Origin of the sequence: Halomonas sp. BL6 (assembly GCF_006228115.1) — a bacterium.
Classification (GTDB): Bacteria; Pseudomonadota; Gammaproteobacteria; order Pseudomonadales; family Halomonadaceae; genus Vreelandella; species Vreelandella piezotolerans.
Genome location: NZ_VDGL01000001.1, coordinates 415,607 through 468,124 on the forward strand (window position 1 = coordinate 415,607; position 52,518 = coordinate 468,124).

General features: G+C 57.7%; 68 protein-coding genes (2 of these 68 only partly in view). 19 read left to right on the top strand and 49 right to left on the bottom strand.

Going from position 1 to position 52,518, the window contains the following annotated elements:
• Positions 1-8, bottom strand: partial view of a cyanase gene (gene cynS, locus FHJ80_RS01915; protein WP_139525366.1) — the 5' portion only. Its footprint begins 433 nt before the window's first position; 8 of the gene's 441 nt are visible here — the first part of the coding sequence; its start codon is at positions 6-8; the stop codon falls past the left edge of the window.
• Positions 1-957 (bottom strand): ABC transporter ATP-binding protein, encoded by a 957-nt coding sequence (locus FHJ80_RS01920; RefSeq protein WP_139525367.1) that lies wholly within the window; start codon positions 955-957, stop codon positions 1-3. The genes cynS and FHJ80_RS01920 overlap by 8 nt, the downstream gene beginning before the upstream one ends.
• A gap of 10 nt (positions 958-967) precedes the next feature.
• Entirely contained in the window at positions 968-1,825 is an 858-nt protein-coding gene (gene ntrB, locus FHJ80_RS01925) for a nitrate ABC transporter permease (RefSeq protein WP_139525368.1), read from the bottom strand.
• 2 nt (positions 1,826-1,827) lie between these two features.
• The gene (locus tag FHJ80_RS01930; protein ID WP_139525369.1) at positions 1,828-3,252 is read right to left on the bottom strand and encodes a CmpA/NrtA family ABC transporter substrate-binding protein; all 1,425 of its coding nucleotides are present in this window, start codon (positions 3,250-3,252) and stop codon (positions 1,828-1,830) included.
• Positions 3,253-3,545: 293 nt separating this feature from the next.
• Here FHJ80_RS01930 and FHJ80_RS01935 point away from each other — a divergent pair, with 293 nt between their 5' ends.
• From FHJ80_RS01935 to FHJ80_RS01955, 5 genes are all read left to right on the top strand, one after another.
• Positions 3,546-5,504 (top strand): sigma 54-interacting transcriptional regulator, encoded by a 1,959-nt coding sequence (locus FHJ80_RS01935; protein ID WP_176558194.1) that lies wholly within the window; start codon positions 3,546-3,548, stop codon positions 5,502-5,504.
• 148 nt (positions 5,505-5,652) lie between these two features.
• Positions 5,653-7,122, top strand: a complete 1,470-nt coding sequence (locus FHJ80_RS01940) for a TolC family outer membrane protein (RefSeq protein WP_139525370.1) — start codon at positions 5,653-5,655, stop codon at positions 7,120-7,122.
• 65 nt (positions 7,123-7,187) lie between these two features.
• Positions 7,188-8,456, top strand: a complete 1,269-nt coding sequence (locus FHJ80_RS01945) for an efflux RND transporter periplasmic adaptor subunit (RefSeq protein WP_139525371.1) — start codon at positions 7,188-7,190, stop codon at positions 8,454-8,456.
• Positions 8,456-11,644 (top strand): efflux RND transporter permease subunit, encoded by a 3,189-nt coding sequence (locus tag FHJ80_RS01950; RefSeq protein ID WP_139525372.1) that lies wholly within the window; start codon positions 8,456-8,458, stop codon positions 11,642-11,644. The genes FHJ80_RS01945 and FHJ80_RS01950 overlap by 1 nt, the downstream gene beginning before the upstream one ends.
• A gap of 211 nt (positions 11,645-11,855) precedes the next feature.
• Positions 11,856-12,530, top strand: a complete 675-nt coding sequence (locus FHJ80_RS01955; RefSeq protein ID WP_139525373.1) for a hypothetical protein — start codon at positions 11,856-11,858, stop codon at positions 12,528-12,530.
• Between the two features lie 9 nt (positions 12,531-12,539).
• On the opposite strand, the gene FHJ80_RS01960 is transcribed toward FHJ80_RS01955, so the two are convergent.
• Together FHJ80_RS01960 and FHJ80_RS01965 are read right to left on the bottom strand one after the other, a co-directional pair.
• On the bottom strand, positions 12,540-13,463 hold the full coding sequence (locus FHJ80_RS01960; RefSeq protein WP_139525374.1) for an alpha/beta fold hydrolase: 924 nt from the start codon (positions 13,461-13,463) through the stop codon (positions 12,540-12,542).
• A gap of 70 nt (positions 13,464-13,533) precedes the next feature.
• Positions 13,534-14,145 carry a TetR family transcriptional regulator gene (locus FHJ80_RS01965; protein ID WP_139525375.1) on the bottom strand — a complete coding sequence of 204 codons (612 nt, stop codon included), beginning with the start codon at positions 14,143-14,145 and terminating at the stop codon, positions 13,534-13,536.
• Positions 14,146-14,388: 243 nt separating this feature from the next.
• Between FHJ80_RS01965 and FHJ80_RS01970 the strand changes: the two genes are divergently transcribed.
• Both FHJ80_RS01970 and FHJ80_RS01975 read left to right on the top strand, forming a co-directional pair.
• Positions 14,389-15,420, top strand: a complete 1,032-nt coding sequence (locus tag FHJ80_RS01970) for a succinylglutamate desuccinylase/aspartoacylase family protein (protein WP_139525376.1) — start codon at positions 14,389-14,391, stop codon at positions 15,418-15,420.
• A 182-nt stretch (positions 15,421-15,602) separates the two neighbouring features.
• Positions 15,603-17,057 (top strand): catalase, encoded by a 1,455-nt coding sequence (locus tag FHJ80_RS01975; RefSeq protein ID WP_139525377.1) that lies wholly within the window; start codon positions 15,603-15,605, stop codon positions 17,055-17,057.
• Positions 17,058-17,170: 113 nt separating this feature from the next.
• Here the strand turns inward: FHJ80_RS01975 and FHJ80_RS01980 are convergent, their stop codons facing one another.
• Positions 17,171-18,055, bottom strand: a complete 885-nt coding sequence (locus FHJ80_RS01980; RefSeq protein ID WP_153842313.1) for an AraC family transcriptional regulator — start codon at positions 18,053-18,055, stop codon at positions 17,171-17,173.
• A 159-nt stretch (positions 18,056-18,214) separates the two neighbouring features.
• Between FHJ80_RS01980 and FHJ80_RS01985 the strand changes: the two genes are divergently transcribed.
• Positions 18,215-18,946 (top strand): SDR family oxidoreductase, encoded by a 732-nt coding sequence (locus FHJ80_RS01985; RefSeq protein WP_139525379.1) that lies wholly within the window; start codon positions 18,215-18,217, stop codon positions 18,944-18,946.
• 342 nt (positions 18,947-19,288) lie between these two features.
• On the opposite strand, the gene dusA is transcribed toward FHJ80_RS01985, so the two are convergent.
• On the bottom strand, positions 19,289-20,335 hold the full coding sequence (gene dusA, locus FHJ80_RS01990; RefSeq protein ID WP_139525380.1) for a tRNA dihydrouridine(20/20a) synthase DusA: 1,047 nt from the start codon (positions 20,333-20,335) through the stop codon (positions 19,289-19,291).
• Between the two features lie 250 nt (positions 20,336-20,585).
• On the opposite strand from dusA, the gene FHJ80_RS01995 reads away from it, so the two are divergent.
• Entirely contained in the window at positions 20,586-21,521 is a 936-nt protein-coding gene (locus FHJ80_RS01995; protein WP_176558196.1) for a site-specific integrase, read from the top strand.
• Here the strand turns inward: FHJ80_RS01995 and FHJ80_RS02000 are convergent.
• The 14 genes from FHJ80_RS02000 to FHJ80_RS02065 form a co-directional block, all read right to left on the bottom strand.
• Positions 21,504-22,019 carry a PTS system mannose/fructose/sorbose family transporter subunit IID gene (locus FHJ80_RS02000; protein ID WP_139525382.1) on the bottom strand — a complete coding sequence of 172 codons (516 nt, stop codon included), beginning with the start codon at positions 22,017-22,019 and terminating at the stop codon, positions 21,504-21,506. The two genes, FHJ80_RS01995 and FHJ80_RS02000, sit on opposite strands and share 18 nt — an antisense overlap.
• Before the next feature lie 5 nt (positions 22,020-22,024).
• Positions 22,025-22,756: an HNH endonuclease signature motif containing protein gene (locus FHJ80_RS02005; RefSeq protein WP_218013957.1), complete on the bottom strand. Its 732-nt coding sequence runs from the start codon at positions 22,754-22,756 to the stop codon at positions 22,025-22,027.
• Between the two features lie 73 nt (positions 22,757-22,829).
• Positions 22,830-23,219 (bottom strand): (deoxy)nucleoside triphosphate pyrophosphohydrolase, encoded by a 390-nt coding sequence (locus tag FHJ80_RS02010; RefSeq protein WP_139525384.1) that lies wholly within the window; start codon positions 23,217-23,219, stop codon positions 22,830-22,832.
• Positions 23,220-23,281: 62 nt separating this feature from the next.
• A complete protein-coding gene (locus FHJ80_RS02015; RefSeq protein WP_139525385.1) occupies positions 23,282-23,539 on the bottom strand; it encodes a pyocin activator PrtN family protein in 258 nt (85 codons plus the stop codon).
• On the bottom strand, positions 23,536-23,805 hold the full coding sequence (locus tag FHJ80_RS02020; protein WP_139525386.1) for a hypothetical protein: 270 nt from the start codon (positions 23,803-23,805) through the stop codon (positions 23,536-23,538). Before FHJ80_RS02020 ends, FHJ80_RS02015 begins: the two co-directional genes overlap by 4 nt.
• A 189-nt stretch (positions 23,806-23,994) precedes the next feature.
• Entirely contained in the window at positions 23,995-24,216 is a 222-nt protein-coding gene (locus FHJ80_RS02025) for a TraR/DksA family transcriptional regulator (RefSeq protein ID WP_139525387.1), read from the bottom strand.
• A 14-nt stretch (positions 24,217-24,230) separates the two neighbouring features.
• Positions 24,231-26,534, bottom strand: a complete 2,304-nt coding sequence (locus tag FHJ80_RS02030) for a replication endonuclease (RefSeq protein ID WP_139525388.1) — start codon at positions 26,532-26,534, stop codon at positions 24,231-24,233.
• Positions 26,531-26,812: a hypothetical protein gene (locus tag FHJ80_RS02035; RefSeq protein ID WP_139525389.1), complete on the bottom strand. Its 282-nt coding sequence runs from the start codon at positions 26,810-26,812 to the stop codon at positions 26,531-26,533. Before FHJ80_RS02035 ends, FHJ80_RS02030 begins: the two co-directional genes overlap by 4 nt.
• On the bottom strand, positions 26,809-27,210 hold the full coding sequence (locus FHJ80_RS02040; RefSeq protein WP_139525390.1) for a hypothetical protein: 402 nt from the start codon (positions 27,208-27,210) through the stop codon (positions 26,809-26,811). The genes FHJ80_RS02035 and FHJ80_RS02040 overlap by 4 nt, the downstream gene beginning before the upstream one ends.
• Positions 27,203-27,499, bottom strand: coding sequence for an ogr/Delta-like zinc finger family protein (locus FHJ80_RS02045; protein ID WP_176558197.1), 297 nt, complete (start codon positions 27,497-27,499; stop codon positions 27,203-27,205). The genes FHJ80_RS02040 and FHJ80_RS02045 overlap by 8 nt, the downstream gene beginning before the upstream one ends.
• On the bottom strand, positions 27,499-27,702 hold the full coding sequence (locus FHJ80_RS02050; RefSeq protein ID WP_137094437.1) for a hypothetical protein: 204 nt from the start codon (positions 27,700-27,702) through the stop codon (positions 27,499-27,501). Before FHJ80_RS02050 ends, FHJ80_RS02045 begins: the two co-directional genes overlap by 1 nt.
• Before the next feature lie 38 nt (positions 27,703-27,740).
• Complete coding sequence (locus FHJ80_RS02055; RefSeq protein WP_139525392.1) at positions 27,741-27,944, bottom strand: hypothetical protein; 204 nt, start codon at positions 27,942-27,944, stop codon at positions 27,741-27,743.
• 25 nt (positions 27,945-27,969) lie between these two features.
• Positions 27,970-28,176, bottom strand: coding sequence for a hypothetical protein (locus FHJ80_RS02060; protein ID WP_139525393.1), 207 nt, complete (start codon positions 28,174-28,176; stop codon positions 27,970-27,972).
• Between the two features lie 45 nt (positions 28,177-28,221).
• On the bottom strand, positions 28,222-28,548 hold the full coding sequence (locus FHJ80_RS02065; RefSeq protein WP_044627873.1) for a hypothetical protein: 327 nt from the start codon (positions 28,546-28,548) through the stop codon (positions 28,222-28,224).
• 48 nt (positions 28,549-28,596) lie between these two features.
• Here FHJ80_RS02065 and FHJ80_RS02070 point away from each other — a divergent pair, with 48 nt between their 5' ends.
• The 6 genes from FHJ80_RS02070 (at position 28,597) to FHJ80_RS17290 (ending at position 32,217) form a co-directional block, all read left to right on the top strand.
• Positions 28,597-28,797, top strand: coding sequence for a hypothetical protein (locus tag FHJ80_RS02070; RefSeq protein ID WP_139525394.1), 201 nt, complete (start codon positions 28,597-28,599; stop codon positions 28,795-28,797).
• 271 nt (positions 28,798-29,068) lie between these two features.
• Positions 29,069-29,734 carry a LexA family transcriptional regulator gene (locus tag FHJ80_RS02075; protein ID WP_139525395.1) on the top strand — a complete coding sequence of 222 codons (666 nt, stop codon included), beginning with the start codon at positions 29,069-29,071 and terminating at the stop codon, positions 29,732-29,734.
• On the top strand, positions 29,734-30,372 hold the full coding sequence (locus FHJ80_RS17420; RefSeq protein WP_139525396.1) for a DUF4145 domain-containing protein: 639 nt from the start codon (positions 29,734-29,736) through the stop codon (positions 30,370-30,372). The genes FHJ80_RS02075 and FHJ80_RS17420 overlap by 1 nt, the downstream gene beginning before the upstream one ends.
• A 23-nt stretch (positions 30,373-30,395) precedes the next feature.
• Positions 30,396-31,679 (top strand): hypothetical protein, encoded by a 1,284-nt coding sequence (locus FHJ80_RS02085; protein ID WP_139525397.1) that lies wholly within the window; start codon positions 30,396-30,398, stop codon positions 31,677-31,679.
• 15 nt (positions 31,680-31,694) lie between these two features.
• On the top strand, positions 31,695-31,994 hold the full coding sequence (locus FHJ80_RS02090; RefSeq protein ID WP_139525398.1) for a hypothetical protein: 300 nt from the start codon (positions 31,695-31,697) through the stop codon (positions 31,992-31,994).
• Between the two features lie 52 nt (positions 31,995-32,046).
• Positions 32,047-32,217 (top strand): hypothetical protein, encoded by a 171-nt coding sequence (locus FHJ80_RS17290; RefSeq protein WP_176558198.1) that lies wholly within the window; start codon positions 32,047-32,049, stop codon positions 32,215-32,217.
• Here the strand turns inward: FHJ80_RS17290 and FHJ80_RS02095 are convergent.
• On the bottom strand, positions 32,195-33,535 hold the full coding sequence (locus FHJ80_RS02095; RefSeq protein ID WP_139525399.1) for a Y-family DNA polymerase: 1,341 nt from the start codon (positions 33,533-33,535) through the stop codon (positions 32,195-32,197). The genes FHJ80_RS17290 and FHJ80_RS02095 overlap by 23 nt on opposite strands.
• A 116-nt stretch (positions 33,536-33,651) precedes the next feature.
• Here FHJ80_RS02095 and FHJ80_RS02100 point away from each other — a divergent pair, with 116 nt between their 5' ends.
• The gene (locus FHJ80_RS02100) at positions 33,652-34,002 is read left to right on the top strand and encodes a hypothetical protein (protein WP_139525400.1); all 351 of its coding nucleotides are present in this window, start codon (positions 33,652-33,654) and stop codon (positions 34,000-34,002) included.
• 207 nt (positions 34,003-34,209) lie between these two features.
• Positions 34,210-35,607 (top strand): P-loop NTPase fold protein, encoded by a 1,398-nt coding sequence (locus FHJ80_RS02105; protein ID WP_176558199.1) that lies wholly within the window; start codon positions 34,210-34,212, stop codon positions 35,605-35,607.
• Here FHJ80_RS02105 and FHJ80_RS02110 read toward each other — a convergent pair.
• Genes FHJ80_RS02110 through FHJ80_RS02140 form a run of 7 tightly spaced genes read right to left on the bottom strand, consistent with a single transcriptional unit; the run spans position 35,591 to position 42,004 of the window.
• A complete protein-coding gene (locus tag FHJ80_RS02110; protein ID WP_139525402.1) occupies positions 35,591-36,595 on the bottom strand; it encodes a phage late control D family protein in 1,005 nt (334 codons plus the stop codon). The two genes, FHJ80_RS02105 and FHJ80_RS02110, sit on opposite strands and share 17 nt — an antisense overlap.
• Positions 36,592-37,017, bottom strand: a complete 426-nt coding sequence (locus FHJ80_RS02115) for a phage tail protein (RefSeq protein ID WP_255303835.1) — start codon at positions 37,015-37,017, stop codon at positions 36,592-36,594. The genes FHJ80_RS02110 and FHJ80_RS02115 overlap by 4 nt, the downstream gene beginning before the upstream one ends.
• A 32-nt stretch (positions 37,018-37,049) precedes the next feature.
• A complete protein-coding gene (locus tag FHJ80_RS02120; RefSeq protein ID WP_139525404.1) occupies positions 37,050-39,782 on the bottom strand; it encodes a phage tail tape measure protein in 2,733 nt (910 codons plus the stop codon).
• Positions 39,772-39,909 carry a GpE family phage tail protein gene (locus FHJ80_RS02125; RefSeq protein WP_082051383.1) on the bottom strand — a complete coding sequence of 46 codons (138 nt, stop codon included), beginning with the start codon at positions 39,907-39,909 and terminating at the stop codon, positions 39,772-39,774. Before FHJ80_RS02125 ends, FHJ80_RS02120 begins: the two co-directional genes overlap by 11 nt.
• A gap of 26 nt (positions 39,910-39,935) precedes the next feature.
• Positions 39,936-40,244, bottom strand: a complete 309-nt coding sequence (locus FHJ80_RS02130) for a phage tail assembly protein (RefSeq protein WP_139525405.1) — start codon at positions 40,242-40,244, stop codon at positions 39,936-39,938.
• Positions 40,245-40,285: 41 nt separating this feature from the next.
• Positions 40,286-40,798 carry a phage major tail tube protein gene (locus FHJ80_RS02135; RefSeq protein WP_044627860.1) on the bottom strand — a complete coding sequence of 171 codons (513 nt, stop codon included), beginning with the start codon at positions 40,796-40,798 and terminating at the stop codon, positions 40,286-40,288.
• Between the two features lie 21 nt (positions 40,799-40,819).
• Complete coding sequence (locus FHJ80_RS02140; protein WP_139525406.1) at positions 40,820-42,004, bottom strand: phage tail sheath protein; 1,185 nt, start codon at positions 42,002-42,004, stop codon at positions 40,820-40,822.
• Positions 42,005-42,170: 166 nt separating this feature from the next.
• On the opposite strand from FHJ80_RS02140, the gene FHJ80_RS02145 reads away from it, so the two are divergent.
• On the top strand, positions 42,171-42,989 hold the full coding sequence (locus tag FHJ80_RS02145) for a hypothetical protein (RefSeq protein ID WP_139525407.1): 819 nt from the start codon (positions 42,171-42,173) through the stop codon (positions 42,987-42,989).
• Positions 42,990-43,247: 258 nt separating this feature from the next.
• A complete protein-coding gene (locus tag FHJ80_RS02150; RefSeq protein WP_139525408.1) occupies positions 43,248-43,667 on the top strand; it encodes a hypothetical protein in 420 nt (139 codons plus the stop codon).
• A gap of 53 nt (positions 43,668-43,720) precedes the next feature.
• On the opposite strand, the gene FHJ80_RS02155 is transcribed toward FHJ80_RS02150, so the two are convergent.
• The 19 genes from FHJ80_RS02155 to gpM form a co-directional block, all read right to left on the bottom strand.
• A complete protein-coding gene (locus FHJ80_RS02155) occupies positions 43,721-44,194 on the bottom strand; it encodes a hypothetical protein (RefSeq protein ID WP_139525409.1) in 474 nt (157 codons plus the stop codon).
• 13 nt (positions 44,195-44,207) lie between these two features.
• Positions 44,208-45,149, bottom strand: a complete 942-nt coding sequence (locus FHJ80_RS02160) for a hypothetical protein (protein ID WP_139525410.1) — start codon at positions 45,147-45,149, stop codon at positions 44,208-44,210.
• Complete coding sequence (locus FHJ80_RS02165) at positions 45,146-45,511, bottom strand: hypothetical protein (protein ID WP_139525411.1); 366 nt, start codon at positions 45,509-45,511, stop codon at positions 45,146-45,148. Before FHJ80_RS02165 ends, FHJ80_RS02160 begins: the two co-directional genes overlap by 4 nt.
• Positions 45,508-45,762: a hypothetical protein gene (locus FHJ80_RS02170; RefSeq protein ID WP_139525412.1), complete on the bottom strand. Its 255-nt coding sequence runs from the start codon at positions 45,760-45,762 to the stop codon at positions 45,508-45,510. The genes FHJ80_RS02165 and FHJ80_RS02170 overlap by 4 nt, the downstream gene beginning before the upstream one ends.
• On the bottom strand, positions 45,755-46,114 hold the full coding sequence (locus tag FHJ80_RS02175) for a hypothetical protein (protein WP_139525413.1): 360 nt from the start codon (positions 46,112-46,114) through the stop codon (positions 45,755-45,757). Before FHJ80_RS02175 ends, FHJ80_RS02170 begins: the two co-directional genes overlap by 8 nt.
• The gene (locus FHJ80_RS02180; protein WP_139525414.1) at positions 46,111-46,638 is read right to left on the bottom strand and encodes a phage tail protein; all 528 of its coding nucleotides are present in this window, start codon (positions 46,636-46,638) and stop codon (positions 46,111-46,113) included. The genes FHJ80_RS02175 and FHJ80_RS02180 overlap by 4 nt, the downstream gene beginning before the upstream one ends.
• Complete coding sequence (locus FHJ80_RS02185) at positions 46,635-47,357, bottom strand: phage tail protein I (RefSeq protein ID WP_139525415.1); 723 nt, start codon at positions 47,355-47,357, stop codon at positions 46,635-46,637. The genes FHJ80_RS02180 and FHJ80_RS02185 overlap by 4 nt, the downstream gene beginning before the upstream one ends.
• Entirely contained in the window at positions 47,354-48,250 is an 897-nt protein-coding gene (locus FHJ80_RS02190; protein ID WP_139525416.1) for a baseplate J/gp47 family protein, read from the bottom strand. Before FHJ80_RS02190 ends, FHJ80_RS02185 begins: the two co-directional genes overlap by 4 nt.
• A complete protein-coding gene (locus FHJ80_RS02195) occupies positions 48,247-48,597 on the bottom strand; it encodes a GPW/gp25 family protein (protein ID WP_139525417.1) in 351 nt (116 codons plus the stop codon). Before FHJ80_RS02195 ends, FHJ80_RS02190 begins: the two co-directional genes overlap by 4 nt.
• Positions 48,597-49,148: a phage baseplate assembly protein V gene (locus FHJ80_RS02200; RefSeq protein WP_176558200.1), complete on the bottom strand. Its 552-nt coding sequence runs from the start codon at positions 49,146-49,148 to the stop codon at positions 48,597-48,599. Before FHJ80_RS02200 ends, FHJ80_RS02195 begins: the two co-directional genes overlap by 1 nt.
• A gap of 76 nt (positions 49,149-49,224) precedes the next feature.
• Positions 49,225-49,683, bottom strand: a complete 459-nt coding sequence (locus FHJ80_RS02205; protein ID WP_139525419.1) for a phage virion morphogenesis protein — start codon at positions 49,681-49,683, stop codon at positions 49,225-49,227.
• Positions 49,676-50,167, bottom strand: a complete 492-nt coding sequence (locus FHJ80_RS02210) for a phage tail protein (protein ID WP_176558201.1) — start codon at positions 50,165-50,167, stop codon at positions 49,676-49,678. Before FHJ80_RS02210 ends, FHJ80_RS02205 begins: the two co-directional genes overlap by 8 nt.
• The gene (gene lysC, locus FHJ80_RS17530) at positions 50,130-50,375 is read right to left on the bottom strand and encodes an Rz1-like lysis system protein LysC (protein ID WP_369692942.1); all 246 of its coding nucleotides are present in this window, start codon (positions 50,373-50,375) and stop codon (positions 50,130-50,132) included. Before lysC ends, FHJ80_RS02210 begins: the two co-directional genes overlap by 38 nt.
• On the bottom strand, positions 50,275-50,697 hold the full coding sequence (gene lysB / locus FHJ80_RS02215; RefSeq protein ID WP_139525421.1) for an Rz-like lysis system protein LysB: 423 nt from the start codon (positions 50,695-50,697) through the stop codon (positions 50,275-50,277). Before lysB ends, lysC begins: the two co-directional genes overlap by 101 nt.
• Positions 50,694-51,179 carry a lysozyme gene (locus tag FHJ80_RS02220; RefSeq protein WP_139525422.1) on the bottom strand — a complete coding sequence of 162 codons (486 nt, stop codon included), beginning with the start codon at positions 51,177-51,179 and terminating at the stop codon, positions 50,694-50,696. The genes lysB and FHJ80_RS02220 overlap by 4 nt, the downstream gene beginning before the upstream one ends.
• Complete coding sequence (locus tag FHJ80_RS02225) at positions 51,169-51,372, bottom strand: hypothetical protein (RefSeq protein ID WP_044627847.1); 204 nt, start codon at positions 51,370-51,372, stop codon at positions 51,169-51,171. Before FHJ80_RS02225 ends, FHJ80_RS02220 begins: the two co-directional genes overlap by 11 nt.
• A gap of 23 nt (positions 51,373-51,395) precedes the next feature.
• Positions 51,396-51,620 (bottom strand): tail protein X, encoded by a 225-nt coding sequence (locus FHJ80_RS02230; protein ID WP_139525423.1) that lies wholly within the window; start codon positions 51,618-51,620, stop codon positions 51,396-51,398.
• Positions 51,617-52,102: a head completion/stabilization protein gene (locus tag FHJ80_RS02235; RefSeq protein ID WP_139525424.1), complete on the bottom strand. Its 486-nt coding sequence runs from the start codon at positions 52,100-52,102 to the stop codon at positions 51,617-51,619. The genes FHJ80_RS02230 and FHJ80_RS02235 overlap by 4 nt, the downstream gene beginning before the upstream one ends.
• Positions 52,103-52,212: 110 nt before the next feature.
• Positions 52,213-52,518 carry the final stretch of a phage terminase small subunit gene (gene gpM / locus FHJ80_RS02240; RefSeq protein ID WP_139525425.1) on the bottom strand. The gene runs 375 nt beyond the window's last position, so the window shows 306 of its 681 coding nt (coding positions 376-681); the start codon falls outside the window, past its right edge; the stop codon is at positions 52,213-52,215.

Here is a 52,518-nt window from a genome sequence, read left to right on the forward strand (position 1 = left end):
TTATCCATGACGGACCTCCTTGGGAGTGAACTTCACTAGGTTTTCTTGGGATTCGGTGGCAGGGGTTGCCGGGGTTGAACCCGTGGTGGCCTCGGCAGCTGCTAGTTGCACCGGGTTGACCGGTGTGGGGTAGCGCAGGCCTTGGCCGTCGAACTCCTGGGTGCGCAGCTCGCCGGAGCGGTTCACCAGGAAGTCGACCAGGTAGTTACGAATCGTGTAGAAGTGCGGGTGTTTCACGATACTTGCCCGCTGGCGCGGCCGTGGCAGATCGATCTCCACCGCCTCGGCGATACGCGCTTGGGGGCCGTTGGTCATCAAAAAGATGCGGTCGGCCAGCAAGATCGCTTCGTCCACATCGTGGGTAATCATGAACACGGTTTGCTGATCCTGGCTCCAGATGTTGATCAGCTCGTCTTGAATGACGCCCCGGGTCAGCGCATCCAGCGCGCCAAACGGCTCATCCAACAGCAGCAGTTTTGGCTTGGTGGCAAACGCCCGGGCGATGCTCACCCGTTGACGCATACCGCCAGAGAGCTGGGAGGGCTTGCGGTCCACCACTTCTTTCAAGCCGACCATGTCCAGGTACTTCATGCTGTGGTCGGTGACCTCTCGATCGCTCCACGTTTTCCACCGGGCGCGTACGCCAAAGCGAACGTTTTCAAGCGCGGTGAGCCAGGGCAGCAGGCTGTAGTTTTGGAACACCACGCCGCGCTCGAGGCCTGGGCCGCTGATCTCTTTGTTCTCCATCACCAAGGACCCTTCGGAGAACTGATCCAGCCCGGCGAGCGCGTTCATGATGGTGGATTTACCGCAGCCAGAGTGGCCGATGATGCACACGAATTCGCCTTTCTCGAGCTGAAAACTGATGTTCTCGAACACCGTCAGCGGTTCGGCTTCTTTACTGGCACTTGGGAAGCGCTTGGCAGCTTTCTGTACCTCTACGAACGCATGACTCATGGTCGGCTCCTTATTCGGCGTAAGTGACGAAGCGGGCAATATAGGCAAGCGACATATCCAGCAGCATGCCCACCACGCCGATCATTAGGATGGAAAAGATCACGCTGGTCAGGTCGAGGTTGTTCCACTCGTTCCAGACGTAGTAGCCAATGCCCGTACCGCCCACCAGCATCTCGGCGGCCACGATGACCAGCCAGGCGATGCCGATGGAGATCCGCATACCGGTCAGAATGGTGGGCGCTGCCGCAGGTAGAATGACCTTGAAGGCCGTTTGCAGCGACGACAGCTCGTGGGTGCGGGCCACGTTCACCCAGTCGTTGCGTACGCCCGCCACGCCAAAGGCCGTGTTGAGCAGCATGGGCCAAATGGAGCAGATAAAGATCACGAAGATGGCGGAGGCTTCGGAATCGCGAATGATGAACAGTGCCAGCGGCATCCAGGCCAGCGGGGAGATGGGCCGCAACACCTGAATGAACGGGTTGAGCGCTCTGTACGCCAGCGGCGACATGCCAATCAAAAAGCCAATGGGAATCGCCACCAGCGCGGCCAGCAAATAGCCGCTGAGCACGCGATACAGCGAATAGCCCAGCTGAATGCCAATGCCTTTATCGTTGGGGCCTGCATCATAAAAAGGGTTCGAAAGCTCTTGCCACGCTTTGACGGCGATTTCTGAAGGTGGCGGTACTTTAGCGCTCTCATCGGCCCCGGCCAGCAGCTGCTCGTATTCGCTCAGCTCGGCACCTCCCCCCATGAGCGGGGATTGATTCAACCCTTCCCAGATGCCCAGACCCACGACCAGCAACATGATGGCAAGAATCGTGGCGCGAACGTTTAGGCTCAATTTCCACTCGGTAGTGGTGCGGTCCATGGTTAACCCCTCCGAATGGCGAAGCTGTCGACGTACGCTTCGGGCTGGGTGTAATCAAAGGTCTTGCCCATGATTTGGTAGTTGCGGGCGGTCTCTTCGGGCGCTTCATAGCCCAGCTCGCGCATCACGGTCTGCGCATCGGTAGCCAGATACACGTCCCGAGCGATCTGCTGATAATCCACGTCGCCTTCGATATAGCCCCAGCGCTTCATCTGCGTCAGGATCCAGACCGCCATGGAGTGCCAGGGGAAGGGGTCGAAATCGATGCGGTCGGGCACGTTCTGTACGCCGCCCAAACCGTCGGCAAAGCGCCCGGTGAGTACTTGCTCTATGACCGTGACCGGCTGGTTCAGGTAATTCGTCGGAGCAATGGCTTCGGCAATCTCTGAGCGGTTGGCAGGGTCGGAGGAGTACTGTGTCGCGTCGATAATCGCGCGAAGCAAAGCGCCGTAGGTGTTCGGGTTCTCGCGGGCAAAGCGGGCGCTGGTGGCAAAGGCGCAGCAGGGGTGTCCGTCCCAAATCTCTTTGGTCAGCAGATGAATGAAGCCGATGCGTTCGAATACCGCGCGCTGGTTGAAGGGGTCGGGTGATAAGAAGCCGTCGATGTTGCCTGCCCGCAGGTTGGCGACCATCTCGGGCGGCGGAATCACGCGAATTTGAATATCTTGATCCGGATCCAAGCCGTGCTCGGCGACATAGTAGCGCAGTAGGAAGTTGTGCATGGAGTACTCGAACGGTACGCCAAAGGTAAAGCCTTTCCACTGCTGCGGATCGCGCTTATCCAGGTGGTCGTTATGTAGCACGATGGCCTGACCGTTGATGTTTTCTACCGCTGGCATGATGAATGGCTCGGGCGTGGAACCCGCACCGAGGGTCATGGCCAATGGCATGGGCGTTAGCATGTGCGCCGCGTCGTATTCGCGGTTAAGGGATTTATCCCGCGCCACTGCCCACCCCGCGGTTTTGATGACCGAGACATCCAGGCCGTAGCGCTCATAAAAACCCATGGGGTGGGCCATGATGATGGGGGTAGCGCAGGTAATGGGAACGAAGCCCACATTAAGCTGGGTTTTCTCGAGCGGACCTAAACTCTCTTTGACGGCGGCTTTGATCGAATCTAGGGGGAACAGGCTCGCTAACGCCGCGGCGGCCGTGCCGCCACCCACCAGCTTCATGAACTGACGGCGGTGCATGTCGCTATGGCCAAACATGCCGCGTATTAAGGCGCTTTCGACCACTCGATCCATAACGTCATCGGCGCTGCTTGGCGTTAACGATGGTGCCACTGCGTTTGTCTGATGCGGGGACCTAGCGCTGTTGGGTTGGGAGGGGGAGCACTGATGGCAATCGCACTGTCGTCCGTGAATCAGTGATTGGCGATGATCGAACGGGTTGCCAAGACTGCTGGGGTCGTTGTTCTCTTTCATGGACGTTCACCTCACAGGAGCAAAAGGGGTTTAAGCTGCGCCGTCTTGGTGCGTAACGATTCCCTGCGGCGCTATGTCCATAGATAGCGACTTATATGCCAAAACGAGTTTTTCTGATGTTTTTGTCGATGAGTCATAGGGTTACTGGTGTGAGAAGGCAGTCGCTGAGTCAACGAATTCGTCACGATTTTTCGTCAATGACGATATTTCGTTGTTTAAATAACGAAAATTCGTGATTGGCCCGCTGTTTGTATGGAAAGAGAGTCGTCCAGCTGGCTGCCAAGGAGCCTGTGATGCGTGGCACTTCCCACTCCTCGATCATCGAAACGCCCTTAACGCATATGGCCAGCCATACGCCGCTGGCCATGATCATCGTCGATCCGCTTAGCGATTCCCTGATCGATGCCAACCCTGCCGCCTGCCACTTGCTGCTCCTAGCGCGTGATCAAACCCTCACCACCCCCTTCAGTCACCGCTTGAGCGCCTCACTGCCGCTATGGGTCAGCTTTACCGACGAGGTACTAACGACCGGGCAAGGGTGGTCGGATGATTTAGTGCTGCTGGATAGCGCCCGCCAACCTCGTCGTGTCGAAGTCTATGGCCAACGCTTGCAGAGCGAATCGCAGCTATTGTTGACGTTGATCGATCGCAACAAGGCCGAACAGCGTCGTGCCAAGGCCGAGCTTAGCCGACAGCACCGGCAAGGGGAGGTGGGCTGGCAGCGGGTCGAGCAGGTGTTCGAGCGTATCGAAAAGCAGAACCAGCTGATTCTCAGCGCGGCCGGGGAGGGCATTTACGGCCTGGATGCCGATGGCAAAACCACCTTCGTCAATCCGGCCGCCGAGCGCATTCTTGGCTGGAGTACGGAGGATATGGTGGGCCACGATGCGCATCTGATGTTTCATCATACCCACGCCGATGGCAGCCACTTCCCCGTCCAGCAGTGCCCTATCCATGCCTCGTTTAGTGATGGTCAAGTGCACCATGTGGATGACGAAGTGTTCTGGCATAAAAATGGCGAGGCCATTCCCGTGGAGTACACCAGCACGCCGATTTTCGAAATGGGCCGATTAGTGGGAGCGGTGGTCCTGTTTCGCGATATTCGCGAGCGTAAACGTGCCGAGCAGCAGCTACGCGATGCGCTAGAAGAGGTGGAGTCGCTCAAACGCCGCTTGGAGCTAGAGAACCAGTATCTGCAAGAAGAGATCAAAGCCGAAGTGAACCACCGCAATATCGTCGGCAACAGCCCGGCGGTGGCCAAGCTGACTCAGCAGATTGCCATGGTCGCGCCGACCAGCGCTAACGTGCTGATTAGCGGCGAGTCAGGTACTGGCAAAGAACTGATTGCCCGGGCAATTCACGCAGGTAGTACTCGCAGCGACCGGCCGTTGATCCGCGTGAACTGTGCCGCGATTCCCCGCGACCTCTTCGAGAGTGAGTTCTTCGGTCACGTGAAAGGCGCCTTTACCGGCGCGGTGCAAGACCGTCCGGGACGCTTTGAATTGGCCCATGGCGGCACGCTGTTCCTGGATGAAGTAGGGGAAATCCCATTAGAGCTGCAGAGCAAGCTGCTGCGCGTATTGCAGGATCAGCAGTTCGAGCGGGTGGGGGATAACCGTACCCGCGAAGTGGATGTGCGGGTGATTGCGGCGACCAATCGTGAGTTAAAAGAGATGATCGATGCCGGGCAGTTTCGCGAGGATCTCTACTTCCGATTGAACGTCTTTCCCATCGACTCCGTTCCACTGCGCAAACGCATCGAAGACGTGCCGCTGCTGGCCCGCCACTTCTTGCATCGCGCCTGCCTGAAGTTCAACAAACCTGGGGTACGAATACCGCCTGCGCAACTTGATGTCCTCACGCGTTATCCCTGGCCCGGCAATATTCGCGAGTTGGAGAACGTCATCGAGCGTCAGGTAATCGTGACGCAAGATCAGCGGCTCTCTTTCGATGACCTTTTGTTGGTAGAGCCACTATCTCGTCACACGGCGTTCAACGAAACGTCGCACGATAGTAGCGAGTTGCCCGACCACCTGCTCACCGAGCAAGCGCTGTGCCATCAGCAGCGGTGCAATGCACTAAAAGCGTTGAAAGCCGCAAACGGAAAGGTGTCTGGGGCGGGAGGAGCGGCTGAGCTGTTGGGCATGAAGCCCACCACCCTCACTTCGCGACTGCAAAAATGGGGCATCGATCCTCGGCAATATCGCAGACGCCAGCGCAAAAGTACGTCAGCCAACGATGCTTTGGACTAAGGTTAGGGAGGATCTGCTTGACATCCGTTTGTACACACAAATCAGGCAACTTCAAGTCTAGCATACATACATGAATGTAACTATAATGCCACTCTTTCATAATGGTGCTCTGCTGCGCCGTCTTACGTTGACACCTAGAGGCAATCCCATGCGACTAGCACACTGGGCAGTCAATGCCCCCTTCCGCCCCCTATTGTTGGCAGTACTCACGGCGTCCTTTATCGCGCCCGCCCAAGCGGCCGATTTGGTGACCATTACCCGTGACGCGCTGAATAACAATGCGGCTCTGGCCTCTGCGCGGTCTGAGTTTTCAAGCGTCGAAGCGGCGCGTGACGTCGCCCGCGGTGGACTGCTGCCTCAAGTGAACGCCTCTGGCAGCGCTGTGCATAACGAGCAGTTCGAGAGTCAAGGCTCGGCCCGTGGTGCCGGTACCGGAGCAGGGGCTAATGCGGGTGTCGGCGTCAGTGACGATAGCTACAACACGGTCTCTTTGACGTTAGAAGCCACCCAGGCTCTATTCAATGCGGTGACACGGCAGGAAGTCACTCAGGCAGAGCGTCAGATCGATCAGCAGGTCTATCTGCTGGCCGCCACCGAGCAGCAGCTGTTGATCGATGTGGCCAGTGCCTACTTCGATATTCTACGCGCTCATGAAGTGTTGGAAGCACGGTTAGCGCAGGAGCGTGCTATCGGCCGTCAGCTAGAGCAGGCCCGTGAGCAGTTCGAGGTCGGTTTGATTGCGATTACCGAAGTCGAGGAGGCGCGGGCGAGCTTCGATCAATCTCGCGCCGATCGCATTGCTGCCGAGAGCAACCTGCAAGTAGCGTTTGAAGTGCTGGAGCAGCTTACCGGCCAGCGTTATGCCAGCATCGAAGCCCTGGGCGATAGTATGCCCATCGCGCTGCCGACGCCCACCGACCGTGATTACTGGGTCGAACAGTCACTGGAGCGCAACCCCCAGGTACTTGCCCAGCAGGCGGGTATCGAAGTTTCTCGTGTGGGAGTAGAGCTGGCCCGTGCTGGTCGTTTGCCCACCGTGCAAGCGTTCGCCAACTATCAGTACGCCGACAGCGACAGCGAATTAGTGAGCGGTTACGACACTTCCGCTCAGGTCGGTGTTTCGGCGAACGTGCCGATCTATACCGGTGGCAGCACCAGCGCCAGCATTCGACAAGGCACTTTCCAATTGGAGAGCAGCCAGTACGACTTCGAGTCTCAGCGCCGCACTACGATTCAACAGGTTCGCTCGCTCTATACCCAGGTCAGCAACAACGTCGAAACGGTCGAAGCGCGCCAGCAGGCCATCGTGTCCAACCGCAGCGCGCTGGAAGCGACCCGCGCGGGTTACGAAGTGGGTACGCGCAATATCGTCGACGTGCTCAATGCCGAGCAAAACCTCTATAACGCCATCGCCAATTATGCCGAGGCGCGTTACGACTATGTCGTGAATCTGCTGTCGCTGCGTCAGCAGGCAGGGCTGCTCGATGTCGAGGCCATCGAAGAAGTGAACGCGTGGCTCACCGGCGAGGACATCCACTTTATTCTACCGGAAAGCAATGAGCCCGACGCGTATCAGCGTGCAATGGATATTGGTGCACCGCCCACTCCAGGTGCTTGACGTACGCTGCGCATGCCTTCTTGGCGGTCGGTCAATGTTTAGAAAAATGAATGGGAATTCGACGCATGAAAAGAGTGATTCACTCAGGTAGAGCGAGTCTAGTGACGCTGATCGCCGCGTTAGCGCTCACGGCGTGTGGCCAGGAGCAGCCACAAGAGCAGCAAAGCCAGCAGCAGGAAGCGCCGCCCCACCCGGTGGAGGTCACTGAGATAGCGCGTCGGGACATACCGCTGGATAAATCCTACCCCTCGCTGTTGCGCAGCGATAGTGAAGTGACGCTCGTGGCACGCGTCAGCGGCTTTTTGGAAGAGCGCCACTTCGAACCTGGTCAAATGGTCGAGCAGGGCGATCGTCTGTATACCATCGAGCCCGATCTGTATCAGGCGACCGTCAACCAGCGGGAAGCCGACCTGCAAAGCGCCCGCGCCGAGCTGGCCCGTGCCCAGCGCGATGCTCAGCGTTTCGAGCAGCTGCTGAGCCAAAACTCCGTTAGCCGCCAGCAGTACGATCAAGCGCTTGCCGAGCAGCGCGTGGCGCAGGCCAACGTTGCCCAGGCGGAGGCGGCACTGACCAGCGCCAACCTGGACTTAGGCTACTCCAACGTGACGGCACCGGTATCCGGCATGATCAGCTTGAGCCAGATCAACGTCGGCAACTTGGTGACGTCGGGCACCGAGCTTGCCACGATCACGCCGCTGGATCCGCTGGAAGTGCGCTTCCAGTTGCCCCAGCGTGATGCCTTCGAGCTGCGTCGCCAGCTCGGCAGCGACGGCGATGCTTCCCAAATCACCGCTCGCCTGCGGGTGCCTGGGTTGGATGGTAGCGAAGGCAGCGAGCTGGAAGGTCGCCTGGACTTCCTCGGTTCCCGCGTGGATACCGGCACCAGCACCGTGCAGGCCTCGGCGACCTTTGCCAATCCCGATGGCGCAGTGCTGCCAGGCCAATTCGTGCGCGTGCGTATCGAAGGCTTGAAGCGCTTCGGCGTGCTGGCCGTGCCAGAAATTGCCGTCACGCAAGGCTTGATGGGGCCTTTGGTATACGTGCTGGATGACGAGAACAAAGCCCGGGAGCGCACCGTTCAGTTGGGTGAAGTCGCAGGCCCATGGCAAATCATCCGCGATGGTCTGGAGCCTGGTGATCGCGTGGTCGTCGGTGATCCTGCCGGTCTGGAAGCGGGGGTCTTGATCGATCCTCAGCCGTTTAGCGGCAGCGCGACTGAGGTAGTGGAAGAAGCGATGCAGGAAGATGCCCAGGAAGAAGCGCAAGCCGCTGAGGCAATGCAGCAAGCCGACGGCGCGCAACCCGCTGCTGAAGGGGAAGAGGGCGCGCAATAATGAATTTCTCTAACTTCTTTATCAGTCGTCCGATTTTTGCCACGGTACTGGCAATCATCGTCACGCTGGTAGGTGTGATGGCCATGCGGGTCCTGCCGATCGAGCAGTACCCCAGCGTGGTGCCGCCCACGGTATCGGTACAGGCCCAGTTTCCAGGGGCGGATGCCGAAACCGTAGCGCAAACGGTGGCGGCCCCGCTCGCCGAGGCGATTAACGGCGTCGAGGACATGCTCTACATGACCTCCAATAGCGCCGATAACGGCACCATGAGTCTGAGTGTAGCGTTCAATATCGGCACGGATGGCGATATCAACACGATCAACGTCAACAACCGTGTGCAGGGGGCGCTATCGCAGCTACCGGAGGCCGTGCAGTCCCAGGGGGTCACCGTCGAACTGCGCTCAGACTCCATTTTGATGCTGGTGGCGCTGACCTCGCAAAGCGGGGATTACGATAAGATCTACATGCAGAACTACGCCACGCTCAACATTCTGGATGAGCTTCGCCAAGTGCCAGGGGTGGGTAACGCCGAGGTGCTCGGCGGCGGTGAGTTCGCCATGCGGATATGGATGGACCCCGACAAGCTGGCGCAATACGACCTCACGCCCAGCGAAGTGGCTAGCGCCATTCGTGCTCAGAACACCGAAATTCCCGCTGGTAACCTGGCCGCGACGCCGCAAAGCGACCCGCGCGCCTATACTTACACGATCACCGCCGGTGGACGACTCACTAGCACCGATGATTTCCGTGAGATTTTCCTTCGCACCAACCCCGATGGCTCGTCGCTGCGCCTACAAGACGTAGCGCGTATCGAACTGGGCGCCTCGTTCTATGGCGTCGACGCACGATTGAACGGCGACGCCATGACGCCGATCATCATCAATCAGCAGCCGGGGGCCAACGCGCTGGAAACCGCCGAGGCGGTGCGTGCCACCATGGAAGAGCTGGCCGGGCGGTTCCCGCCAGGGCTCGAGTACGTCACTCCCTACGATACGACGCTGTTCATCGATGCCTCGGTAGAAACGGTGATCAAGACGTTCATCGAAGCGTTTCTGATCGTCATCGTGATCCTGTTCATCTTCCTGCAGAACTGGCGCTTTACCGTGATCGCCATGTCGGTGGTGCCGGTGTCGGTGATCGGTACCTTCGCAGGCTTTTATCTGTTCGATTTCTCGATCAACCTGCTGACGCTATTTGCCCTGGTGCTGTCGATAGGCATCGTGGTGGATGACGCCATACTGGTGGTCGAGAACGTCGAGAGGGTTCTTAGCGAAGAGGACGACATCAGCGTTCGTGAGGCGACGATCCGAGCCATGAAGGAAGTCGGTGGGCCGGTCATTGCGACCTCGCTGATCATGGCGGCGGTATTCGTACCGGTCGCTTTCTTGGGAGGCTTCACCGGGCAGATCTATCAGCAGTTCGCGATTACCGTAGCCATCTCGGTGGCGCTGTCGGCGCTGATGGCGTTGACCTTCACCCCCGCCCTGTCGGCGATCTTCATCAAGCACAACTTGCACAAAACCAAGCAATCGGCGTTCAAGCGTGCCATTACCACGCCGCTGCGGCTGTTCGACCGCTTCTTTGCGGGCTTCACCGCGGTGTACATGTGGGTGGTGAAGAAGCTGGTGCGTTTCTGGGTGCTGGCGCTGGCGTTGACCGTGGCGGTGGGCGCAGGCTCTTATTGGCTCTACGCCAATACGCCCTCGACGCTGGTGCCAGAAACCGACCAGGGGATCGTCTTGGCAAGTATCTCTTTGCCGGATGCGGCCTCGCTGAGTCGTACTCAAGCGTACATGGCCGAGTTGAGCGAGCAGATCGAAGCCATCCCTGGTGTCGAGTACTCCTCAGCTGTGGCGGGTTACGACATTCTCTCCAGTGCGGTGAATACCGCACGCGGCATCATGTTCATCAACATGAAGCCATGGGCAGAGCGTGAACTCACCGCTAACGAACTGGTCGGCCGCATCATGCAACTGGGTGCCAGTATCGATGGCGGTTCGGCGATGGCCTTCAACGTGCCGCCGATCATGGGGCTTTCCACGACCGGTGGCTTCACCGGCTATTTGCAGTCGTTCGACGGAGCGTCCACGCGGGAGCTGTATGAAGCTTCGTTGCAAATCATGCAGGCGGCGAACCAGCACCCGGTGCTGAACCGTGTGTTCACCACGTTCAACGTGAACGTGCCTTCGTACCGGGCGGAGATCGACCAGCAAAAAGCGCTCAGCTACGGCGTTGCGCTGGAGAACATCAATTCGGCGCTGGCGAACACCTTTGGTAATGGGTTTGTGAATTACTTTAGCTACCAAAACCGCAACTTCCAGGTGTACTTACAGAACGAGGACGAGTTCCGTAAAACACCGGAAGACGTCAACAACGTCTACGTGCGCGGCGGTAATGGCGAGCGTATTCCACTCTCTGAGTTCGTCACGCTAGAGCGTCAAACGGGACCTGCGGTGGTGTCGCGTTTTGGGGTCTACGCGGGGGCGCAATTCCAGGGTAACCCGGCACCCGGCTACAGCTCGGCCCAAGCCATCGAGGCCATGGAAGAAGTGGTGCAAGAGACGCTGGGCGATAACTGGGGCATGGGCTGGACCGGAACGGCGTATCAGGAGTCCAACCTGGGTAATACCGCCACGCTGGCCATCGTGTTCGGTATCTTGATGGTGTTCTTGATTCTGGCGGCACAGTACGAAAGCTGGTCGTTGCCGTTGGCGGTTCTCACCGCTACACCTTTCGCCTTCCTGGGCGGCATCGCGGGTATCGTGCTACGCGGATTGGATACCAGTGTCTACGTGCAGATCGGCATGCTGGTGGTGGTCGGCCTGGCGGCGAAGAACGCCATCTTGATCGTCGAGTTTGCCGAGCTGCAGCGTAAAGAGCAGGGTAAGTCGATTCGTGAAGCTGCGGTGACCGCAGCAGAGCTGCGCTTCCGTCCGATCGTCATGACCTCATTGGCGTTCATTTTCGGCACGTTACCGTTGGCGCTGGCCACCGGTGCCAGTGACGTGAGCAGTCACCACATTGGTACTACGGTAGCGGTGGGTATGGCCTCCGTGGCGGTGTTGGGAAGTCTCTTCATTCCCAGTTTCTACGCCATGATCGCGTCGGTCTCGGATTGGCTCTATCGTAAGCGCCATCCGAACGGCAACCGCCAATCGCAGGCGGAACTTGGCCACGATAACGGTTAATGTATCTGGCTTGACTGACGACGGGCGCCCTTTTCAGGGCGCCCGTTTTTTTGCCACCGATCCGATTGCCCCTCGACCCTGGCGCTTCATAAGCCAATGAGATGAGCTACGCTAGTAGTGACCCCGTTTTTAGCTTGTACTAATAAACGCCAATAATCAGAGCGTGGGTCAGGCGCAAACAAGACTGGGTACGCCCAGAGGAGGACACGCCATGCAAACGCTTATCTCTGCTGCGCTGCAGTTTCCTACCGTCGTGTTTAGTTTTTTGCTGGCGCTAATGGCGCTCTACTGGCTGCTGGTACTCATTCGACTAGCCCCTCTAGAGCTTTTCGAGCGCGACAGCTTACGCGATGATCATATGGCCAGCACCTTGGTCTCGCTTGGGTTTGCCGGGGTACCCGCGACGCTGGCGCTCAGCTTCTTGATGCTCATTGCCGGTGCGTTATCACTAGCCGTCGAGCTGCTCGCTCTGCGATGGATGCCGCTTGGATTGCTCAGGGTGCCGGTCGGGGTGTTGGTCGTGTGGGCTGCGCTCGCGGTAGCTTCCCCCATCGCTGCCGCTTTATGCCATGCGCTGCAGCGTGCGCTGCACCGTTACCAACCCTTCAAACGTCGCTGTCTGCTGGGCGCTACCGTCGTGGTGGCAGAGCGCCAAAACGACGAATCTGCCAGCGCTACGCTGCTCAATGAGCCCAACAGTACGGTCATATTGCACTGTAAAGCCGGGGACTGCCCGCAGCCGGGTGAACGCCGTGTGTTGGTGAAGTATCTAGCCAAGGAAGGGGCATACCGCAGCGTGCTAGAGCAGCACTATCTGGATACACGGGTGCGTATCAATAAGCTTCGTTTGCAGCACAAGCAGCATCCTAACGGATACTCCACCTAACGGCTGCCTTCAGCGATGAAACCAGCGCTGCCACTGTCTCGTCAGCCAGCTCAATAGGGTGGGCGCAGCGGTGGCGGCACGTTCGCGATGTGTGCGTGCAGGCGCGTCGAGGAAGTGGCGTATGGGCGTAACCTGTTCGGGCGTGTTGAGCATCGGAGCGTGGCCGCATCCTGTGACGGTCAAGGTCGTCAAGGTAGGCTGGACCTCGGCCATCTTGGGTAGCGTCTCGGCATCCAATAGGGTCGATGTCTCTCCGCGAATCACCATCAGCGGGCAGCGAATGTTGGCCCAGTCGGCCCAGGTGTCTCTGGGTGTGTCGTGGATAAACTGTTCGCCGATACGCGGGTCGAAGTGGTAGGTCCAACTGCCGTCGGGCAGGCGGCGAGCGCTGTTCAAGGCCAGCTCTCGCCACTCCTCCTCGCAGGTGATACCAAAACTGGCGTAATGCTGGGTAAGTTCTGCTTTTAAGTCGGCAAAGTTGTTGAACCGATGCGTCACGCCAAAGTAGCTCGACAAGGCGATCAGCCCCTCTTTATTCAGCTCGGGCCCCACGTCGTTGAGTATCAGCCGTGAAATGCGCGAGCGGTGCTGTGCGTCTGCTGCGATCAACATGCCCAGCAGGCCGCCCATGGACGTCCCCAGCCAGTCCACCTGATCGAGCTCGTAATGATCCAGCAACGCAACGGCAATGGTGATGTAGTGACTGTAGAGATAGTCATGGGCGGGAAACAGCGACCAGCTGGAGAGTCCGCGACCCGGAGTGTCTGGGGCGATGATGCGCCACTCGCTGCCCAGCTCTCTCGCCAGGGCGGCGAAGTCACCGCCGTGGCGGGCAAGCCCGTGCCAAGCGATCAGAGTGCGCGTTGCTTTTGGGTTCCAAATGCGTACGGCCACGTCCAACTCGCGCACGCGGATAAATTCCAAAGCATCCATACTGGGCTCCTTTCATGAGATAGCTCCAGTATAGGCGATTTGCTGCAGTGCAACAGAGAGGGGAGTCACCTCAGCGGTGGAGCATGGCCATTAAAGCGTCAATCAACTCTCCGCCGCGCTCGCGTAGGGAAAACGCATCGGGATTACGTAGCCAGTCGTGAAACAGGCCGCCAAGAGTAGCCTGCATGAGCCTCGTGGCAATCTCCGGTGTTATATCATCGCGTAATAGCTGCTGCTGTTGGGCGAGCTGAAACACCAGAAGCATCTCGTCGAAGCATTCTTCGGCAATTTCATCCTGCATTTCGATGGGATTGATGTCGCTAAAGAACTCACAGCGATGCAGCAGAATCGATAGGATGCGCTGGTGAGAGGGCTGCTCCAAACGGTTCAGGCCCGCATGGCAGGCAAGACGGATGGCATCGAGTGGTGACACCGTGGGGTCGGCGTTATTGACCTCTTCCATCAACGACTGAAATGGCATGCGCACCCGCTGTACCAGCGCCATGAAGAGGTCACCCTTGTTTTTGAAGTGCCAATAAACGGCACCTCGGGTAAGGCCAGCATGGCGAGCAATTTGCTCCAATGACGTGCGCGCAACGCCTTTTGCGAAAAACACCTCTTCAGCAGCATCCAACAGCGCTTCGCGAGTTGCAGCAGCCTCCGCTTTGGTTTTTCTTGCCATGAAACCATTACCTCACTCTCGATACACAATGGCGTTATTTTATCTGATGTGGTGCCTTTTTACATTCAAAACTGTATGGATAATGGGTATAAGTTGATAATCTAGGTTATCAAGCACGTTACTTAATGGTTGAAAACGGATATGATTTCATTTTAAAACACTGTTTTAAAACCTTTCAAAGCCCTGGTGCCACTTAGAAATGGCGTATCAGGCTATGTCTCCCTGCATGTATAAGGAATGGCCATGGCGCGAGCTCCTTTCTCCCTAGCTGGGCATACCGTGATGCCTGGGCAACGTTTACAGATCGACGTGCCGGTGGCGCGCCTGTATACCCATACGCCGCTGCATATTCCGGTCGAAGTGGTTCATGGCCGCAAAGAGGGGCCGGTAATGTTAGTGTGTGGAGGGATTCATGGCGATGAGATCAATGGTGTGGAGATCGTCCGCCGTTTGCTGCGCTCGAAGACGATCAATAGCCTGCGTGGTACGCTGATTGCGGTGCCGGTGGTCAATGTTTTCGGCTTTCTCCAACAGACGCGTTACCTGCCTGACCGTCGCGACTTGAACCGCTGTTTCCCTGGTAGCGAAAAAGGTTCGCTGGGCGGCCGAATCGCGGCGCTGTTTCGCGATGAGATCGTCGATCACGCCACCCATATCATTGACCTGCATACCGGCGCCATTCACCGCACGAACTTGCCGCAAATCCGTGCACAGCTAAGTACGGGCAGCGAAACCGAGCGCATGGCAGACGCCTTTGGTGCGCCGGTTATTTTGAATGCGGAACTACGCGAAGGCAGCCTGCGTCATTACGCCCAAAGCCGCGGTATTCCGGTGCTCACCTATGAGGCGGGTGAAGCGCTGCGCTTCGATGAATGGGCCATTGTCCCAGGGGTGCAAGGCGTGCTGCGCGTCATGCGCCGCTTGGGCATGCTCACAGGCGAGCAGCGTCGCCGTGCCCCGGCTCCGGCCGAACTGGCCAATGGCTCAAGCTGGGCGCGCGCACCCATCGACGGCATCTTGCGCCCCAAGGTGCGCTTGGGGGCGCGAGTGGCCAAAGGCGAGGTGCTTGGCAAAGTGGCAGATCCATTCGGCAACGATGAAGACGAAGTGCGCGCCATGGCGGACGGCATCGTCATCGGCATGAGCCGCTTACCGCTTGCCAACGAAGGAGAGGCGCTTTACCACATTGCCCGTTTCGATGAGATCGAAGAAGCCGAGACGGCCATCGAAAGCTTTCAGTCCAGCCTGACGCCTCCACCAGACGCGCTGTATTGACGTTACCTCGATAGTTAACAGCTATTAAAGCAATAGCCCTATAACCAGCGCCATGGATGGCGCGATGCTGGCTTGTTGACTATACCTGTGTGGATGCCGTTTTAGCTTACGTTAAAAAGCAGTAGCGGTGATTTCCAGTGGTACAGACCGTGCCATGTCGAGTGTGACAAGGAGGAAGAGCAATGAGTAGTGGTAGCCAGCATCCCACCACCAATGAAGCAGGTATTCCGGTAGCGAGCGATGAGCATTCGCTGTCGGTAGGCGCGGATGGTCCGATCGTGATGCACGATCACTACCTGATGGAGCAAATGGCGGCGTTTAACCGGGAAATGATTCCCGACCGGCAGCCCCATGCGAAAGGCAGTGGCGCTTTTGGTCACTTCGAAGTCACTCAAGACGTTAGCCAATACACCAAAGCAAAATTTCTGCAGCCAGGCACGAAGACCGATGTCCTCATTCGCTTTTCCACCGTAGCAGGGGAGAGCGGTAGCCCGGATACATGGCGCGATCCGCGCGGCTTCTCGATCAAGTTCTACACCGAAGAAGGTAACTTCGACATGGTGGGTAACAACACCCCCGTGTTCTTTGTACGCGACCCAATGAAGTTCCAGCACTTCATCCATTCTCAAAAGCGCCGCGCCGATAATGGCCTGCGCGATCACGACATGCAGTGGGATTTTTGGACGCTGGTGCCTGAATCTGCTCACCAAGTGGCTTGGCTCATGGGCGACCGCGGCGTTCCCGCCACCTGGCGGCACATGAACGGCTACTCCAGCCACACCTATATGTGGGTAAACGATGAGGGCGAACGGTTCTGGGTGAAGTACCACTTCAAAACCGATCAAGGCATCAAATGCATGACTCAAGAGCAGGCCGACCAGATGGCCGGTAGCGATGCGGATTACCACCGCCGCGACCTGTTCGAGGCCATCAAGCGCGGCGATTACCCCACCTGGACGTTGCACATGCAGATCATGCCGTTCGAGGATGCCAAGATCTATCGCGTTAATCCCTTCGATCTTACCAAAGTGTGGTCACACAAAGATTACCCCTTGATCGAAGTGGGTAAACTGACGCTCGACCGTAACCCTACCGATTTCCATAGCGAAATCGAGCAGGCCGCGTTCGAACCCAACAACATGGTGCCCGGCACCGGGCTGTCGCCGGATAAAATGCTGCTGGCTCGCTCCATTTCCTATGCGGATGCCCACCGCGCACGGTTAGGGGTAAACTACAAGCATATCCCCGTGAATACCCCCAAATGCCCTGTGCATAGCTATGGTCAGGGTGGCGCCATGCGCATTCGCCACGCCACTGATCCTGTCTACACCCCCAATAGCAAAGGCGGCCCCAAAGCAGATGGGCAGCGCTACCCGGAAGATGCGGTGTGGTCGACGGATGGGCAATTCGTACGCGCCGCGTACACGCTGCGCAAAGATGACGACGACTGGAGCCAAGCGCACACCCTGGTGCGTGAGGTGATGGACGATGCCCAGCGTGACCGGTTGGTTTCCAACGTGGTGGGGCACCTTTCCGGTGGCGTCACCGAGCCGGTGTTGGAGCGCGCGTTTGAGTATTGGCGCAACATCGACCAAGAGGTGGGCGAGCGTATCGAGCAAGGCGTTCGCGCGCAGTAGCCCCGTAAACGACAACGCCCAACGATAACATCGTTGGGCGTTAGCTAAACTGTCAGCCCATTGGCCCGGGCACCATTTAGCATGTCTGATTTATTTCCCCTAATACTTGGCTATTACCTAATCCTGGCAATATCACGTGCTGGCGGGTTGCCAAACATGCGTGCATATTCGCGGCTGAACTGCGAGGGGCTTTCGTAACCTACCTTATATGCTGTGCTGGCCGCATCCAAATGCTGCGCAATCATCAAACTACGCGCTTCGACCAACCGGACTGACTTCTGAAACTGCAACGGACTCATGTTGGTTACCGCTTTAAAATGGGCATGAAAAGACGACACGCTCATTCCAGCCATCGCCGCCAGTTCCTCTATGGTGACGGTTTGATCGTAGTCCCGGCGTAATTTTTGAATAGAAACCGAAATGCGCTGAGTTGGCGTGCCTTTTAATGAGATCTGAGCAATTTCTTTGCCGTAGTTGCTACGCAGCATACGATAGTGCATCTCGCGGACTAGGCTTTCGCCAAGTACCGGAATATCGTCTGTCACTTGCATTAATGTTAATAAACGCAGCAGGCTATCGCCCATTTGTGGGTCAACCTGGCCGATAAACAATCCACTTTCGGCTTTGCGGTTTGCAACGGCCAAATGTTCCATCTGTAGCAGTAATTCTGACAGTATCCTGACATCAATATTAATCTGGATAACATAATACGGCTGCTGCTCTGATGCTTCTACCACGGTACCAAGAATGGGTAAGTCGACCGAGGCCACCAGAAACTCCAGTTCGCCATAACTTAGTATATCGGTGCCAAGCATTACGTTTTTGCGGCCCTGCACGATAATACATAGACAGGGTTCATACACCGCTGGCATCGTGACCTGAGAGCTGCGAACTTTGTAACAAAATACATTAGGTAAAGCGGTGCTGTTTAGCCCTTCATTAACGGCAACTTGCTGGACCAGCGGCAACAGTTGTCGTTTCAGAGTACTGTGAATCATCTCTCCACCCCCCCCCCCCTCTGACTTAGGTTGGATAATCAGGCAATCATAGCGTATTTTTGGGTATCCATAACAGTCCTTCATGCTTTTAACATAACAGGCATCGGGTTAGCCCGTATAAAAGCAGCATTATTTTCTTTATTTACAAAGGATTTTGTTATGAGCGCTATCAAACCTAGAGTTGTTCTGGTCACCGGTGCCAGCAGCGGTATTGGTGAAGCCACCGCTGAAATATTAGCTAACGCCGGGCACACCGTGCTGGTAGCAGCGCGCCGTACTGATCGGCTTGAAGCATTAACTCAGAGAATTAAGCAAGCAGGTGGTAAGGCGAAAGCTTATACGCTTGATGTCACATCACGCGATAACTTTAAGGCGGTAGTGGCGGCTGTCAGCGAAGAGTTCGGCCCGGTTGATGTTTTGGTGAACAACGCTGGCTTAATGCCGCTGTCACCCATGGCGGCGCTGAAAGCAGATGAGTGGAACCGAATGATAGACGTGAACATTAAAGGGGTATTAAACGGCATTGAGTCTGTGCTCAGCGTGATGGAGCAGCGTGGCGGGCATATAATCAATACTGCGTCTATAGCTGCCCACAGTGTATTTCCGACAGCTGCAGTGTACTGCGGAACTAAGTTTGCAGTACGTGCTATCTCCGATGGTCTGCGGATGGAAACAAAAAAAGTCAGGGTTACCACTATTTCGCCGGGTGTAGTCGAAAGCGAGTTGGCGCACACCACCACAGACACCGCAACTAAAGCCTGGCTGGAAGATTTTCGTCAGGTAGCGCTGAAGCCTGACGCGATAGCAAATGCCATTGCCTACGCCATAGTGCAACCGGATGATGTAAATATCGATGAAATAATTATTCAGCCAACGCAATCTGGCTACTAAGGTTTATCTGTTTACGCAACCGGTAAATTAAAACCCCGGCCGCGCAGTTGAGCTGCGCACCGGGGTCTTCTTCGAGAGGTGCTGCAGCCGTTTTTGCTCACGCTGCGCATTCATCAGCGCCGGTAGCTAGCAACGTTAGTACTGAACTTATTGGCAAGGCTTACACGAAAGAGGCGCCTTTAGCCAAAATATCCCACGGCTTACCGTCAAAATTTGCCACTGCGACGATGAGGTTAGCACCATCAATTAGGTGTGGCGCTGTTTGAACGAAAAGCCCGAGGTATCGAGCCTACAGAGGCGGCGCACGATTTAGCGCTGCAGGTTTCAACTCCCCTGGATGTGTTAGAACAAAAGCTGGCTGGTCTTATGCTCTTCGATAGACTCCGCTTCAAACTTAGGCTCGCGAACCAAGCCGAGCGCATCATCAAACAAACGTAAGCCTGCACCCTCTTTGTGCGCATGCTCCGACAGGTGGCGACGGAACCGACGCCCGCCAGGACAGCCCTGAAACAGCCCAAGCAGATGCCGAGTGATATGATTCAGCTTGGCCCCTTCATCCAGCCGCTGCTGAATGTACGGGCGAAACGCCGTGGCTGCTTCCAATCGCGTACGCGCAGGGCCAGACTTCCCAAAAATCTGCTTATCCACACTCGCCAGTAACCACGGGTTTTGGTACGCCTCACGACCTACCATCACGCTATCTACGTGCTCAAGCTGCGCTTGGCACTCTCCAAGCGTTTTAATGCCGCCGTTGATGCCGATGTGCAGCTCAGGATAGCTCTGCTTCAGCCGGTGCACGCGGGGATAATTCAGCGGCGGAATATCGCGATTCTCTTTCGGCGACAGCCCCTGCAGCCACGCCTTGCGGGCGTGTACGGTAAACACCTCACAGCCCGCCGAGGCCAAGATATCGATAAATCGTGCTAAATCTGTATCTTCATCCTGATCATTGATGCCGATGCGGCACTTCACCGTGACCGGAATCGACACCGCCGCCTGCATGGCTTTCACCGCCGCCGCTACTTTCTCTGGGTGGCCCATCAGACACGCGCCAATCATGTTGTTCTGTACCCGGTCGCTGGGGCAGCCAACGTTCAGATTGACCTCATCATAACCCCACGCCTGCGCAATCGCCGCGCACTCCGCCAGTTCCCCCGCATCGCTGCCCCCCAACTGCAGTGCAATCGGATGCTCCACCTCGCTATAACCCAGAAAGCGCTCCCGGGGAGAACCATGCAACACCGCCCCAGTCGTCACCATCTCGGTATATAGCAGCGCCCGCTTGGTCAGCGTGCGCGCGAAGGCGCGGTAATCTCGGGTCGTCCAATCCATCATGGGGGCGACGGAGAAAGTTCTATCCAGCTCCGGGCGTGCGGTGCCAGACTTCATGCGGGTTTGCGCGTTTGTGGTATCATTCATAACTGTTCATATTTACAGTGTCTTTGCCACGTTTTTAGCAAATAGGTGTCACATTTTTGGCACTTCGTGGCACATTCATTTGTCACATTTCGAGGCAGTGATGGCGACGATCGTGAAGCGTCCGAAAAGGGACGGCAGTTTCTCATACCTAGCGCGTATTCGCATTGCGCGCACTGGTCAACCTGACTACTCAGAGTCTAAAACATTCCCTAAGAAGTCGATGGCCGTAGAGTGGGCGAAGCGCCGGGAGCTGGAGCTGGCAGCCCCAGGTGGCGTGCTGACCGCTAAGTGGAAAGGCGTGATTCTACACGATGCGATCGAGCGCTACCTGCATGAGTTTGCCGACGGGGCAGGCCGCAGTAAGCGGGCCACGATCGAGCAGCTTCGGCGCTTCCCCATCGCCCGCGTCAAAATCACCGAGCTCAGCAGCGAGCAGATTATCGATCATGCACAAATGCGGCGCCGTAGCGGGGTAAAGCCATCCACGACGGCGCAGGATATCACCTGGCTGGGTATCATTTTAAAAACAGCGGTGGCTGCCTGGCGTATGCCGGTGGATCTGAACGAGTTCGAGTCGGCCAAGCTATTGCTGCGTAGCAAAGGGCTAATATCTCGCCCAGCATCCCGAGATCGGCGGCCGACGTTGGAGGAAATCGAGCAGCTCCGTGCTTACTTCCAGCGCTCGCAGAAGATCCGGCCGAGCGCGATCATTCCCATGGAAGACATCATGGACTTTGCGATAGCCTCTTCACGCCGCCAGGAGGAGATCACTCGACTCACCTGGGATGACTTGAATGAAACGGCCATGACCTGCTGGGTGCGTGACGCCAAGCACCCACGCCAAAAGTGGGGCAACCACAAGCGTTTCAAGCTCACCCATGAAGCGATGGCCATTATTCAGCGACAGCCCAGGGCGAAAGGCGAGCCGCGCATTTTTCCCTACGGTGCTAAATCGATTGGCACTCGCTTTCGGGCTGCGACGGCTGCTAAAGGGATTGAGGATCTGCACTTTCACGATCTGCGCCATGAGGCAACGTCGAGGCTGTTCGAGGCTGGTTATGAGATCGTGGAGGTGCAGCAGTTTACGCTTCATGAGAGTTGGGATGTGCTAAAGCGGTATACGCATCTTAGGCCTGAGTCACTGGTTCTCCGTTAAGACCTCAGCGACTTCGGGGCAAGCCTCCCATAGCTTTTGTACAGCCTCGTCACACTTACCTGCGAAAGGCGCTTGTTGGGTAGCTGGAGCAATAGCAAGTGAAGTAAAAGGACCAAAATGCACAGCCCCGAAACTATCGAAAGTCAGCTTGGCCAGTGCTCCTTGCTGCTCAAGGTGACAACTGGCCAATATTTCGCCGCCTAGCCATTTAGCATGGGGTGGGCAGTGAGTGATGATTAGCGAGCTCAGAGACATATCGGTATTGCTGGACCTGGACTCTTCTTCGCTTACAAAAGTACCAAAGGCACTGGCCAAAGAGCCAAAAGTGGCGATAGAGAAAATAATTATAGCTACTTCTTTATGCCCTTTTAGTATCAACCAACAGCAAATTGCCGTTACAAGGATGGCCAGAGCGGTTATGAGTCCTGGCCACTGAAAAATAGCAGCTATAGCCAATACGGTTATTAATGCTCCACCTGCAACATTTTTTAAAGCCATGCACGTCAGCTTCCGGCAACTCTTTGGAGTAATGCAATGTCACCTGAAAGATTCAGTGCATGCATCTTCCTGTGACAATTTGGGCATAGCGCCACAGTATTCTCTATCGAGTCATCACCGCCTTTGGCCAACCATTCGATGTGATGGCATTCCAGGTAGGGCTCGCCCTTTTGAGTTTCAAATGGGGCGGGTTGTTTGCAAAGCTCGCAATGGCCGTTGGCTCGACGTTTCGCATAAGCAGCGATGTAAGGGGATCGCGAGATGATGGTGGTTTGGCCTGTGCGCTTGCCTAACTGCGCAGGTGCATTCTCCGCACGCTTTCGCAATTCAGCGTCTGACAGTTTGCGAGCCTTACGCTCTTTCTGCTCAAACAGCTCGCGCGCGGCTTCCTCATCCACGGTCACGGCTTTGGCGTCCTTCAGTTTTAACGGAAAGAGCCAAACGCTACGTTGGTTGCCAAGGGAGTCAGGCTGAGTTGCTTGATAAGCTGGTGCAACACGAATGACCTCACCAGTGTAGGTATATTGCTTATCCTTGAAGACTTCGAAAAGGTGTACCGAAACGCCATTTTCCGGGCTTTCATTGAGCGTTTTGTTCTGATTGAAGCTCAGGCTCATGTCGCCCGTTTGGCCCATCCCCGTGTAGTGGATAGTGTCACCGTGCCACTGATCGTCATAAATCGAAGCAACGTGGTTGGTGACGATCACCAGGGTGTTCGTTTTAAGCGATCGGCGCATGCCTCCTTGTGGGCTGCATTGAAAAATTGAGCATAGCTCTTGGTTATCGAGAACGGTGCCGGGCTTAAGCGAGCTAATCGAGTCCATAAGTACTAATCAATTCCTTGGCGATCGGGATGTCAGCAGGGGCCAGTTTGTAGTTGAGCAGATCGGTGAGTGGCGCCCATGTGAGGGAGTCGTGTACGTGTAGTACAGGCTCTCCAGTGACGGTCACGAGAACGCCAATGAGGTTAATCGCACCGCCTGGATACTCGTACACGCTTTCCTGAAAAATGCGCTCAGCCACGCATGTTAGATTGAGCTCCTCTTTGATTTCCCGCTCAATGCACTGGTAGACAGTTTCGCCTGGTTCTACCTTACCTCCGGGGAATTCCCAGAAGCCTTCGAGCTGTTGCCCAGGCGCCCTTCGCGTCAACATGATTTGGCCGTTTGCGATCGCAAGCGCCGCGGCAACATTTTTCAAAGCGCACCCACCTATCTTCCATAAAAGGGTTAGCTTACCTTAGCTTTTCTGTTGCCCGCCACCTACTCATTAACCATCTTCCACTGCTCCCGTGCCTCAGCGCGCTTCTGGTCCAGGTATTGAGCGAGATCCAACGCGCTGACCAACCACGGGCTTTTTTGTGAATCGCCAGCGCGGTAAGCCGGCACCGGTAAGGCTTGGGCGCCGGCGCGGAAACTAGCCGTGCGTGGGCTAATGCCGAAGAAGCGGGGCGCGACTTCATCCAACGGGAGCTCTGCGCGGCCGTTGAATTCTGCCAGTAAACCAAAGTAAGTATTCATGATTGGCTCTCTCCCTTTTGTTTTGCCCGCCAGTGGTTGAAGCGGTTGCGGACCATGCGAAACGTTTGGCGCGCCCGGTAGTTGCTATCTAGCTCGGCGCGGCTTTCGATGTTGCAGGCTGCTACCAACCAATCACGCGCATCTTTAGCGTTGTGTGTTCCATCAGGTAGCTGGCTTTCTGTCAGGTTGTGCTTGAATCTCCGACGGCGATCCAGGTAAAGCTGGAAAGCAGGATCAGAGCACAGCATTGCCGCTTGCCTTGCCACTACACCTCCTTTGGGGAGAGGTGGCATTTGAGATGGAGTTGTCTGGCTCATATCACCCCCCAGAACGTCAGTAAGTGTTCAACCGCCAAGTACCAGGCATAGGGAAAAACGGTCACGGCGAAGAACGTTGACCAGAAACCTTTGGCCACTACCACTCCGAAGAGCCAGAGGCCGATCATCAGTAACCTATTAAGATTGACGAACATGCTTCCCCCTCATTTCACGAATGCTTTGGCACCCGATGCAGGTAGTGGCCCAAGGCGCAGCTTCACGGCGGGCGCTTGGGATCTCGTCGCCGCAATCGATGCAGTCATCGTTGGCGGCTTGGGTGGCGAGCCGGGCGCGGTTGGCCAGCGTGGCTTCCAGGCTTTGTTGAATGGTGACCGCAGCGCGGTCGGCGTTATCGGCCATCGTTTTTCCTTCGGTTAACACAATTCAGGCGGGAAGTACTCTTCCTGCGGGGTAGGGGTGGGCGGCGCGAAGAGGTTTCGCGCGGCTTCTCTTGCTGCGATGGCGTCTTCGTACTCGGCATCGCGTTCCACTCGGTAAATTTCTGAGCTCTGCCACGCTTTAAGGCGTTCGAGCTGGGCTTCTCGCTCCGCTGGGGAAGGCTCGCGGGGCTGGATATCTGGCCCCTGCGTACAGTTAGTGACACGAGTCCAAGGGGACGCGGCTTCGCCGCCTCCCGAAACCCCCTGGTGGCGCTGCGCTTTACTGCGCACTTCCCACTTGTAAAAGCGGGTCAGGTATTCGTGTTCGTTGCCTCGGCCGTCGGAGACGACGATGCCGAAGGTGCCCAGCTTGTTTTCGCCGTGGCGGCCTTTGGCTTCGACGCCTTCGCGGACCTCGCCGGTGGCGTGGCTGAACTCGGCTTGCTGGAGATCCACGCGGGGCATCGTCCAGGGTTTAATCGGGCGCTGTTTGCGGGGCAGGTTGGGGCCGCCCATCAAACGTAAGAATCGGTCCCACTGGCCAGCGTTGGCGGCTTTGCGGATCTGGTGCAGGCGATCCGCCACGCGGCGCTCTGGGCGGGTAGCGGCTTCCCAGGCGGCCAGCTCATCGATGTGCTTTTCGTTCAGGCGGCGCACTTCACGCCACACGGTAACGCTAGGCAGCCCCACGAACTGAAACTGACGAATGCCCCACACCGCCGCCCAGGATTCAATGCGCGGCGCCACGCTGGTGAGTTCGTGTCCATAACGGTCTTTGTCGTCGTTGGCCACGCCTTCGCGGGTGAACTGCTCGCCGTTGATGTTTTTCGAGATGTACTTGGCCACGTAGCCAGCGGCGGTGCCACGCCGGTAGTCGATCTGCTCGACCTTGAAGCGGGCGTTTGTCTTGTCGCCCCGGCGGTTATAAAGCTCCTCCGGTGAATCCGCTTCTGCATGGCTTTGCAGAATCTCGGTGACCGTGTCGGCGTGTTCCGGCGCGGCCCATATCAGTAAGTGCCAGTGAGGCGTGCCATCGTGGTGGGGCTCCACCACGCGGATGCCGTAAACGCCGATGTTTTCTCTCGCCAGCTTGGCCCGCGTGCGTGCCCATACTTGCTGCAGGTAGGCCTGCGCCTCACGCGGGGTGCTGCCGTCATACTTCGGATTGCGGGCGCTATTGCTGGAAAGCACCGGGTGAAAGCGCGACGGCGCGGTGATGGTGTAAAACATGCCCACATGGCCCATGCGGCGCGATTCCGCCTCGGTGTCGCTGATGCGTAGCATCAATTCAGCGCGGCGGTGGTCGGGGTTGGATAAGCCCAGCTCGGCCAGTTCGGCCAACGTGTAGACCTGGCCTTCCTGGTTGATGGCTTCCAGCGCTTCCAGCAGGGCGCGGTTGCGGTTCTTCTGAGCGCGACGGCGGTCGAGCGTGACGTTGCTGCAGTAAATGCCTGCGCGTTTGTGCACACGGTGCGCCTCGCGCTGTACCTGTTCTAACCGGCGGCCGCCCAGGCGGCGCAACTGCCGACGCCACCAAATGGGGTCCGTAAGCTTGGCGAGCTGCACGCTGCTTTTCAGCTGGAGGCTAGGCGGGTTAATGCCATGCAGGCGCGCGCGGTGGCGGGCCTTTTCGAGCGCCATTTCATTGACGACGGCTAGGCACATCACCGGGGCGCGATGCCACCGGAAAACCGCCATCAATGGAATGATGCCCAGAGGCGGGCTTAACGGGTTGCGTGAGGTGGCGATTTGCAGCGCCACTTCACGCGCTTGGCCGGAAAGGGTGCGCGCCTTAGGCGTTTTCAGGTTGAGCGGGGGCGGCAGCAGGCCTAAACGCAGGCGGCGGTTATGCTCGGCGATGCCGCCAATCAGCTTGCTGCGCTCGCGTTCCAGCGCCGTGGCCTGCGCCTGGGCGTGATTGATCACCGCGTCATCATCGTGGGTGACGTTCAAACCGTGCACCACTAAGCGATCCTGAACGCTGGTCAGCCACTCGCAGGCGGTTTTCAGCCCGTCGATAGTGGTGGAGGCTCGCTTCACCAGAGCGTTAAAGCCACGCTCTAAGTCTTCCGCGATGGCTGAAAAGCGGCGGTAGATGCTGGCCGGGTCGATGAGATCCTGCGCGTTGCGGCGTAGCCAGCGGTTAGCCGCCGCGTGGCCATGCCGCTTGGACACATGCGCGTATCCCTCGGCCAGCTTCTGAGCCAAAGACGGCAAGCGCTTAAAGTGCGCCTGCAGGAAGGTGTAGCAATCCTGGGTGCCAGAGCTGTGCTGAAAGGCTAGGGCTAACGCGCTCACGCTGTTACCTCTTGAACCACCGTGCGCTTGCAGCCCACGGCCGCCATATCCACGCCGACAAAGCGCGGTAGTTCAATGGGAAGCTGAACGGCTGCAATGTCTACACGGTACTCATCCAGCACGCTTTCGATTTGCGTGAGCTGGCAGCCGAAGTGGTGGGCTTCGCGCTTGAGTTCCTCGGCAGCCATGCGATGGCCAGATTGCTCCAGCTGCTTGGCGAGGTAATCGAAACGCGCTTTCACGAGGTAAAGGCTGTGCATAGTGGTGTCCAGGTTCATGCGACCCCCTTCTCAATCAAGCTGAGCCAGTGCAGCGCCGCTTTGGTGTTGCCTTCCGCGATGGCTTGGCGGGCGTGGCTGGCCAGTTCCGCACTAGGGTGTTGGGTGCGTTGGTTGAGTTGATCTTTCAGGCCGTTGGCGTAGCGGCTCATACGGTGAATCGCCGCCCGAACAGCTTCCCGTTCTGGCTTGGCAAGCTGGCGGATTTGCACGGTGGCATCTTCTTGCAGGCCTGCGCTTTTCAGCACAAAACGGCGCTCGGCATGGGGAAGATCCGCCCACACCTGAATGAGGTCCTGGTCGGCGGCGCGACTGTGCAGTTCCGCGCGTAAGGCGCCAAAGCCTGCGCGGTCGGTTTGTGGCCGTGGTGGACGGGGTAAATGGGCGACCTTATTCATCCGCTGATTCCTCGTAGTGTTCGTCGTTGGCGACCTGTCGGTTAAGTGCCAGGGTTATCAATCTGAGTAAGCGAGGGGCGAAGGGCAGATCCACATTGGGATTCGGTATATCGCTAGGCGCTAATGTGCTGAGAATTTCAAAACCTGCCTTACCCCGAAATCCGCAATCCACGTTGCGGCATTCCACTTCCCCTTCGCGGTACACCGGTGTAAGCGCCTGGCTTTTGCGGACCCGCATGTTGTGGCCGCAGTGGGGGCAGGGCATACGGTGCTTGGAAGCGGTCGACATCAATGGTTTCTCCCTACCGGATAAAGGGCGCGGCCGCGGCCGGTGAGCCCTTGGGTGCCTTTGCGTAGCCGCCGCCGCAGTAGCCATTCGGCGGCGTCGTCCAGGCTGGTTAAATCCTGCTGTTCACACACCTGCTGCAGCGCGGCCTCTAGCTGGTCGTTCAGCGGAAGACGTAATTCGCCGCGTGCCGGTTGGTCAGCCATACCTCAATGCTCCTTGAGGGCCTCAAAAAGCCCTGCCTTTACGACGCCTGCTGGGGCACAGTGCTAAGTGAGAGATCCGCAACGCCCAGCGTCTCTAGGGCTTCTTTCAGCACCAGTTGGCGCAGCAGCGATGCCCGTTCGATGCCGGTGTAATCCACCAGCGCATCGATCAGTTGGGCCTCGTACTGATCCAAATTGAGAGCGGCGTAGCGGGTGCGCACACGTTTGGGGTCCTGGTACATGGCAAACATCCTTATGCAGGCAGGGTCATTCGGCATTCAGCGTGTCTTGGTCGTACTGGGCGATGCCGCGCAGCAGCAACATGCGAGCAGTGGCCGAGAGCGAGCGCATTTCCAGCTCGGCGATGCGCTCCAGGTCGGCGCGTTCGTCTTCGGTCATGCGCGTCAGTACTGTGCTGGTGCAGCCTTTGGGGGCATAAATTGGCTTTGGGGCAATGGCGTTGGTCGAGGTCATGGGGTAGGCTTCCGTATCAGGTTGAATAACTTTGGCCGCAGCGGTTTAGCGCTCGTACAAGCGCACCAGCTTGCGCTGCAGGAAGTGCTCATCCATGTGGGTGCGCAGTTCGCACAGGGCGTCTTCCACCTGCTCGAACGGCGCGTTTTGGGCCAGCATCGTGGCAGCGAGCTGGCTCACCGCCTGGGCGGTGGTGCGCTCTTCCAGCGCTTCGAGATCGGCCAGCGGGTTAGGCTTCTCCGTGCCCTGGCGCAGCGCCGTTTCAATGGTGCGGCGGGTACGTGGCGAGCAGCGGTCCAGGTTCACTTCCACCCCGCGAAACAGCACGGTGGGGGAAGGCGGCAAGATAATCGTGGCAATGATGGTGACCATGGCAGTGGTTTCCTTTGTGATTACAGATGCCCAAGGAGGGCTTTGGTAATGTCTGAACTACGCGTACTTGATCCTAAGCACAGCCCCGAACATGCAGCTCATGAAGTAGTTGTTGAGCTTATTCGTGCTCAAAATCTGGAGCTTAAGTACTCTGCTGCTATGGATGAGAAATACGGTGAAAGCCTCGCCGAAGCTGTCATTGCGGCTCACAAGAAGCTGACTGAGTACTACCAGACGTTGGCGCAGTGAGTTGAGCCAGCCCCGAGCGGAGTGAATTAGCCAGTTCGGTAGCTCGCTTTTCTAAGTCGTCTCCCGCGAGACCTTGCTTGGCTAATTCGCCAATGGTTTCTACCAAGACTTTGCTGGCCATCGTTTGGTGATGACCAAGCAGCGGGCGTGGGTCTTGCGGTTTAGCAGGTGCGGCCATGGCAGTGGCTCCCTTTGCTATGTGTATCGAAGTGAAAGACATGAATAGAATGGTTCACAAAAATGAACCTGTCAATAAGGATGGTTCATAAAAATGAGCATTGGCGAACGTCTGAGAGAAGAGCGTGAGCGGATTGGGTTGAGCCAAACGGCCCTTGCGCAGATTGGGGGTGTAGGAAAAACCACCCAGATCAAATATGAAAAAGGTGCTAGCAGCCCTGATTCTTCTTACCTTTCCGCCGTTTCTGATGAAGGCGTAGATGTCTTTTACGTGCTCAAAGGCCAGCGTTCAGGAACTGCCACTGCTCAACCTCTAGGGGTTGCGTTAAGTGAACCATCGGCAGAGCTTTCACCCATTAAGATGTACGACATCGAAGCTGCTGCGGGCGCTGGTCGTAGCTTCGAGGGCGAGCCGATCAAAACCACCCTTCATTTTCCTAGCAGCGAGCTGGCCGAGCAGGGGCTAGACCCTGCCCAGGTGGTGGGCATCAAAGTGCGTGGCGATTCGATGGACGGCACCTTGGCCGATGGCGACTGGGTGCTGGTGGATCGGAGCAACCGCGACCCTAAGCAGGAGGGTGTGTTCTTGCTGCTGGTGAGTGGAGAACGTCGGATTAAGCGGGTGCAGCGCTTGGCGGGCGGGGCGCTGTACTTGATTAGTGATAATGACCACTACCAGCCGGAAATGATCAAGCCGCAGGATATGCACGATGTGGAGATCTTAGGGCGGTGTGAGATTCGGATTGGGCGGGTGGTGTGATGAAATATTTTCCTCCTGAATATCAAAAAAAAGCGTTTACGTGCCCTCTGTGTGATGTTTATGCCGATATGCATTGGGGGGAGCTTTATCATAATAACTATGGCTCGTCTCCGATCGTCAGAGCCGACTGTAGTCAGTGTAGAGAGCATTCTTACTGGCTTGGTAGCTTTCATGGAGACAATGAAGGGAAGATGATTTACCCAATCATTTCATCTGTTCCTTACCCCAATCCAGATATGCCTGGAAATGCGAAAAAAGATTATCTGGAAGCGCGTGATGTTTATCCTCATTCACCAAGAGCCGCCGCGGCTTTATTGAGACTGGCTCTGCAGCGTATCTGTATTGATTTGGGGAAGAGTGCAAATATAAATACTGCTATTGGCCAACTTGTCAGTGATGGGTTGTTGCCCCAAGTACAGAAAGCCCTCGATGCTATACGCATTATTGGCAATGAGTCTGTACACCCTGGCGCAATAAAAGATGAAGATTTAGGCGAAAGTGTTGGCGCCATGTTTGAGCTTTTAAATTTTATTGTTCAAGACAGAATTACTAGATTTAAAGAGATTGATGCGCTCTATGAGAGCTTGCCTGCTGAAAAGAGGCAGGGTGTAGCACAACGCGATTCTCAAAATAAATAGTTGAAAATACATAGGGAGCTGGAATGTCAAAGCAAGAAAAAAAAGGTTTTTTTTGTGAGTTAAAGCCTGTGACTGTTGGTAATAATATTCCGGCTGAACTCAGAGCTATTGTTAATTTTTATTTTGAGAAAGACGGTGAAAATAGCTTTAAAGTTCGAGGCTATAGTGACACAGGATTGATGAAGGAAGGGCAGGCAGAGCTAGTTTATGATAACGAATCTGAGCGGCCAGAGATAAAAGGCAGTTTTTTAGAGAGTAGTAATGAGATTCTTTTTAAAATTGAGCCCTTAAATATTTTTGATACTGATGTGTTTTTTGGTTCAGGTGTTTGGACCGAGTCGCTTAGCGACGGCTCAGCAAGGCAAAAATATAATATAAAAATCTGGGATGCTGGTTTTGAAAATCAAAGGTTAGAGTTCTTGTCTCTCTTGTTTAAGAAAAATAAAGAGTTATCTAATGGTTTGGATCAGTCGTCAGAAGATATTCAGCGCCAAGAAAACCAGTTAAAAAAGCTAAAAGATAGTTTGGCTGAGGCTGAGCAAAATGTTGGATTGATTAATCAGCACAGCAACACTTTGGCTGAAGTGTTGGCAGAAACAAAAACTAATTTTAAAGAGTTGGAGGGGATAAAAAAGGAAGCGTCCGAAGCAAAAAATGAGCTAAATTCTTATTTGGCTACTAATACACGCACGCAAAAGACTACTGATGATCTGTTAAATAAATCAAGATCAATATTAGATGCCTCGCATACAACTCAGCAAGAGGCTGATAAAATTTTGGGAAGTGCAGTTACTGTTCAGTTGGCAAAGTCTTTCAAGGAAAGGAAAGAGGCAGCCTCAGCTCAACGCCATAAATATGATAAGGTTTTTTACGTTGGTTTAACTTTGGCATTGATTGTTTCGGCAATAGTTTTTACAAATTACGATGTGGATTCAGATAGTTTTCTAAGCTATTTTCAATATTTTTTAACCCGCCTTCCGTTAGTTGTAGTGCCAGTGTGGCTAGCTGTTTTTGCTTCAAAAAAATCTGCGTTATTAATCCGCCTAGAAGAATTCTATGCTCAAAAGCAAACGCTTGCTGAATCATATGAGGGTTATAAGAGCCGATTAAGCGAACTTGGAGACGATGCCTCTGAAGATTTATTGGACTTGATGAGGATTAATCTGCTTTCGATTAGTCGTGATTCTACATGTGTCATTGACAGTGCTTCCAAAGAGAAACATAGCCCAATGGAAGAGCTAGTTGATCTGATAAAGCGAAGAGGGAGAAATAAAAACAGCCAGCCAAATGAAAGCACTGGTGAATAACTTGAAGGTGAAATGATGATTAATATTCTGGATCGTGTGAAGGGTGGCGATATTACTCGCTTTCTTGAAGCAAAGGGGGTAGGTGATAACTGCCCGATTTGCTTAACAGGAATTCTCTCTATATCTGTATTCGATCCTGAAGGCGTCATGGACGATCAGGCGCCTGCGGTCCGTGTAGTTCATACCATCAATGATGGCTCACACCGTGGCTACGGTGAATTTTTACGCGTTTGCTCACACTGTGCATTTATCCACTATATCCGCGATATTGAAGTATTGGATTTTATAGAGCAGGAGGGTGAGAATGGTGAGTAATAGAAATCTCTACGTTGTGAAGCCGCACGATGGCGGCGGGGAGCCACCCGATATGGAACAGCGCTTGCGTCACTTGGAGCAAGAGGTGGCCATCATTAAAGAAACGATGGCCACCAAGGAAAGCCTTGCCCAGATGGAAACCAACATCATCAAATGGAACGTCGGTACTATCGTTGCCGTTGCTGCTCTTGTCTTCGCCATTATCCGGTTTGCGGGCGGTTAAATTCTGTTTTAGTCATGCCATCCCGCCTCGCTGCCCCCTCATCCGTATACGCCCTCATCAGCTCATCCCAGTGTGTCGTATAGCGCGGGCTGCGGTTCGCGCAGCGTAGGTGCCAGGGGGCGTTCTTTTCTGGTAGGCCCAGGCGTACCGTGCCTTTTCCCATTTTCTCGTTCAGGGCGTCCATGGTGGCCATCAGCTTTTGGCTGCGTTGGCGTTCCTCTTCTGTTTGTGGCGTGTCCATCAGGCTGAGCTGTTGGCGGTGCTGGTCGGTGAGGTCGAGCATCATCACGCCGGCCTTTTTGTAGGCGTAGTTAGTGCGGTAGATCTTGCGCAGCGCCTCTTGGGCGGCGTGAAGGATCTCGCGAGTGTCTTGGGTGGGGCGCTCCAGTTCCACCACCACGCTGGGGCAGTATTGCGGCAGGTCGGGCCGGAAGCGGTTGGTTTTGAGAAACACCATGACGGCACGCGCCAGGCTTTTCTGCTGGCGTAGTTTTTCGGCACCGCGTTGGGCGTGGTGGCGAATGGCCCCTTGCAGGTCGCTGAGCTGCTGGGTGGGGCGGCCGAACGATCGGCTGGTCATGATGCGCTGTTTAGGTTCGTGCAGGTCGTTCATTTCTAGGCAGCGAATGCCACGCAGCTCCAGCGCCGTGCGCTCTACGTTCACCGAGAACTTGCGCCGCAGGCGTTTGGCATCCGCTTCGCGCAGATCCCAGGCGGTTTTGATGCCCATTACCTGCAAGCGCTCGTTCAGGCGGCGTCCGATGCCCCACACGTCGCCTACGTCGATTTGCTCCAGCAAGTGCCGGGCTTCGTCGCTGTCGGCGTGAAGGATGCACACGCCGGGGTAGCCGGGGTGCTTTTTGGCGATGCGGTTGGCGAGCTTTGCGAGGGTATGGGTGGCCGCCACGCCCACGCACACGGGAATGCCGGTATAGCGGCGCACTTTCCAGCGCAGGGTTTTGGCGTGGGCCAGCAGCGCCTCTGGCGTGAAGCCGTCCATGCGCACGAACATTTCATCGATGGAGTAGGGCTCGACCCCAGCGGTCTCCTCCTCGAGCACGCTCTGCACCCGGTGAGACATATCGCCGTACAGTTCGTAGTTGGAGGAGTAGAGAATCACCTCGCCGCGTTCGACCAGGTGGCGCACATGATGGGCGGGGGTGCCCATTTCCACGCCCAGGGCTTTGAGCTCGTTGGAGCGGGCGACGATGCAGCCGTCGTTATTCGAGAGAATGCCCACCGCTCGGCGCCTTAGCTTGGGGTTGAACACGCGCTCGCAGCTCACGTAGAAGTTGTTGCAGTCCACTAACCCGATCATGTTGCCTCCTTAACCCTTGTTAAATGCTGTTCGTTTATACAGTATTAGGCATTAGGGAGGCGACAGGCAAACGCTAATATACGTCGCCAAATGTGGAGCTAGCACAGGGCAACAGCATGCGAGTGACCTACTTGGGGCCTGCCGTGGTGGGGGTGGAGCACCCGGCGGTAGCGGAGATGGACCGGCGAAAATTTCCGCCGACCTGTTTTTTGGTGGAGATCAGCGAAGAGGCGCACCCCGGTGGGCCATGGATGGAAGGCGACGTGCTAGTGGTGGACGAAGCGCGCTCGTATGGCCACGCGGATCTGGTGGTGGCGGAGGTAGAGGGCGAGTACCGATTATTCAAAACCCAACGCGTCGGCAGCCGCTGCCGTCTATTGCCGCCCACGGGTGGGGAAGGGTGCTTCATCACCGCGAAGCAGTTTCGCGGGGTGGTGGTGAGGCAGGCGCGGTGTTGGGCGTTGTAGGAGATCGCTTACAAGCTTTGTGGTCAATGGCTTACATCATTGCCTGAGCGGATTTGTCATAGTGGTGGTGTCGCCTAAAAGCACGCGTTGCAGGGTTGTTTCGCCAGAAGGATGCGGCACTGATACCCCCCGGCCATGGAATGGCTGGGGGTTTTTGTGTTTAGCTACACTCTACTTAGCCGCATAGCAAATAGCACAGGGGGCAGTATGTCAGCATGGGATAGGGATCTGCTGGGCCGTAGGGAAGTTGCTGACTTCTTACAAAACCTGCTAGAGAGCGATAAAGACATTACAGTCATCAATATCGACTCGCCTTGGGGTACAGGGAAGACGTTCTTCCTTGAAAACTGGAAGCAACAGTTAGAAGAAGATCGTGGAGTCGTCTATTTTAATGCGTGGAAAAAGGATTACACGGGTGATCCTTTTGTGTCTCTCGTCGCTGCCATAAACGATCAATTAGCTAGCCAGCGTGGGTTGAGCCCTGAACTCGAAAGCCTCGAAGGGTTTGTTGAGAAGGCATCCAAAGCTATAGCGGCCACTACTCCTATCCTGATGAAGTTTGCTGCTAAAGGACTGTTGAAGCGATTTACAGGTTTTGATGCTGATGGCGCAGGAGAAGCTCTTCAGGGTGTTAGTGATGATGTTGCTGAGGCTGCGATACAGTCTCTCATAGAAAATAGTGCCCATGAACAACAGATAGTCGAGGATTTCTCTGATGCCCTGCAGAATCTAGTAGTCGAAGTTTCAAAGCATAAGAGTAACGATAATTTAGCTCCTGTATATATTTTGATTGATGAGCTTGATAGATGCCGACCGACGTATGCAATTGAGTTATTGGAGAGAGTTAAGCACTTTTTCAGTGTTCGTGGCTGTAAGTTTGTAATTGCTACTGATACTGGTCAACTGCAACACTCAATTAGGTCTGTCTATGGTGAGGGGTTTAATTCTCTAGAGTATTTGAAGCGATTTTTTGATTTGGATTACACTTTGGATAATAGTGACTTGGTCAACTGGTTGAAGGTTAATTATTTGTCGGGTGAGAAGGGTGATAATGTTTATTGCTTAGATTTGGTTGAAGATCATACTGATGAGTTATATCAGATTATTTCTGATAAAAAGACTGTGAGACCTGATGTTGATACGGTTTTGTCCTCGGAGCTAGATAGAAGACAGATTATAATTTTGGCATTGGCAAGAACTTTTCAATGCTCACTTAGGAATTTAGAAAGAAACTGTAGACACATTGACGCAAGTTTAGTGAATATTAAAGAGAGAAGAGTGCATTTCTTCTATTTGGCGTATTTGGTTTTTTTAAGAAATAGTGACATAGAATCGTATAAGTCTTTTATAAATGATGGCCTGAGTCTAAGGGCTAAAGAGGTTTTAAGTGAGCGTTTCAAACCAAAGAGGATTTATTTTAGGCACTGCTCAGAAGGTGTTCATGAGATAGCTAAAAATTATTTTGATGCTAAGAGAAGTGGCCTCAGTAACTCCCAAGTTAAACAGTCGCCAAACTATAAGAATCGCATAAGAAGTGATTTGCAGAGAGAGGATGTCACTCTTGACTATGATAAAGTTATTAGCCTAGCTAGTAAAATAGGTTGATTTTTGTGAGCATCTCACACCGTACCACCGTCCCAAACCCCCCATCATTCAGCGAGTGCGTGACCTCGCTCACCAGCCAGGCCGTGGCGTCGATCTGAGGCTTGAAGCCCGTGAGTGTGAGCGGGGTTTCGGGCAGCAGGTCGGCGCGGCCTAGTGCCAGCGTTAACTCGAATTCTGCCAGTCCGCGTTGGATGCGCTGCCATTCGGCGCGGGCGGCGGCTAGGGCGTCGTCTTCGGTGGCGTAGGTGGGGCGTAGCTGTTTGGCGTTTTCTTCCGTGCCTGCCAGTACGGTTTGGCGCTCTGCGCCTCGCGTGTCGTTCCAGTAGGCTTTTACGCCGCTGTAGGCGTCGCGGTCGGTCACGCTGTAGCGGTGCTGGTCGCCGTCGCGGCGGGTGAGTGTGATGGCGGGCATGGCACGGCCGCTGGCCGTTAGCCCTTGGCCGGCCACGGTGAACAGCATGCGCCCGGCTTTGATGGCGGCAATGGCATCGTACCGTTCGCCCAAACGGGTGAGAAAATTCAGGTCGGATTCGTCGGTTTGGTCGATATGGCCAATGCGGATGCCGTTGAGCGCGGCGGCCACCACCGGCTCCAGGCGGTTGCGGCCTGCGATGGTGGTGACGATCTCGCCCAGCGTCACATCGTGCCAGCCCTGGGTGCGCTTGCCGGGCAGTTGGCCGCGCATATCCGCCGAGCGGGCGCGAATGGTGAGCTGGTCCGGCGTGCCGGTGTGCTGTACTTCATCCACCGTGAAGCGGCCCTTGTCCACCAGCCCTTCCTCTTGCCAGCCAAAGGCCACCTGCAGCTCTGCCCCGCGTGGGGGAATGGCGAGCTGGCCGTCGTGATCCGCCAGGGTAATGTCCAGCTGGTCGGCTTCCAGCCCGCGCTGCTCGCGTAGCGATAGGCTGATCAGGCGGCCGTTGAAGCGCGGGGTGATGTCGGTGCCATCCAGCGTGATGCGATAGCTGGGCTTAGGGTAGGCGTTCATACATAGCCCCCGGCCAAACGCGCCACGGCGGGCAGCGCCAAGCGGCCGATCAGGTCGGTGCGCTCATCATCGACATGCTCGAGCGTGAGGTTGAACTCGATTTTCTCGGCCGCGCCGTCGCGGAAGAAGTGCGTGCTGGTTTCTTCCACGCGGGTGACCACCCATAAGCCGTACTGGCGGCCGGTGCCTTCGACCAGCGGCCAGGCGTTGCCCTGGTCGGCCATCTCGCGGATCTCATCTAGGCTAAAGCGACCGCCGGTGAAGGTGGGTAGCAGGGTGCCGCTGAGGGTGATGGTATCTGCGCCTGGGCCAGTAAACTGGTAAGCGGGCCGCTGCCCCACGCGGGATTGGCTGGGGTGCCGCCATTCGGTGATGCGCTTTAATTCCTGATACGGCACGCTACGGGTCTCAAATACAAACATGCCTAACGCCATTAACATGATCAGTTCTCCGGTTAGTCGAGGTCGCGCAGTGACGAACGCTGCCGCGCCTGAGCGTCGCGCTGGGCGTTGGTGAGGGCGCGCTGTACTTCCTGCGCCACGTACTGGGCGAGCTGCTGTTCGTTCATGCCGGGGGCGGGTGTGACGTTGATGTTGATATCGCCCATCGAAAAACCGCTGGCCTGGGTGCTGGCAGCGGTGAGCGGCGGCCGGTTATCGAACTGGATGGGCGTTTGCTGCTCGATGTGGGGCATCGCCACGGCGGGCAGGGTGGCCGCCCCGAGTGCCAGCCCGGCCCCGGCGCGGCTTACACGGCGGGCGATCTCTTGAATGCGCCTAGCGGGTTCGTCCCGCTGGGCGTCTAGCCCTTGGTTTAGGCCGTCTACCGTGTAGCCACCTAGCTGGGTGAACACGCGGGAGGGGCTGTTGATATCCAGCACGTCGGCAAACCAGCTGCGCACGTTGCCGGCAATGCCCATCACACGGTCGCGTAGGTCGGCCAGTTTGCCGGTGAGCCCGCCGATCAGCCCTTCGATGATGTTGGTACCAAAGCCCGAAAAGATGCGGCTGGGGGAGTGGATACCGAGGATCTCTTTGAACCAGTTGGCGATGCTGCTGGCGAGGTCGGTAATCACCTGGCGCACGGTGCTGAGGCCATTGCGCAGCCCTACCAGCAGCCCATCAATCACCGCGCCGCCTAGCGTGGTGAAGCGGGCGGGGATCTCGACGCCCAGCGCGGAAAGCGCGGTGGTGATGCCTCGGTACAACAGCCCCAACGGTGACCAGTTCATCAGCAGCTGCGCGACAGCCCCTAGCCCATCACCGAACGCGGTTTTCACCTGCTGCCACAAGCCTTGGAAGAAGGCTTTGATGGGTTCCCAGTAGCGGTAGATGAGATACGCGGCGGCGGCGATCGCGGCCACCGCTGCGCCAATGGGGTTAGCCACCGCCAGCATGCCCACGGCGCGAATCACCCCGCCTAACCAGGTAAGCGCTTTACCCAGCATGAGCGCCTGCGGGCCGAGCATCGCCATGCCAAAGCGCACCATGGCGAAGGGGCCGAGGATGGAGGCGAGCATCAGCGTAAGCGCGCCGCCCGCTGCCACCAGCACCGCGACCAGGGCGGCGGCTTTGGCGAGGGTGCCTGCCAGCTTGGGGTTTTCGTTGATCCAACGGCCGATGCCGCGAGTAATGGCGGTGACGTTCTGAATCAGACCGCGCAGCGCGCCGTTGTTGGTCTCGGTGATCGAGATACCCACCTCATCCCATGCCGATTTGAGCGATTTGAGGTCGCCGCCGATGTTGTCGGCCATGGTTTTCGCCACCCGGGCGTTCTCGCCAGCGGCGTTGGCGAGGATCTCGACAAACGCTTCGATGCCATCGCTACCCTGCTGGGCGATCAGTTCCGCCATGCCGGCGCCGGGTTCTTCGCCGAAGATGTCTTTTAGGTAGGCGGCGCGGTCGGCGTTGCCCATCGCTTCGGTGGCTCTTGCCACATCAGTGAGGATGCGGGGGATGTCACGCAGGTTGCCTTCGGCATCTTTGGCGTTCACGCCGAGGTCGGCCAGCGCACCGGCAGCGGCCCCGGTGGGCGCGGCTAAGCGGGTGACCATGGCGCGCAGGGTGGTGCCTGCCTGGCTGCCTTGAATACCTACGTTGCCCAGCAGCCCGGCCATGGCGGCGGATTGCTCCAGCGACATATTCATCGCCCGCGCTTGCGGGGCGACGTACTTCATCGACTCGCCCAGCATCTCCAGGTCAACATTGGCCCGGGTGGTGGTGGCGGTGAGTACATCGCCCACGCGGCCCATCTCGGCGGGGTCTAACCCAAAGCCGGAGAGGATGTTGGAGGAGATATCCGCCGTTCGGGCGAGATCGGTCTGATTGGCCAGTGCCAGGTTGAGCATATCCGGCATGGCCGCTTGAATGGCGGCGGGGTCGAAACCGGCCATCGCCAGGTAGCCTTGGGCATCGGCGGATTGCCCGGCGCTAAACGCGGTGGTGGCACCTAGCTCCCGGGCTTGCTGGCGAAGTGCTGCCAGGCGTTCGTCGTCTCCTTCCAGGCGGGTGAGCGCCTGCACCCGCGACATCGACTCCCCATATTCAACGCCGGGTGCCAGCAGCCGCGCCCCGGCGTACAGCGCGGCACCGCCGCTGGCCACCATACCCGCGCCGGTACCGGCCATGCTGCTGCGTAGGCTCATGGCGCGGTCGTAGCGGCTGCGCGCTTGGGCGGCGTTGCGCTGCTGTTCGGCCAGCCGTTTGAGCCGCTGCCGCTGCTCTTCCACGGCAGTGTTGGCCTGCTGGATGTCGCTGGAAAGCCGCCGTTGATCGCGGGAGAGGTGGGCGGTGCTGACGCCGTTTTCGTTCAGGGTGCTACGCAGCCGCTGGAGCTGCTGGCGTTCTTCATCCACCCGCTGGCTGAGCCTGCGCGCTTGGGTAATGGCCTTTTGCCGTTCGGCGCGCAGGGCGGCGGTGTCGCCCTGGTGGGTATGCATTTGCTGCGAGAGCCGACGAATGCGCTCTTGCTGTTCCCGCAGGGCGGTGGCGGTTTCCGTGGATTGCCGGGTGAGGGTACGAAAGGAGCTGACGTTCTTCTGCGTGGCCTGTAGCTGCTTTAAGCGGTCGCGGTTTTCACGCATGGCCTGAGACGCGGCTTGGCTGGCACGGTCGATGGCCCGCAGTGGGCGGGTGGCCCTATCCACGGCGTTTAAAATGACCTGCAGCTTGAGGTTGTTACCGGCCACGCTGGCTCCTGGTGTCTGTGGTGGTGCTGCGTTTGCGCGCTCGTTCTCGCCAGGCCATGAGTTCGCGCAGGGTGAAGGCGGCGCAGTCTTGCGGGGTCCAGTGGAAGACGATGGCGAGATCCGCCATCGCGTCTTCTACCTGGTTGGGGAGGTTTATTCGCTCTCGCCCTTGGCCCGCTTCGTCAGCAAAAAACCGGCGATTTCACCGCCGCATTGAACGAGGTCGGCCGGGTCCATTTGGCGCACTTCAGTGGCGGTGAGCGAGGGGTTGGAGAGGCGCGGGATCAGGGTGATCAGCGCGTCGGTTTGCATCTGCAGCACATCGGCCAGCGAGACGCCGCGCAGCTCGCCAGAGGTGGGTTTGCGCAGGCGTAGCTCGGTGATTTCTGTCTCGCCCCGGGTGAGCGGGGTATCCAGAGTGATGGTGGCAGCGATGGCTTGGGTGACGGCAGCTTTGGTCATGGTGGTGTTCCTAGTGTTGGGTTAAGAGGAAAAGGGGCGGGTTAAATACCCAGGCGCTGGCGGCGGCCTGCTAGGCGGTCGACGCCGTTGACCTTGAACACGCCGTTCACCAGGTCGATCTCGATTTTCTCGGTGCCGTCGATGGTGAGCTTGTAGTAGCTGAGCGTGCTGGTGACCTGGTGCTCGGTGTTCTCGCCGGTTTGGGCGTCGCCCATATCGATCTCGGTGTGGCGGCCGCGCATGACCACCTCGACCGAGGAGGCGTCGTCGATGTCGTCGCGCTCATAGCTGCCGGTCATGCGCAGCATGTCGGCATCGATGCGGGCGGTGCCGAAGTTGTCGAATAGGCTTTCCACCAGCCCGCCTACCGTCCATTGCACGGTGAGCAGGCCGTCTTGGCCCATATCGATACCCACCGCGCCATCCATGCCGCCGCCGCGCCACTCTTCGATCTTGCGGGTGAGGGTGGGCAAGGTGATCGACTGGACGATGCCCTGCCAGCTTTCGCCGTTGCTGAACAGGTTGAGGTCTTTGAGCTTTTTGGGGAGTGCCATGGGGGTCTCTCGCTAATCCAATCAGGCGGTGGCCGCGACGCGCTCGGCGAAGTCGGCCAGGTAGGAGTCGGTGATGCGCTGCTGAAAACCGAGGTCTTCCAGCGGCGGTACCGGCGTGTAGTCGTAGTCGATGCGCAGCTTGCCGCCCTTGAGGGAGGTCTGGGTGTTGAGCTCCTCGTTCAGCCAGGCGCTGCCATCGACAATCAGCCCCAGGGTTTTCAGCTCGCGGAACTTGGCGTTCAGGCCTTCGATGATGTCTCGTGCTAATGAGGCGTGCAGGGGCAAATCCACCGCCCAGAGGTGCGCTTCGGCCACGGTGTCGGCGAGGATCTGGGCGGTGCGGGTGTAGTTCTCGAACGGGAACAGGCTTTCCGGCCCGGCGCAGGTGCGCGAGCCCCAGAAGCGGTAGCCGTTCTGGTTCACTAGCGTGGTGACATCGGCGGCGTTGAGCAGCCCGGCGTCGGTGTTGGGGCTTTGCAGATCCCAGAACACGTCTTTGCTGATGCCGGTGACGCCATTCACCGCCACGTTACTCAGGGTTTTGTGCCAGCCCACGGTTTGGTCGAGCTTGGCGCGCAGGCCCAGGGCGATGGCTACGGGGCTGATATCCAGCGTTTGCGCGTCGTCGGTATCGAACGCCTGCCACTGGGGCCAGAGCACCATCAGCTCGCGGGTACCGAACTCATCGCGGTAGGCGATGACATCGCTGGTGGTCTCGCAGCCATGGGCATACACGTAGCCAAAGGCGCGCAGCTGCTGCAGCACCGACACCATGGCGGTGGCCACCGGCTGGGTATCCAGGTAAGGCACGCCAATAATGCGCGGCGTGACGCCCAGCTTCTGCTTGGCGGTCAGCAGCGCCTGCAGCCCGGTGCGCTGGCCCAGCTCGGTGGTGGTGCCAATCACGTTGGCGGTGGTTTCATCGGCGTCGATGCCTTCTTCTACCCGTACCACCACGATGATGGGCTTGGCCTGCTGGCCAATGGCGGTGAGGGTATCTTTCAGCGTGCCTTGAGTGCCCGCTTTGCCAATGGCGGTGTCCACATTGGTCACCAGCGCGGGCTGGTTGAGGGGGAAGGTGGTGGCGTCCGCATCGGAAGCGGTGCAGACCACGCCGATGACGGCGGTGGAGACGGTGCGGATAGTACGCGTGCCGTCATTGACTTCCGCAACGCGCACGCCGTGGTGGAATTGATCGAGTGCCATGGTGGCTCCTGCGCAGGTTCACTGTTCGAGTAACGAAAAGGGTGAATTCACGCAGGTATCGTGCGGGGGCTGGGGGGAGGGTGGTAGCGGTGCTGGGTGTAAGTGGGGTGGTTTACATGGTGGGTGTGGTAAGGTGCGAGGAAATGATTATTAAGGGAATGTTGGGATGAAAAGTTTGTGCAAAAAATATTATGTCCACGTCATTTTGGTGGGCTTGGTGGCTGTTGTAGGGGGAGTGGCAGCTTTTTTGTATATTGACCAATTTGGCGCCAATGGCTTTTCGAATAAATCAGAAGACTGGGCAAATTTTGCGACTTACATTTCAGGCACTGTGGGTGTGGCAGCTGTTGTGGCTACTTTGATTGCTTTTGTTATTACGTTGAGGCAGCAGCAAAAGCTGATTGATAGTCAGGATAGTCAAATAGAATTAGTAAAAAAGCAGAATTTAGAACTGAAAAATAAACACAGAATTGAGCTATCTTATATTAATGTTAGAGAGGTTTTTCCAGAGTTGAACAATGCGTTTATAGATTGGCTTTCAAATAATCTCACACCATACACAGCAGAAAGCTCTGAGCTTAGGGCTAGATTTATAGGATTTTTTGTTAATCATCAAAAGACTCCCGGATATTTATTAGAGCGTCCGGATAGATTGTGGAGTGTCATAGACGGTTGCCCTAGTTGCGAGGCTAAAATTTATCTTGAAAGATTTTTTAAACCATTACATGTGTTTTATAAATTTATGTGTGATCAGGTTGAAGCAAATGAAATTCTCTATGATTATTTTAATTCATGCCTATGGGCCAGAGATGATAATGACAATAAGAAATACCCATTCCTTTGTTATCAAGCATACTTAATTGGGTTGGGTGATGAGTTTTTTTTGCGAGGTTCCAAATTGTTGAAATTTGAAGAGAACTATTCTTATGATGAAAATAGTATTTTTGCTAGATGGCAAGAAATAGGTCGAAATTTATCAAAGTGATAGAGCTTATAAAAGTGAAGAAGCTCATCATTCGATGAGTTTCTTCGTTAACAATTGTTCTTGTACCTCCGCTGACTAATACCAATTCAAGCGCTATCTTGGCTGTCGTCTCCACTTAGTATAATATTGCTTGACCATGATTTGTCTTGCTAAGTACTATGATGTTGTTCTTGTATGGAAGTGAGGAATGGTGGGTGTTGTGTAGAGCCTATCTGAAAGACGTGCTAGGTTGAATTAAAATTTATTATGGGGTGAGTCGTGAGTCGTAAAAAAACTTACAAAGTAGAAGTTGAGGTGTGTGCTGAAGGTAAAGAGAATAGCTGGGATGATGTATTGATTTATAAAAACTCCAAGTTATTTATAAAAAGTGTATTTGATAGTGTTACAAAGCTTACCTTGGCTGGTTTTTTGCTTGAAGTGGGTCGGCATTTAAATAAAGGTTATATAGAGGTTGTTGCAATATTTCTTTTTCTGCTCTTTTTGATTAATGTGGCGCTTGATATGGCGCGATTGATTGATGTAGTAAGCTCTTATTTGTTCGAGAAAAAGGTAAGTGCCTTTTTTAGAATGCTTGCCTGCATTGCTAGTATTGCTTTTCTTTATGTTGTAATTGATTATATGGCCATTCCTATAATTGCAGATGTAATAAAGTACATTTCAAGTAAGACAAATGTATGATCTTTTGAGTAACAGGCCCGCTGTGCAGCGGGCTCCTTTTCCAAAGTATATGTTTAGTTATAGGCTGGACGGTACCGATTCAGCTGCTCAATCGCTTCTTTGGCCGCTTCTTCCGCCTCCTTGATGGTTTCCGCCTTTCGCACTGCAGACTTACCCCCCAGACGTAGTTGGCGAATATTGCGTAGCGCTTTCTCCCAGGTCTCTGCAGTGGCAATGATTTCCTTTGCGGCGACCACCGCACCCACGCCAAACATGGCCATGTGATCGCTAACGCTCGATGGGATCGCTAATTCGTCTTTATTACCGGCTAACCATGCATCGGCTTCCTGTTTGGCGAGCAGATACTCCTGATCGATGTAGCTCCCCGGGCTGACGAACGCGGCGCGGGCGTTGCCGGCGGCGGTGTCGATGTCGTCCGATAGTTGGGCCATGGCGGCGGGGAGGACGGCAGATAACGGCAGCCACGTTTCTTGAGAGTGAATGCCCAGGTAGAGGTTGCCGTCGTGTTTGACCTTCGCAATGTACATGGTGTGCGTGCCCTTATTGGATAGCGAAAGAGGAGCGGACGTTTTCGGTGTTCAGGTTATCGAAGAGATCCGCGGTGGAGGTGAGGCTGCCGCCTAGCGTCAGGTCTGAGGCCACGATATCCAGCGGCACTTTCGGGTTGGCGTAGACGTGAATGAGCTTGGGCTTGTGGGTGTATTGGCCACTGCCTGCGCCGGGGGCATCCCCGGTGATTTGGCAGCCTGCCCCCAGTACCACTTCGTATTTGGCGAAGTCGCCCAGGCTGCCGCTCATATAAATCGTGCTGAAAGGCATGTCGTGAAGGTGAAGCTTCACGTTGCGCAGCTTGTAGCGTGAGGTGTTGGAAAACATCGAACCGGCGTAACACATCCAGTCGGCGTTCCGGTTGTTCTCGGCGATCTCCGGCCAGTGGTGGCCGCTGGGAAATTCGGCCGTGTGGATCTCCAGGTCGGTGTCACCGCGCTGGTCTACCAGCACGTAAGGGGCACGCAGCGGCGAGAGGGGGCGGCCTTGGCTGCTTCCTCCGGTATAAAACCCTTGATAGAGCCGAGTGGCCGTGCCCGGTACCACGGGGGTGCCGAACTGGGTGATCTCCAGCGTTTCCAAGGCGCTGATGACGGTATCCATGGTAAGCGCGGCACCTGCACGAATGAACACCACCACGCGGCCATAGATGGTGGCTGAGCCGCCTGTGATATCGCGCACTCGTTGCCAACTGCGCACGGGGCTTGCCGACGTAGTGCCGCTGTTGTTGTCGTTACCTTCGGCGGGGTCCAGGTAGACGTTGATTTTGCGGGCGTCGCTGACGCGCTGGGGGAAGTCTTGCCCGGTGAATTCATCGAATTGGCGTTCGGCGCTTTCCATGCGCTGATCGATGCCTGCCATCTTCCCAGCCACCTGGCTGGTGAGGTTGCTAGCAGCGCTGACGAGCGCGGCGACTTGGCTTTCTAGGCTCATGGTGTCTCCTGGGTGGCGTTTTGGATGTTGGCCGCGCCTTGGGTGAAGGCGTCGGTAAGCGCGGTGAGGGCCTCGCTGAGTTCGGCTTCCAGCGCGGCGTGTTGGGTTTTGGTGGCTTTGGTGCCGAGCTGCTCGGTGATGGTGGCGGCGAAGTTGGGGTTGTTGCCCAGCGCCTCGGCGATCTCGGCTAGGGTGTCGAGGGTTTCCGGCGCGGCCCCGATCAGCGTTTGAATGCGCTGGTCGACCTGTTCCGGCGTCATTACGTCGGTTTTGTTGGCTTTGTTGCGCAGCTTGCCGTCGATCACCCCGAGCGTGTGGGTGACTGCTTGGCGTAGCGCGGTGAGGTTGTCGTCAAAGCTCATGGGGTGTCGTCCTCCTGGGCGCTGATGCTGCCGCCGTAGTAGGTGAATTCCTGGGTGAGTGCGGCCATCATGCTGCCGAGCTGTTGGGTGACGTGGCGGGCCTCGCTGACCTGCTGCAGGATCTCTGCCGAGAGCGTGCCGGGCGGCCCCTGCAGGCCGTGGCTTATCACCTGAAAGCGCGGCGATTCGGGCAGGCGCACGGTGACGCTGCGGGCGGGCATGGTGATGGTGAGGCGCGTGGCGTTAGCCATGGATTACCCCCGGCTGTAGCTGAAAACGCCCTTGCAGCAGGCTGAACACATCGCCGTTGGGGAAGGTGATGCGCAGCTCGTAACGGGCACCTGCCCAGTGCGGGGCCACGGGGCCAGCGGTTTGCTCCGGGCGAAGATGCAGGTGGATGCCGCCGTCTTCTGGCTCCAGATCAATGCCGTTCCCCGTCTCGCAGGTGAGCAGCGTTTCACCCTGGTAGCTGACCACCGCGAACATCGCCTCGCAGCCGGTGAGGTTGATCGGCGTGGCGTGGGCGTCGTCGCTGGCCCAGGTCGCGCTAAAGCGGTAGGTGGTGCCCGCGATCATTGAGAGGGTGGGAGCTTGGGTGCTCATGGGCGTTTCTCTAGGGCTTGAACGCGGTAAAGGAGATCCACCTGGCGGGCCATGTTGTCGACGATGGCCGCCGCGTTGGCGAGGTACTGCTCGCCCCAGGCGGCTAGCGATAGGTTGGCCCCGGTGGTGACGACCGTGACGGCATCCGCCGGTAGCGCCTCCAGGCGTAAATCGAACGCCAGCAGCAGCGGCACGTTATTGGAGACGTACGCCAGCGGCTGGGTACTCGACCAGATCGCCAGCAGCGTGCCGTCTTCCAGTTCAAAACCCACCTCCCGCACCCAGAACTCCGGGCCATCGCCATCCACCACGCCGGTGACGTGGAGCTGTCGGTCGGCGGTCTTTTCGCCATCGGCAATAGGAATACGGCGGCGCTGGTTGCCGAGCTGGGTGTGGGAAGGGTTAGGCGTGCGCCCCTGATCGCCCAGCACGAGGTGGGTGATGCGGGCTTGCAGGCCATCGCCTTGGGCATTGAACACGGCGTTTAGCCCGTCCAGGGTGAGCGTGGGAACAAGGGCCGTCATGCGGGGGCCTCCATGGGGTAACGGGCCATCGCCGTGGCGCGGAAAGTGCAGGCCACGGCAAGCGGGGTGGATAACGTGGGGGTGTGGGTGGCGGCGGCCGCCCAGCGGGAGACTGCCGCCGTGCGCTGCACGGCCGCCGCGCCGAGGGAGCTTTGGGCGTTTAGTGGGGGCGTGATGGCGTTGGCGGTATCGCGCCGAACGGCAGCGCTTTTCATGGCGCTGGCGGCCCCCATGACCGCTGCGTAGCGGGCACCCACCTGGAAGGTGTAGTGGCTGCGCTGGTTCTTGGCGTTGTCGATGGCCTGGCGTAGCTGGGTGTAGAGCGTGTCGCTGAGCAGCGCCGGGGCCTCGGGCGTGAGGTTTTCGTTCACGTAGAGCACGGCGCGGAAGGTGCCCCGTGGTAGGTGGGGCGTGGCCTCGAACCACTCGGTGAGCTCGACTTCTACCCCAAGGGATGCCATGGCGAGCTCGACCGCTGGGCGGGTGCCTTTGATGCGGTGAAGCTCGGCGCTGTTGGCGATCACGCGACGCTTGACGCTCTCCGGCCAGGACTCGTGCCACTGGTCGACCGAGAACGCCCAGGCCAGAAACGGCAGGCAGTGCGCCGGGCAGGTGGCCGGGTTCCAGAGCGTGCGCAGCGGTACCCGCAGTGCGAGCGGGTGCGAGGCGGCCAGGCGCGCTTCCAGCGCCGTGCGGTTGGGGGGCAGTAGGTCGGTCATACGCCCTCCGTGTGCAGGGTGATGCCGGTGCAGTGCGGCGCCTGGTGCTGAGCCGCAAGGATTTCGCTAAAGCCGTCCAACGTGATGCGCTCGACCCCTTCCACGGTAAGCGCGGCGTGAACGCCTGAGCGGGTGATCCACGCCCCTAGCCGATGGCGAGCTTCAACGTATGCCGCTAGCTGTTGCCGGGCCTGCTCACGAATCACGGCGGGGTCAGGGCCGGTGCGCAGGGCCAGCACCGCCGTGATGCTGAACGGCAGTAGGGTGGCGGCCTGCACGGTGACGCGATCCGTTAGCGGGCGGCGTTCATCCACACGCTTGCGCACGGCATCCAGTACCGCTTGGCTGGGCTGGCCACCGGCTTCCCGGGAGAGAATGGTGAGTACGACCTCTACCGGCTCGGGGCTGGCCACCGAGACATCCAGCACGCTGGGGTGGGCGCTGATCGCCTGGTACTCGTAGGCCCCGCTTGGCCCTGCCACCGATAATCCTTCAAACGCCAACTGGATGCGGGCGCGGTAGTCGCGGTTTTTTTCCAGAGTGGGCGGTACCGGCGGAATGGCGGTGGGGTCGCCTGCATCCAGCACCAGGCGTTTCACGTTGAGGTTGGCCCCGAGCTGGTCGAGGTCTTCGTCGTTAGCAAAGGCGATCATCACGGCGCGGGCCGCTTCATTGATGCGCTGGCGTAGCAGCAGCTCGCGGTAGGCGTTCTCCTGCAGCAGCTTCACCGTGGGTTCGGATTCCAGCGCGAGCAGCTCGGTCACGGCTTCCCGCTCCTCTTCAGGGTGCAGCGCGATCAAGCGCGCCTTGCGCTCGGCCAGGATCGTTTCATAGTCCAGCGGCTCGATGACGTTGGGCGCGGGGAGCTGGGAGAGGTCGATAGCGTTGTTCATAGGTTCCCCCTGAGCGGTACCGCTATGCTGACGCGTTCGCCGTTATCCACGCGCTGAGCGGTAATGATCAGATCGAACCGGCCGGGGCGCTGGGTGGAGACCTGCCGGGTGACTTGCTGAACGCGAATGCGCGGTTCCCACTTCATTAAGGCCACCACCGTGGCGGCGTAAGCGCGCAGGGCGGTGGGGCCATTCAAGGGCTGGTCGATGAGTTCTGGCAGCAGCGAGCCGTACTCCCGTCGCATCACGCGGGAGCCGATGGGCGTGGTGAGAATGTCCGCCACCGATTGCTGGATATGGGCCAGCGAATCCAACTGGCGGCCGGTGTGTGCGTTCATGCCTGCCATTACACTGGCCCCTGGGTGTTGGCGGGGCCGGGCTGGATGCCGCTATGGGCGTGGTCGTGCCCCACGTTTTTGCCGTTGTGAGTCAGACCGCCGCCTTGCTGGCTGTAACTGCCTTGCCGGTTGAGCTCGCCGGTGTGCTGGATATTGCCTTGCCAGGTGGTGCCGCCAGGGGCGCTGATTTCGATGGCACCGGGCAGGCGAATGCGCAGCACGCTGTTGGCGTGGTCGTACTCGAACAGCCCCTCATCAGGGAAGATTCTGCGCCACAGCGTGGCGACCTCCGCCGGGGCGGGGTGCGCGTTGGAGCACAGCCCGCACAGCACCACACCGGCGGCGGGGTCGCCGCCGGGTGAAAAGAGGATGACTTGCTCGCCTTTCGTAGGCGGGTCCCAATCTCGCGTGGTGCCTGCGCGGCCTTCTAACCAGGGCAGCCAATCGGTTAATAGCTCGCCGGTTTTGACGCGCACGCGGGCAGCGCGGTGGTCCACCTCGGCGATGGTGCCGAGGCGGATCAGGTTGTGCAGCAGGCGGAGGAGTTCGGGAATGTTCATAGCCGCTATCCTGCGGCGGCGTTTAGCGAAGGCGAAGCGGCGGCGGGTGTGAATGGGGTGGTTTACACCGAGCCGCTTAGCCGGGGCTGAGGTGCTTCAACACGGAATCCATAATGTGCTCTTGATCCAGCGCGGTGAAACCGAGCAGCTCCCGTTGGGCGTACTCCACGCGGGGGCCGTCGCGGGTGACGCGATCTTTTAGGCCGCGCTGGTGGGTGGCGGCGATGCGGGCGACGCTGCCGAAGAAGCCCACCACGGCGGTGTCGCCTTGGGCGGTGGCCTTGAGCCATTTGGCGGTGGAGAGTTTGCTGAACATGGCGCGCCGTTTAATGCTGCCTTGCTGGGCGCGCAGGCGCTGTTCTTTGCGCGGGGCGTAGGGCGTGCCATCCGGGTTGGTTTGGGCGCGGATGCGTTCGCGCTGGCGGCGGCGAAGATCCCGAGCCACGTTGCGGGCCAGGGCGCGGCGCTGTTGGTCGTCCAGATTGGCGAGCAGCGGGCCGACCCACTCTTCTAGTGCTTCCATGTTATCAGCCATGCGGGCCGTCCCATTCGGCCACCAGGGTGTACTCCGCCTGGGCTTCGCTGTCGCGGATCAGTAGCTGCCAGCGGGTATCCGGGCAGCCGGTTGAATCAAACCGGGGCAGGGCGCGGTCGACCTTAATGTGCCCAGTCGCGCATTCCACCTTGGCGAGCACCCGTTCGCTGAGCGTTACCCGCAGGGCGACATCCACCGATTGGTGGCTGAGGATCTCGGCTTCAAAGCGGATGGCCTCGGCGGGGTCGGCGTCGGGCTGGTACTCGGCCAGCCACTGCAGCAGCGGCACGATGATGGTATCCAGGTTCGCGCTGAAGTCGGTGAGCACGAGCTGGGCGGTGAACTGGTATTCGTGGGTAAGGTTGGGGCCACGGCGAAAGGCGATGCTGCCTTCTTCCACGAAGGTGAGCAGCCGTTCGGGGTCTTTCGCCAGGGCGGGTACCGCGTTAATCAAGTGTGCGCGTAGCAGGTGGAGCTTCTGCATGGTGGGCCTCTTGGCAGGCGATGACGGCATCGACCTCGGCGGCGCACTGTGCCCAGGCGGCTTCGGTGCGTTCTAGCTGCAGGTCGAGATCGCCGTTGGTTTCGGGATTACTCGCGGGGAGCGTGCAGGGGCTGGGGGTCGCGCACTGATTGATGATAAGCGTCGGCACCGGTGACGGCGGGGCGGCGGCGCATCCGGATAACAGCATCAGGCAGGCGAGAGCCAGCCCAAGCGCGAAGTTCTGCATTTTCACGGTGTAGCTCCTCAATGGTGGCCAGGCGGTTGGCCGCTGTACGGGTGAGTGTGGCCTGCTGCTGAGCGAGGGCGCGGCGCTGGCTTTCTAGGCGCATGGCGTTCTCCCAGAGCGCATCGATGACCACTTTGCTTTCTGCTTCCCGCTGCTGTGATTGGGCGAGCTGCTGTTCGGCAAGATCCGCACGGGCTTCGGCGGCGTGGGTGCGTTGCCACAGCGCCCAGGTGACCAGCAACACGAGCACCAGGATGGCAAGAGCGGCGAGTAGGCGGGTCATGGCGTGGTCTCCTGTGTTAAGCCTGCCAAGCAGATCTCTTTCTCAGTGGCGCGGCGGCTAACCAGCCCGTTGAGCCGTTTTCCCCCGGCGTAGACCCAGCGGCTGAGCTCGTGGCAGGCACCGCGTAGGTCGCCTTGGTTGAGCTTGCGCAGCAGGGTGGAGCGGGCGAAGTTGCCGGCCCCGACGTTGTAAACGAACGAGGCCAGCGCGGCGCGGGTAGGTTCCGGTAGCTTGACCTGGGCGCGGCGATCCACCACCGCGAAGGCCTCGCCGAGATCCTGCTGCAGCAGGGCGGTGCATTCTGCCTGGCTGAGCGTTTGCCCCAGGCGAGCGGTTTCCGTGTGGCCATAGCAGATGGTCGGGATGCCCACGGGGTCGCGGTAGGCGGTGGGTTCGTACCCTTCATAAAACGACACCACGGCGGTGGCGATACTGATGGCCCCGGCGGCAAGGCTGACGCCGAGCTTGGTTTTAAGACCCACGGCGGTTCTCCCAATAGTCACGTAAGCGGGTGAGGTAGCGGGGAATCAGCAGCCCGATTTGTAGCGCCAGGTAGAGCAGGGTTAGCACCGTGACCCAGTCGGCGGGCGTCATGCCGCCGACGTGCAGCAGCGAGACGATGGCCGGGGGCGCGGCTTTGGCGCTTTCGGTGGTGATTTCAAAGTGGTGGCTCATTCGGGCCTCGGCGGTTTAGAACGTTAATCCCACAGGTTCACCGTGGGGGCGCGTTGGGTGGCCTGGGGAATGGCAGGCAGCATGACCGGCGTGCCGTGGGGCAGCACCGGCCCCTGTTCTGCCAGCCCGGGGTTGGCGGCCAGCACCTGCTCGGTGACGCCACGGGTGGTGCCGTAGACGCGGTAGCAAATGGCATCCAGGGTGTCGTGCTGTTGGGCGCGCACGGTGGTGGATGCAGCGCCGGTCATATCAGCTCGACCGTGCTGTGTGGCCGCCCTTCGATCTCGCTGATCGCCCAGGCGGCGTCGCGGCGGTAGCCATCGGCGGGGGCTTGGAGCTGTTCACCGCGCTCCCGGGCGCCGTTGGTGGCGTCATAATCGGCGTAGTGCTCAAGCAGGCTGGCGTGAGCGGTGGAGTAAACGGCGCGCAGGTAGAGCACGTTGAACACTTCCGGCGATTGCCACACCGGAATGGGCAGCGAGGCCATGGTGGGGTAACCCGCTTCGACCTTGGCCTGCTGCCAGTGGCGCAGCACGCGGTTGACCGTGATCATGGCGGCCTTCAGGGCGCTTTCGATGCGCGGCTGGGTGATGGTGCTGTCTAGCCGATGCGTGGCGCGAAAGTCGCTGGGCTGGATGTCCGGCCAGAAGCCGTTGTTTTCGAGCGGGCCGTCGAGCGGCTGCTCGGAGGTGTCGCTTTTGGGTGTGCCTGCCGAGATAAAGCTGCTCATCGGTTCCCTCACTTGAATAAAAAGGGGGTGGGCGTCGTTCGAGCGTGAGCGTTAAAACGCCTGGCTCTTACGTCGCGCCCCCTGACGTCGGCGGTCGACTCGGTTGGCCGCTAGCCCGTGGGCGCAGCGGCAGCGTTCTGTTTGCGTTCACGTTCCAGGCGTTCGAGGTCTTTCTTCACGCCAATACGGTCGTTGAGCGCGAGGGCGCGTTCCAGGTGGTGCTGGGCATCGTCTAGCTGGCCGGTGGCTCGGCAGGCGTAACCCAGCGCTTTGTGCAGCTTGGCGCGGATCTGGTCGTGCATATCCGCATCCCGGGTGAGGGCTTCCACATCCACCAGGTGCACGAGCAGGGCGGTGGTGTCTGCGCCTTCTTCATCCAGCTGCTTCAGCGCCTGGTCGGCGACCTCTTCGGCGAT

What these genes read in the sequence shown, in the direction of transcription:
- FHJ80_RS01920 (WP_139525367.1), bottom strand. Translation starts at nt 957, where the DNA reads ATGAGTCATGCGTTCGTAGAGGTACAGAAAGCTGCCAAGCGCTTCCCA.
- ntrB (WP_139525368.1), bottom strand. Translation starts at nt 1,825, where the DNA reads ATGGACCGCACCACTACCGAGTGGAAATTGAGCCTAAACGTTCGCGCC.
- FHJ80_RS01930 (WP_139525369.1), bottom strand. Translation starts at nt 3,252, where the DNA reads ATGAAAGAGAACAACGACCCCAGCAGTCTTGGCAACCCGTTCGATCAT.
- FHJ80_RS01935 (WP_176558194.1), top strand. Translation starts at nt 3,546, where the DNA reads ATGCGTGGCACTTCCCACTCCTCGATCATCGAAACGCCCTTAACGCAT.
- FHJ80_RS01940 (WP_139525370.1), top strand. Translation starts at nt 5,653, where the DNA reads ATGCGACTAGCACACTGGGCAGTCAATGCCCCCTTCCGCCCCCTATTG.
- FHJ80_RS01945 (WP_139525371.1), top strand. Translation starts at nt 7,188, where the DNA reads ATGAAAAGAGTGATTCACTCAGGTAGAGCGAGTCTAGTGACGCTGATC.
- FHJ80_RS01950 (WP_139525372.1), top strand. Translation starts at nt 8,456, where the DNA reads ATGAATTTCTCTAACTTCTTTATCAGTCGTCCGATTTTTGCCACGGTA.
- FHJ80_RS01955 (WP_139525373.1), top strand. Translation starts at nt 11,856, where the DNA reads ATGCAAACGCTTATCTCTGCTGCGCTGCAGTTTCCTACCGTCGTGTTT.
- FHJ80_RS01960 (WP_139525374.1), bottom strand. Translation starts at nt 13,463, where the DNA reads ATGGATGCTTTGGAATTTATCCGCGTGCGCGAGTTGGACGTGGCCGTA.
- FHJ80_RS01965 (WP_139525375.1), bottom strand. Translation starts at nt 14,145, where the DNA reads ATGGCAAGAAAAACCAAAGCGGAGGCTGCTGCAACTCGCGAAGCGCTG.
- FHJ80_RS01970 (WP_139525376.1), top strand. Translation starts at nt 14,389, where the DNA reads ATGGCGCGAGCTCCTTTCTCCCTAGCTGGGCATACCGTGATGCCTGGG.
- FHJ80_RS01975 (WP_139525377.1), top strand. Translation starts at nt 15,603, where the DNA reads ATGAGTAGTGGTAGCCAGCATCCCACCACCAATGAAGCAGGTATTCCG.
- FHJ80_RS01980 (WP_153842313.1), bottom strand. Translation starts at nt 18,055, where the DNA reads ATGATTCACAGTACTCTGAAACGACAACTGTTGCCGCTGGTCCAGCAA.
- FHJ80_RS01985 (WP_139525379.1), top strand. Translation starts at nt 18,215, where the DNA reads ATGAGCGCTATCAAACCTAGAGTTGTTCTGGTCACCGGTGCCAGCAGC.
- dusA (WP_139525380.1), bottom strand. Translation starts at nt 20,335, where the DNA reads ATGAAGTCTGGCACCGCACGCCCGGAGCTGGATAGAACTTTCTCCGTC.
- FHJ80_RS01995 (WP_176558196.1), top strand. Translation starts at nt 20,586, where the DNA reads ATGGCCGTAGAGTGGGCGAAGCGCCGGGAGCTGGAGCTGGCAGCCCCA.
- FHJ80_RS02000 (WP_139525382.1), bottom strand. Translation starts at nt 22,019, where the DNA reads ATGGCTTTAAAAAATGTTGCAGGTGGAGCATTAATAACCGTATTGGCT.
- FHJ80_RS02005 (WP_218013957.1), bottom strand. Translation starts at nt 22,756, where the DNA reads ATGCGCCGATCGCTTAAAACGAACACCCTGGTGATCGTCACCAACCAC.
- FHJ80_RS02015 (WP_139525385.1), bottom strand. Translation starts at nt 23,539, where the DNA reads ATGAATACTTACTTTGGTTTACTGGCAGAATTCAACGGCCGCGCAGAG.
- FHJ80_RS02025 (WP_139525387.1), bottom strand. Translation starts at nt 24,216, where the DNA reads ATGGCCGATAACGCCGACCGCGCTGCGGTCACCATTCAACAAAGCCTG.
- FHJ80_RS02035 (WP_139525389.1), bottom strand. Translation starts at nt 26,812, where the DNA reads ATGAACCTGGACACCACTATGCACAGCCTTTACCTCGTGAAAGCGCGT.
- FHJ80_RS02040 (WP_139525390.1), bottom strand. Translation starts at nt 27,210, where the DNA reads ATGAATAAGGTCGCCCATTTACCCCGTCCACCACGGCCACAAACCGAC.
- FHJ80_RS02045 (WP_176558197.1), bottom strand. Translation starts at nt 27,499, where the DNA reads ATGTCGACCGCTTCCAAGCACCGTATGCCCTGCCCCCACTGCGGCCAC.
- FHJ80_RS02050 (WP_137094437.1), bottom strand. Translation starts at nt 27,702, where the DNA reads ATGGCTGACCAACCGGCACGCGGCGAATTACGTCTTCCGCTGAACGAC.
- FHJ80_RS02055 (WP_139525392.1), bottom strand. Translation starts at nt 27,944, where the DNA reads ATGTACCAGGACCCCAAACGTGTGCGCACCCGCTACGCCGCTCTCAAT.
- FHJ80_RS02060 (WP_139525393.1), bottom strand. Translation starts at nt 28,176, where the DNA reads ATGACCTCGACCAACGCCATTGCCCCAAAGCCAATTTATGCCCCCAAA.
- FHJ80_RS02065 (WP_044627873.1), bottom strand. Translation starts at nt 28,548, where the DNA reads ATGGTCACCATCATTGCCACGATTATCTTGCCGCCTTCCCCCACCGTG.
- FHJ80_RS02070 (WP_139525394.1), top strand. Translation starts at nt 28,597, where the DNA reads ATGTCTGAACTACGCGTACTTGATCCTAAGCACAGCCCCGAACATGCA.
- FHJ80_RS02075 (WP_139525395.1), top strand. Translation starts at nt 29,069, where the DNA reads ATGAGCATTGGCGAACGTCTGAGAGAAGAGCGTGAGCGGATTGGGTTG.
- FHJ80_RS17420 (WP_139525396.1), top strand. Translation starts at nt 29,734, where the DNA reads ATGAAATATTTTCCTCCTGAATATCAAAAAAAAGCGTTTACGTGCCCT.
- FHJ80_RS02085 (WP_139525397.1), top strand. Translation starts at nt 30,396, where the DNA reads ATGTCAAAGCAAGAAAAAAAAGGTTTTTTTTGTGAGTTAAAGCCTGTG.
- FHJ80_RS02090 (WP_139525398.1), top strand. Translation starts at nt 31,695, where the DNA reads ATGATTAATATTCTGGATCGTGTGAAGGGTGGCGATATTACTCGCTTT.
- FHJ80_RS17290 (WP_176558198.1), top strand. Translation starts at nt 32,047, where the DNA reads ATGGAACAGCGCTTGCGTCACTTGGAGCAAGAGGTGGCCATCATTAAA.
- FHJ80_RS02095 (WP_139525399.1), bottom strand. Translation starts at nt 33,535, where the DNA reads ATGATCGGGTTAGTGGACTGCAACAACTTCTACGTGAGCTGCGAGCGC.
- FHJ80_RS02100 (WP_139525400.1), top strand. Translation starts at nt 33,652, where the DNA reads ATGCGAGTGACCTACTTGGGGCCTGCCGTGGTGGGGGTGGAGCACCCG.
- FHJ80_RS02105 (WP_176558199.1), top strand. Translation starts at nt 34,210, where the DNA reads ATGTCAGCATGGGATAGGGATCTGCTGGGCCGTAGGGAAGTTGCTGAC.
- FHJ80_RS02110 (WP_139525402.1), bottom strand. Translation starts at nt 36,595, where the DNA reads ATGAACGCCTACCCTAAGCCCAGCTATCGCATCACGCTGGATGGCACC.
- FHJ80_RS02115 (WP_255303835.1), bottom strand. Translation starts at nt 37,017, where the DNA reads ATGTTTGTATTTGAGACCCGTAGCGTGCCGTATCAGGAATTAAAGCGC.
- FHJ80_RS02125 (WP_082051383.1), bottom strand. Translation starts at nt 39,909, where the DNA reads ATGGCGGATCTCGCCATCGTCTTCCACTGGACCCCGCAAGACTGCGCC.
- FHJ80_RS02130 (WP_139525405.1), bottom strand. Translation starts at nt 40,244, where the DNA reads ATGACCAAAGCTGCCGTCACCCAAGCCATCGCTGCCACCATCACTCTG.
- FHJ80_RS02135 (WP_044627860.1), bottom strand. Translation starts at nt 40,798, where the DNA reads ATGGCACTCCCCAAAAAGCTCAAAGACCTCAACCTGTTCAGCAACGGC.
- FHJ80_RS02140 (WP_139525406.1), bottom strand. Translation starts at nt 42,004, where the DNA reads ATGGCACTCGATCAATTCCACCACGGCGTGCGCGTTGCGGAAGTCAAT.
- FHJ80_RS02145 (WP_139525407.1), top strand. Translation starts at nt 42,171, where the DNA reads ATGAAAAGTTTGTGCAAAAAATATTATGTCCACGTCATTTTGGTGGGC.
- FHJ80_RS02155 (WP_139525409.1), bottom strand. Translation starts at nt 44,194, where the DNA reads ATGTACATTGCGAAGGTCAAACACGACGGCAACCTCTACCTGGGCATT.
- FHJ80_RS02160 (WP_139525410.1), bottom strand. Translation starts at nt 45,149, where the DNA reads ATGAGCCTAGAAAGCCAAGTCGCCGCGCTCGTCAGCGCTGCTAGCAAC.
- FHJ80_RS02165 (WP_139525411.1), bottom strand. Translation starts at nt 45,511, where the DNA reads ATGAGCTTTGACGACAACCTCACCGCGCTACGCCAAGCAGTCACCCAC.
- FHJ80_RS02170 (WP_139525412.1), bottom strand. Translation starts at nt 45,762, where the DNA reads ATGGCTAACGCCACGCGCCTCACCATCACCATGCCCGCCCGCAGCGTC.
- FHJ80_RS02175 (WP_139525413.1), bottom strand. Translation starts at nt 46,114, where the DNA reads ATGAGCACCCAAGCTCCCACCCTCTCAATGATCGCGGGCACCACCTAC.
- FHJ80_RS02180 (WP_139525414.1), bottom strand. Translation starts at nt 46,638, where the DNA reads ATGACGGCCCTTGTTCCCACGCTCACCCTGGACGGGCTAAACGCCGTG.
- FHJ80_RS02185 (WP_139525415.1), bottom strand. Translation starts at nt 47,357, where the DNA reads ATGACCGACCTACTGCCCCCCAACCGCACGGCGCTGGAAGCGCGCCTG.
- FHJ80_RS02190 (WP_139525416.1), bottom strand. Translation starts at nt 48,250, where the DNA reads ATGAACAACGCTATCGACCTCTCCCAGCTCCCCGCGCCCAACGTCATC.
- FHJ80_RS02195 (WP_139525417.1), bottom strand. Translation starts at nt 48,597, where the DNA reads ATGGCAGGCATGAACGCACACACCGGCCGCCAGTTGGATTCGCTGGCC.
- FHJ80_RS02200 (WP_176558200.1), bottom strand. Translation starts at nt 49,148, where the DNA reads ATGAACATTCCCGAACTCCTCCGCCTGCTGCACAACCTGATCCGCCTC.
- FHJ80_RS02205 (WP_139525419.1), bottom strand. Translation starts at nt 49,683, where the DNA reads ATGGCTGATAACATGGAAGCACTAGAAGAGTGGGTCGGCCCGCTGCTC.
- FHJ80_RS02210 (WP_176558201.1), bottom strand. Translation starts at nt 50,167, where the DNA reads ATGCAGAAGCTCCACCTGCTACGCGCACACTTGATTAACGCGGTACCC.
- lysC (WP_369692942.1), bottom strand. Translation starts at nt 50,375, where the DNA reads ATGCTGTTATCCGGATGCGCCGCCGCCCCGCCGTCACCGGTGCCGACG.
- lysB (WP_139525421.1), bottom strand. Translation starts at nt 50,697, where the DNA reads ATGACCCGCCTACTCGCCGCTCTTGCCATCCTGGTGCTCGTGTTGCTG.
- FHJ80_RS02225 (WP_044627847.1), bottom strand. Translation starts at nt 51,372, where the DNA reads ATGAGCCACCACTTTGAAATCACCACCGAAAGCGCCAAAGCCGCGCCC.
- FHJ80_RS02230 (WP_139525423.1), bottom strand. Translation starts at nt 51,620, where the DNA reads ATGACCGGCGCTGCATCCACCACCGTGCGCGCCCAACAGCACGACACC.
- FHJ80_RS02235 (WP_139525424.1), bottom strand. Translation starts at nt 52,102, where the DNA reads ATGAGCAGCTTTATCTCGGCAGGCACACCCAAAAGCGACACCTCCGAG.